Origin of the sequence: Flammeovirga sp. OC4 (assembly GCF_000812565.1) — a bacterium.
Classification (GTDB): Bacteria; Bacteroidota; Bacteroidia; order Cytophagales; family Flammeovirgaceae; genus Flammeovirga.
In genome coordinates this window covers 1-50,816 of record NZ_JTAM01000077.1, presented here as the reverse complement: position 1 = coordinate 50,816, position 50,816 = coordinate 1, and the positions used below count along the sequence as shown (strand labels likewise).

The window sequence follows — 50,816 nt, the reverse complement described above, 5'->3', positions numbered from 1 at the left end:
AACGCTTTTCCCTTCAAGGCCGAGGAAATCACTACCAAACGAATTGGGTACAAAGTCCACTGGTGCGAATGTTAAGCGATAGCGGCATTCGTGTCCTATAGATTAGAAGAAATCTCCCGATTTCTAAATATTCGAGAACTTAGTTTATTATGCGATAATTTTTAATTCGCTTCATATCATCTGAAAACGTCTATACATTTCATCTTTATGTTGTCTACTGACAGGAAGTTGATGATCTTCATTCAGTGTTACAGCGTTATTTTCAAAAGCAGTGACATAATTCGTATTGATGATATAGCTTCTATGAATTCTAAGGAAATTGGGATGATTGATTTTTTCTTGAATTTTTTTCAATACAATCGCATAGGTATAATCCATTTCTTGCGTATGGATGATGGTGTAGTTACTATCGGCTTCAAGGTAAATAATATCACTGATTGCAACTTTCTTGAATTTATTGTCATGTTTGATAAAAAGTGAATCAGGGGAATTTTTATTGGTAGGACTTGTTTGTTCTTCTGCTTCAGTATCTTCCTCCATCAGCGCACTGTTGAAGTTGGAAATCGCAAGGTCAATAGACATACTGATCATTCTGTCATTGAAGGGTTTTAAAAGGTAAGCATGTGGCTTTGCTAATTTTGCTTGGTCAAAAGTTTGTTGGTCTGCGTGAGACGTTAAGAAAATAAAAGGAAGGTTGAAGTTTTCATTAACACTATTAGCGAGGTCGATACCTGTTTTTTCTCCTTTAAGTGTGATATCAATGATAAGGAAATCCATTTTGGTGGTAAATAATACCTTTATGGCTTCATCGTAACTTTGTACCACGGTAGTTTTGTAGTCATTATTGCTTTCTAAGCGTAATTGTAAGTCTTGAGCCAGCAGTATCTCATCCTCTACAATTAATATATTGATTTGATTGTTCATATTATTTGTTGATCATTAATACACAAGTAGTTCCGCGGTCGGTTTCGTAAGACACTTTACCATCTAATTGTTTGACCAAGGAGTCTACTAAGTTCAACCCGAAATTAGTCCCCCCAGACTTTCCTTTAAGAATACCGACGCCATTGTCTTTTACCTTTACTATAATTTCCCCCTTGATTTCCTTCAAGTCAATCCACATTTTAGGATCTTCAACACCTTCATAAGCGTATTTCATGGCATTTGTGACAAATTCATTGACAATTAATCCCATCGGTATGGCTTTGTCGATATGAAGCATAACAGGTTTGATATTGAAAGTAGGTGTGAATGAAGCTTGAAAACTGTACATCAGATTCAAAACAAGTTCTTGGAGGTAAGTATCAATTTCAATTTCGGTATGAACGTCTTTTTGATATAGTTTTTGATGGATTAACGACATGGCTTCTACCCTAAATCGGCCAGAATCAATGGCACTAACGGCAGGATGATCCCCTAGTTTTCTACTTTGAAGATTCAATAGACTAGAGATCATTTGTAAATTATTTTTTACTCTATGGTTTAACTCCTTTAATAAAAGTGCTTTCTCTTCTTCTCTTTCAGCAAGCATATCTCTCTGCTGACGAAGTGTAATGTTGATTTTTTTCTTTTTTACAGATTCAAAATAGAAACGTACACCAAAACCTACTAAAATAAGTGCTATAGAAACGATAGCCATTGAAATATAAAAACGAAATTTTGCTTCTTGTCTGAGAAGTTCCATTTCGTGCTCCATTTCATTGAGTTCCATTTGATGCTTAGCTTGTTCTAGCTTTTTGATAGATTCTTTGTTGATCAATGAGTCTTTATATATTTCTTTTTCTTTTTCGTAGAATAATGCTTTATCAAATTGATTTCTTTCTTCGTAGAATGAAGATAACAGTTCAGTGATATCCCTAATTTCTTCTTTGGCATGAAGAGTTTTAAAATGACGATATGCACTAAGGAATAAACTTTCTGCAAATTCTTCTTTATTTTCTTGTAGGCGTAATTTCCCTAACTCCACTCTGAAAATTTCCGCAGTAAGATCATCTCCAACTTTCTTTAAGTAATGAACGCCGAGTTTAAGATTTTTTTCAGCTTCAAAGGTTTGATGGATGGACATCTGAGCCATACCTAGGTTGCCATGTGTGTAACCAAAAATTATTTCGTCTTTTTCTGTTTGTTCATTAAGATCTAATACTTCAGAAAATAAATTGATTGCCTTATTATAATCTTTTAATATTCTGTATGTATCTCCTGTATTTAATAACAGCGACATATAATTTAAAATAAGCACATTAGAGCTTGACTGAAAATCTTTGGGATAAGTGGATAATGCTATTTCGTAATAATTTTTAGCTTCTAAATAATCTTTATCTGAGTAATAAATTGCAGCAAGTTGAATATAATTTAAAGCTTCTAAATATTTATTTTTGAAGGTTTTATTAATTTCGATAGCTTTTAATATACAATTTATAGCTTTTATTTTATTACCGAATAATCTATGAATATTGCACATATCTTCTAATATCAAAGACTGCAGTTCAGCGTTTTTAGTTTTTATTGAAAGATCTAATGCTTTTTGTAAATAGATTAGTCCTTCTAAGTTATTGAGGTGGAAACCAATTTTAGAATAATATATTGCAGTAGAATCATGTGAAAGGTAACTTTCATTCATTGTTATATATTCAATTAACCTACTAGCTCTATCTTTATTTTGAGCTAATAGGTTAAAAGAATAAAGTTCTATAATAAATAAAGCTACATATAAAATAATACTATTTTTGTACATAAATATTAGCTTCCTCTGTTTCTACTAACCTGTGCAATTGGATCAATAATACAATAGTACTTTTGCATAACCCCATTGTCATCTTTCAACTTAAATTTCAGAACGACATAATAAGAGATTAAAATATCATCACTTTCATCCTCAAATTTGACGGTTTTTGCGTTGATTTCACCATCATCCCCTGGCTCAAAATAAATACAACCATTAGGAGCCACTGTGGTGAGCTTTTTATCAGCAGGGTCTTTAAAGTCAAAGTACTTTGACCAAGCCATCTTACCCATAATATCTTTAGAGTTAGTCGTCAAGTTTTGTACTTGAAGGTAGATCAACTTTGCTTTTAGTTTGTCTACAGTGTCTTGGGCAAGTTTGACAGTGATTGTTTCTCCAGATTTGATGTTTTTGATACCGCTGATATCTGTTTTTACAAAAGGATCAATGACTACAGGTTGGACAGGAGAACCTGTTTCAGTGTACATGTTGTTGAAGTTCTTGATGATCTCATCAGCGTAAAGCTCAACCTCAATGACGTTGGGAGCAACTAGTTGTTCAGACATAGTCAGTAATTAATTTTAAAATAGTTTGTAATAAGTTTATAGAATAAACATTCCATAAATAGATAGCGTAAAATAGACCACTCTAAAAAACCATTGAAAAGATGGATATCTGATTAAAAAGAGAGTGTTTTCTTTACCTATGTTTCTCATTAAAGTTGCATACTTTTTCATCAAATCCCAAGAAAAAATCCGTTTACTAAAAAAATAGTACCACTCACTCAATTGTTGTTTTTATTCTTAAATGAATGTTATTACTTGCAGTCGTACCAAAAAGGAAACTATTAATGACGATGTCACAAAACATAGACGGAGATAACAAAACTAATCAACTTGTGGAAAGTGATTTTCTTCAATCAAAGGAAGGTGATTTTATCGTTTTCGGAACTTACGAACATGTGGAAGACAAGTTTACTAAAGTTCCTAAGGGAATAGAGTTATGTTTTTTGTCCAATGACCAATATTATATTTCAGATGCATTGGTCAAGCAACTTAAAACACAAAAAGCCGTTCCTGCCATAGGTTACTATGAAGGAGAAAAGTGGATAGAAGTGACGCCTACTATCTACAGAGAGGGGGATATAGTACCTAATCATGTCATGAAAATGTTTCCTCAGGGCATGATCTCAAAAATCGGGTCGTCCCATATCCAAGGTATTACAAAAAAAATGAGTTTAAACAACTTGTGGATTCATATGCAGTCTGCAAGTGATAGCGATATTATTATTAGGTGTTTTTGGACAGCCAATAAGTTGACTAACCCCGTTCTTCACCCGAAACTATTATTTCATATTACCAAATAATACTAATAATCAAATTTCAGAATACACATTAGACTTACTTTGCAAAAGAGATCGGTTCTGCCGGTCAATTTTGTTACATGTTGTAGGAGGTACTCTCATCTTTATGATGGAGTACCTTTTTTTATTTTCTGTTTCCGATAGGAAAACTAAAACTCACCCCTGCCGAAATACTTTGTTCTTGGTCTTGTATATCATGCACATATCCTACTCTTGGGCAGATATAACCAATGCCTTTAATGGGGATAAAATACATTAAAAAGCCATCCACGTAATCATTGCCGAATTTAAAATCATTTCCACTGACAATGTCTTTGGCATAACCGCCACCAATACCCCAGTGTTTATTTTTACCAAAAAGGTAAGTACCATAAATGGCCACAGAACTTTTAAAAGGCTGATTGATACCATTTTCATTTTCCCAGTCACCGATGATAGAAGTGCCAATCATCCATGTATCACTGATATAATGATTATAATCTACACTCAAAATACCTGAATGAGCATTTCTCTGCATCACATTAGAACCCGACGTTGTCAAGGAGAGAAACCCTGTGGGACGCTCTTGTGCAGATAGGTTACCGATAGTGAGTAGGGTCAACGCCAAGATGAAGAAGTAAGGAAGGGAAGGATAGATACTGTTTTTCATTTTCGTATGTTTTCTGATGTATGATTTTTAGAGATGTCTCTCTTTCATCTAGAAAAGGGTAAAGGGGGAGAGGAACCCCTAAAAAATAATTGAAATAGGGATTAAGCGTATCGATTTCCCTTCTGTGGGAGAAAAGACATTGTAAAACGAATCGATATGAAAAAATTATTATTCAGCCTATTGGCTTTCCTTTTATTGTTTGTGCATTCGGTAATGGCACAAGATACACCAATAGATGCTTCCAAACCGACCAACTTTTATTCTCAGGTAGATATTCAGTTTGAAAGTGCGGGAAGCCAAAATCAATATGGTTTGAGGAATTCATTTATCATTGCTCCTTCAGAAAAACATCTGATTCTTGGAGAATTACCAATTTTGACCAATACTCAGACGAATGAAACGGGGATTGGTGATATCAGATTACGCTATTTTTATTTGCCTTATAAAAATTACGATAAACTATTGGGTGCATTTGGGCCATCCATAGATGTTTACAGCCCTACAGGTAATGTAGATAAAGGTTTGGGGGCAGGACGTTGGGTAGTGGCTCCAGGACTTACTTTGGGGGTAATGGCTTTTGAAAGAATACAGTTTTTCCCCATTATTTCTTACCAGTATATGTCTGAAAAAGCAGGGCAGATCAATGAAAATGGAGAAAATACAGCGATGCACGGTATGACTTTTCAAGTAATCACACCTATCGTACTTAGTCAAAAAATGTATATGCAGGTGACACCTATCGTTCAATTACCTGATTTTAGATATGCCACGACCAATTTTGCTTGTGAGGTATTGGTGGCATATTCTTTAAAAGAAAAACTACAGCTTTCTGGTTTTTATAAGGCTGACCAAACTTATGGTCAAACATTTAGGGTAGGGACGACGATTTTCTTTTAGTTTATTGTAAACTCACCATGTTTCAAGTGTTAAGCGCGAGCGTCACTTGGAACTGATTATTGGCGAAGTCTCCTGACTTCGAATATAAATACCATATTTTCATTCACCATTAACCCACAAATTAAGTCGTGAATTGATGATGAGTAAATACATTGTAAACTAAGTTTTCGTTAATTAATGTAATTTCTTTTATGGATGATAAATGGTAGTGTATTGTGGTTCGCGAGGACGTTTTACTAAAACGTTCCTACAGAACTGCATTTCAGAAGGTTATTATAAAAACCTTTGTCTTTTCATCAATGGAAAAATGAAGAAGAAGAAATCTTGAAAGTAGTTCCGATAAAATCTTGTAGAAAGATGGATTAAAAGTGAGTGGTTTTAAGTTTAATAAAACACCACTAAAAGGTCTAATAATATTCAATGTTAGATCTTTTTTTACATTGGAAATCATAAAAAGAGGAAGAAAGTTTATCCTATTGTCTGATGGTAGTATATTGATGTCAACCAGAAAATGAAAATGAATGACGCTATGAAAATGAATTATTACCAACGATTATCGACTTACTTCACCTTCATCTGTACGTTTTTTTTATCAACTTCAGTTGAAGCGGTTCATTTTGTAATTCACCAACTTCCGTTGCACCATCCTCAAGAAGCCTCCCTTTTTTTGGTAGGTTCTTTTAATGCATGGAACCCATCAGATACAAAATATCAATTCCATCGAAATCAAAAGGGGCAATGGGTCGCTAGTATTTCTTCAAGTCTGAATGCTTTTGAGTATAAAATCACGAGAGGAAGTTGGGAAAAAGTAGAATCAACGCAAGATGGAAAACCCAAAGCCAACCGGGTTTTTATTTCCGAAAATGAAGCCGATACTGTTTTTATTGATGTATTAGGTTGGGAAGATTTGGCAGGTCAAACCACTATCCTGTTGGAAGAATTACCTGCTTCTACTCCTTATGAATCAAGGTTTTTCCTGACAGGCGATTTTAATAATTGGGACCCTTTTAATACAGAATATCAATTTCAAAAAAATGAAGAGGGTGTTTACGCATTGACATTACCTTCCACTATTTCTCAGTTTCAATTTAAGGTAACGAGAGGAAGTTGGTCCTCTACAGAGTGTTTGTCTAATGGAAAATACAGACCCAATAGAGCGTATTTTCATCAAAGCAAAGGACCTGAAACAATAGTCCTTCAAATTGAAGATTGGGAAGATGTTTACAAAGGAAAAGTATGGGGTTTAACACCTCTGACGCAATTTATCCTCTTTCACCTTTTACTCTTGTTTATTTATTTCTCTTGGATTAATTATGAGCATTCCCAATTTAAAATGTCTTTATGGATCATAGGATTGAGTTTTGGGATAACATTACTTTTTGCGACCTCTTTATTTATGCCTTTAAAAAACAGCTTAAATGGACTTCACTTAGTGCATGACCTGTTTATACCCGTTTTATTTATAGCTATAGGTGTAATACAAAATTATACCTTTCGATATACACAATGGAAAAGCTACAAAAGAGGAATTTATGTATTAAGCATTAGTTTATTATTGGTTGTAAGTCTGTATGTATATCAGGAAGAACCTTTATTAACGACTTTCCTGGAGCGTAAATATCCTGTATTGAATCTTTTTATAAAGTTGATAGTATTGGCCGTTGTGATGTATACTTGGAATATTTCAAGACAAAAACTTACAAAATACAACACAGAAACATTACAAGGGAGTGTGGTGAAAATGGCAAAAGAAGCATTTTTGCTCTATCAAAAAAGTGTGGTGGTTTTGATGGGAGTTTTTATCATTTCTATTGTTATACAAGCTTACAGATCCGTACTGAGTCCTTCTGATTTTCTTTTGCAAGACCTTTCTGATGATATCATTTGGTATGCAACATTTATTTATATGGTTTTTCTTTCAGGATGGGTCTTTAGATATCATGCTTTATTAAAGCCCGTTGAATTAAAAAGTTCCTACCGAAAAGAAGATGTTCCTTCCAATGACAAAGAATTGACGGTATTCATGGAACAGGTCACTGTACTTTTTGAAAAAGAGCAACTTTATACAAAACAAGATCTTACTCTCAACGAAGTTTCAACGATCATGAGTATTCCTTCTCATAAATTGACAAAGTTGATTCAACAATCTTACAAAAAGAATTTCTCAGAACTGGTGAATGATTATAGAGTGAAAGCCTTTACACAGAAAGTAATGATGGGGGAAGCAGAAAAAAGTACATTATTGAGTATAGCTTACGAAGTAGGTTTTCATTCAAAAAGTACTTTTAATAGAGCTTTTAAAAAATCAACGGGCATGACACCTAAAGAATTTATGAATAAATCTTCAGTAAAGAAGATTTTAGAGGAATAATACGTATCGCTTTTAGAAAAAATAGGTCTCAATAATATAAAACGTAATAAATACGTAAAAAGGTGTAAGTAATTGATAAAGTGTGTATTATTAGTGTCAAATTATTTAATTGAGACTTGTTTTTTGCTCCTATTCATTTCAATTTATGAATCTTAGACGATTGCAACCTGTTTAGATGTGTAAGATTGCAATATCAATCTATTGAACATTTTTTTAGCAAACATGCTCTTAAAAAGATGCTCATTGTTTAATCTAAGTAAAAATGAAAATGAATTTAAGATCAATTCTACTTTTTTCCTCTCTTACCATAGGGAGTTTTTCTTGTAACCAATTTCTAGAGCAAGAAGAAGGTAGTATACCAGCTCATGAACCTAAAGCAAACATGGATTTGCAGGTGACCAACCACGACGGTGCACCATTTGTAACCAACGAAAAGTCCAACGCAAGATATTATAGTAGCCCAGGTGGACCTGTAATGATGCAAGCGTTTTATTGGGATGTTCCAGCAGGAGGTAACTGGTGGAATACCGTAAAAGGTAAACTAGACGCTTGGAGCAATCAGGGGATTGGTTCAATTTGGTTACCACCCGCTTCAAAAGCACAAAACGGTCCTTTCTCAATGGGGTATGATCCAATGGATTACTTTGACTTTGGTGATTACAACCAAATGGGCTCAACAGAAACAAGATTTGGTTCTGGTTCTGAATTGAGATCATTGATTGGTGAAGCACACAATCAAAACATGGAAGTGTATGCTGATATTGTATTGAACCACAACAGTGGAGGACAACTAGAAGCGAACCCTTACACGGGTACTGATACTTGGACAAAGTTTGAGCCTGCATCAGGTAAATTCTTCAGAACTTACAATGATTTCCACCCGAACTTAGATGCTAACAATGACGAAGGCGTATTTGGAGGGTTCCCTGACTTAAGCCACGTAAAAGGTTACGTACAGGATTGGTTATGGAGAAGTAACGAAAGTGTTGGAAAATACTACAAAAACGATCTAGGTTTTGATGGTTGGAGATTTGATTATGTGAAAGGCTTTGGCGGCTGGGTCGTTAAAGAGTGGATGAATCATGTAGGTGGTTTTGCCGTAGGTGAACTTTGGGATGGAAATGCCAATACACTAAAATGGTGGGTAGACAATACAGATAGAAAGTCAGCTGCTTTTGACTTTGCTGCATATTATGCAATGAAGAGAGCATTTGACGGGAACAACCTTTGGGAGCTCAATAGCGATATGTTATGGAAAAAAGATAGTTACAGAGCTGTAACATTCGTAGCAAATCACGATACAGATGAGATTTGGAACAAACACTTGGCTTACGCTTATATCCTAACGCATGAAGGATACCCTTGTTTGTTCTACCAAGATTATGAAGAATGGTTAGACAGAAACATGATGGATAACCTATTATGGATTCACAAAAGCTTTGCAACAGGTAATACCTCAATTCTTCATGTAGATAATGACGAATATATCGCAAGAAGAAATGGATACAATGGTAACCCTGGACTAGTTGTTTACATCAATAACTCCGATAACTGGCAAGAGCGTTGGATTCCAACGAACTGGAGTAATAGACAGATCAAAGATTATACTGGACACTCTAATTGGGAACCTTGGACGCAAGGTGGTACTTGGGTGAAAATCCAATGTCCTCCGAGAAGTTTCTCGATCTGGTCAACGAAGTAATTATCATTTCAAGTTAGTTTTCGAGTACCTGAAATATTTTCAGGTACTCCTTTTCTTTTTAAGCCGATGAAAGTTTTAATCCCTTTTCTTTTTTTATTTACAGCTTGTAATGTGCAGCATTCACAAAAAGAGGCTGCACAAGAGCAGGATCAATGGCATTATGAAACCCATCAGTCCACCCTTAAAATGCATGACAATCCCTGCCTCATTACGATCAAGGCCATACCCGATTCACATGAACTGATTTATACGATAAACTATGAGGGTGAAGGGTATTTGGAACCTTTGGTATTGTCAACGGTTGATAGTAGACCAGCGGCACATCTGATTTCAGAAAGAGTTTGGGTGGAAAATGACACCACGATATCTCATACCATCAGACCTCATAATAATACATTAAAATACGCTCAAATTAAGGATAAAGGGCCTCTTAGAGGAAGTTACATGATCAGTTATCAGGAGAAAGGACAATTACAGTACCTTCGCTTCCAACTCGATTCAAAAGTATATAATTATTATTTAGAGACCTTCCCTTATGTTTCTAATCAAAAAAGCTATCACTTCTCACCAAAGAACTTGATGCTAGAAGAGAAGGTCAGTGCCCATTTAAAGGAAAAACTAAAATCAAAACGAGATAATAGAGGAGCAGAAGGTATTATTATTTCAGAAAATGAATTGAATGTGGCGGGTTTGATCAGTCATGTTGATTGTATTTATGATGGGAAAACACTAAACCTTACAATCACTTGGATCAATCATACAGAGTTGGATTTATGGATCACTGCTCCAGTTCCTCACCTTTATATTGACCAACAAAAAGAAGCTGTAGCATGGACTTCATTTAATGAAAAGATAGGGTTAGCGAAAGGTAAAAGAATGAGTATAAATACCAATTTAGAACTTGATAATGCACCTAATGAGATAAAACTCCCGATTGAGAATGTTCTTTTTTATGATGAAGATCTATTTTTTCCGGAGAAAATGGAAGTGATATTAAATGGGGAACTGTCGATTTAAGTACAAATTAAAAATATCTGACACTAATTCTATTTATTATTTTGCGATTACTTCCTTCAAAAAACTTTCAATAGAACCACTATTCATACGTTTTTTAGCGTTGTACTCACAAAAAATAAATTAGAATTAACTATAATTTATTTTTGGCTTTGTACTTAAAAAGAAAAAACAATCATAAACTCTCTAAAAACAAAAAAGGTCAAAATCTTACGATTCTGACCTTTTTTAGTGATCCCGCCAGGATTCAAACCTGGAACCTTCACAGCCGTAATGTGATGCTCTATTCAGTTGAGCTACGGAACCATTTGCTCTTTAGGAAAAAGATTGTGACCCCGCCAGGATTCAAACCTGGAACCTTCACAGCCGTAATGTGATGCTCTATTCAGTTGAGCTACGGAGCCATTTGAGGTGCTTTTTCCTTTAAAGCGATGCAAAAGTAGAGAGATATTTTTTACAAACCAAATTATTGAGCGTATTATATTAATAATAAACGTCAATATTTTATTTTATCTGCTCGTTTCCATTGCTTTGTAGATCGCAGACTGAATATTCTCTCTAATATTTTCTTTGGCTAATTTGTTATTTCTTGCTGTAGGGTACACTCTGTTGGACAGAAAGACGTACACAATTTGATTATCGGGATCTACCCAAGCACATGTACCCGTAAAACCGGTATGTCCAAATGTAGCTTTTGGAGCTTCAGGTGCCGTATTGCCAGTGTCTCCTTTTTTAGGAGGCTTATCCCATCCCAAACCTCTTCTATTTTTGAAATGTAGGTAGGGCTGACGGTTGTACTTATTAAGAGTCGCTTGATCAAAGTATCTTCTTTCTCCATAAGAACCATTTTGAAGGTTCATTTGCATTAAAATAGCGAGGTCGTGAGCATTGGAGAAAACACCTGCATGTCCACCAACGCCACCCATCAAGTCTGCTGAAGGATCATGAACGTATCCTTTGATTAAAGACTGTCGGTAGTTGATGTCCATTTCAGTAGGTGGAATTCTAGATATATTCACTCTCTTTAAAGGCAAATAACCCAATGTTCTTGTTCCTAATGGATTGTAAAGACTATCCTGTACAAATTGATCCAAAGGCATACGCGTTTTGCTTTCTATGACTCTTTGCAGGAAATAATACCCCAAATCACTGTACCAATACCTATAGATTTCGGAAGTATATTTTCTTCTGGTAGAAATAGGAGATTCTAGCAACCATTTCCACATGGTATCTTTGATACTATCTGTCGCAAATAAATCAGGCGTGACTTGTACAGAGAATCCATCTTTTTTAATCTGACTCAAATAAGTAGGATTGTATTTCTTAGTTTCCTTATCATAAGCATGTCCCCAAAAGTAATAACCTCCTCTTAGCGGTGCAGTATGTGTAAGAAATTGAATCAATCGGATATTTCCTTTATTGGTAGAGTCTGTTTCAGGAAGATATTCTTTTAGCCTGCTGTTTACGTTGATGCTATCCTTATAATCAAGCATCATTAAAGCTTGAGTAGTAGAGGCTACTTTTGTAACCGAGGCAATATCATAAACGGTTTGATTGGTGACAGGAACTTCTTTTTCATATGTGAAATAACCATATGATTTTTCGAAAACAATTTTCCCATTCTTTGCCACTACAACTTGGCAACCTGGAGTAGCTTCCATAAAGATGGCTTGATTGGCAATACTGTCTATCAAATGACTTAATACTTCACCGTTCAGACCTACTTGTTCCGGTTTTCCATAACCTAATCTTCCAAAGTTTTTGATTTTCTCCCCTGTATTGACCACAAAGCGATCAGTGATACTTACGGGTAATTTTCCATTTGCTGCCAATGCACCTGCAATCACTTGTGCATTTGCTTTTTGTGCGTAAGGAGTAGTGGAGTAGTTGAGGACTAAATTTCTTGTATTCGAAAGGTATTTTAAACCATTAGGCTGACCACTTAAAACTACAATCACATTGGTTTTCTGTTGTAATTGTTCAATCAGTTGTTCGGTAGCGTAACTTACTCCAAATCGGTGCTTAGAGTTTTCTTGGTGACATATAATATTGATGAGAACAATATCTTTTTTAGCACAGGTTTCTAAAAGTAAATTGACTTGAGCTGTTGAAAAACTAGAATGTTCAATTTGATGATAATCATAATCAATAAACATCTTCATGGTATTGGCAAATACATCTTCTGTTTTTCGAGTACCGATACTGATCAGCTGATATTTCTTTGTATTAAGACTAGGTAGAGGTATAATGCTGTCAAGGTTAGAAAGTACGGTGACAGATTTCTCATAGGTTTCTGAACCAATCGCATCTAATTCATGAGGATTAGAATACTCAATGATGTGAGTGTCTTTTTCTATTTTATACTTCTTGATTTTCTGAAAATGCTCATCAATAATTTCCATAGCTAAAGTACCTTGTCTTACGGCACTTTTAATGGCTTTAATGACTTCTAAATGATGATCAGAAAGTACCAAAACATCATGTCCTCGTTTTAAAGCTTCAATAGCATTTCTTTGTGTGGTTTGTATCGTTGCCCCTGCCGATAAATCACCCGTAAAGATCAATCCATCAAACGAAAGAGAATCTTTTACGAAATGAATAAAAGATGTATTGAACAATGATACTTCAAACAATACTTCAGAAGGAGTGATAATATTTAAGCTGTCTTTAAGAAGTTGTTTTAAGATTTGCTGTTCATTACTGTTGAGTGTTTCATGAAAATCTGAGGCGACAGGTAGAGTTGTGCCCGTCAATATTTCAGATTGATGAAGACCTTTTAATGCTGCGTGATTTTTTTCAAGTACATTATTGGGGTCACTTCCAAAACCATAAAGTTTGGAACTATTGTGATGCTGTATGGATAATGTTTCAGCTAAGAAAAAATCGATATTTAATTTCTTGTTGATTTTGCCAATTTCATTGTAGGTATTGTAGGTGAAAATATTGCTTCCAATAGCACTAAGATGAAATTTGTCCGGTAAGATCGTATAGTTGTTATCCAGGCAATGTATGGCATCTTGAGACCTTGTTCCTAAGAGTACAGGTACTTTATTAGGAAGTTTGTTTAAGTTATTGAAATAGGTGTAGGTGTTTTTTGAGCAGTATTTGTCAAATACCACACCTCCTAATTTATTTTCCCTTCCTAATGCCTTAATCTCTTTGTCATTTTGTTGGGGCAGGGCAAAAATAAGTTGACCAATTTTCTGTTCTAAGGTAAGTTGATTGAATAGGCTGTCCTTTTCCGCACCGAAAGAAATATTCGATAAAGAAAAATTACACATCAAGATTAAGGTAGATAGAATATATATATTGTTACTCTGAATCATTCGTACTGATAAGGTTACACAACAGTGTAAAAGAAGTCGTATTTAAAAAATCAAAAAAACTACAAATCTGTTTGTTACAATAGTAGCATTTTAATTCCGTATCGAAATTTACATGATACATCTATAAAATTAAATGAATCTCTAAATCTTTGAAAAAAATAGTTGTATTTAATAAACAAAATCGCTCAAAACTAGTGTTAAGATGATACTATTTAACTAAGTATCAATTTAAATCATAAAAATGTGTTAGATTTGCAATCAGAAATCAAAAATAATTTACAAGTGGAAAGTACAACAGTTAAATATAAGGTTAAAGATATTTCTTTAGCTGACTGGGGAAGAAAAGAAATTGAGTTGGCTGAAGCTGAGATGCCAGGCTTAATGTCTTTAAGAGAAGAGTTCGGTCCTTCTAAACCATTGAAAGGAGCTAGAATTGCTGGATGTCTTCATATGACTATTCAAACAGCAGTTTTAATCGAAACTCTTGTAGAGTTGGGTGCTGAGGTAACATGGTCTTCATGTAACATTTTCTCAACTCAAGATCAAGCAGCAGCAGCAATTGCAGCGGCGGGAATTCCAGTTTATGCTTGGAAAGGTTTAACTGAAGAAGAGTTTGATTGGTGTATTGAGCAAACTTTACACGCTTTCGAAGATGGTAAGCCTCTAAACATGATCTTGGATGATGGTGGAGACCTTACTAACATGGTTTTCGATCGTTACCCTGAATTAGTAAGTGGTATCAAAGGTTTATCTGAAGAAACTACTACAGGTGTATTAAGATTACACGACCGTGAGAAAAACGGTACTTTACCAATCCCTGCGATCAACATCAATGACTCAGTAACTAAGTCTAAGTTTGATAACAAATACGGATGTAAAGAATCTTTAGTAGACGGTATCCGTCGTGCTACTGACGTAATGATTGCAGGTAAAGTTGCAGTTGTTGCTGGTTACGGTGATGTAGGTAAAGGTTCTGCGGCTTCATTAAGAGGTGCAGGTGCTCGTGTTATCGTTACTGAAATCGATCCTATCTGTGCTTTACAAGCTGCAATGGACGGTTTTGAAGTGAAGAAAATGGATGACGCTATCTTAGAAGGTGATATCGTTGTTACTACAACTGGTAACAAAGACATCGTTGTAGGTCGTCACTTCGAAAAAGTAAAAGATAAAGCTATCGTTTGTAACATCGGTCACTTCGACAACGAAATCGATATGGCTTGGTTAAACGAGACTTATGGTGATACTAAAGTGAACATCAAACCTCAAGTAGACAAGTATACTGTTGCTTCAGGAAATGATGTGATCATCTTAGCGGAAGGTAGATTAGTAAACTTAGGTTGTGCAACTGGACACCCTTCGTTTGTAATGTCTAACTCTTTCACAAACCAAACTCTTGCTCAATTAGAGTTATGGCAAAATACTGATCAGTACGAAAATAAAGTTTACATGTTACCTAAGCACTTAGATGAGAAAGTAGCAAGACTTCATTTAGCGAAGATCGGTGTTGAATTAGAGACACTTTCAGAAGATCAAGCAAGTTATATCGGTGTAAAAGTAGAAGGTCCTTACAAAGTGGAGCACTACCGTTACTAAGATTTAATCAGACTTTATCTGAATAAAATATTAAGCTAGTTCATTCATTTGGGCTCGCTTTTTTTATAAAACAGGAACCTCTTCCAAAAGTAATGGAAGAGGTTCTTTTTTATAAAAATTCTATTTCTTGATATCCAACATGCTGTAATTTTTTATACCGCTTTTTGCTGTCATGAATCACATTTACAGGAAACGAGAAATCCTCTAAATTGATCTTATGTTTTTCGATAGACCCTTTACATAAAGTAAGCTGTACCTGATCAGAGTTGATGTCTTCTAGCAGTTTCATGGTATCTGCGTTATCAAAAAGAGACTTTACAGCTTCACCACAGATGATTAATTCTGCTTGATGGAGATTGATCTCTTTATTGTCACTCAATGAATCAGCCATTGTTAAGGCTTCTTCTAAGTATTCGGGGTTGTTGACTTTCATCACATAGTTTTCCTGACCATATTTTCCATATAATAGGGTGATGAGCATGAAAATAGAAGCTAGAACGACAACTGTTATATGCCTTTCCATTTTTTAGTGTTAATTGATAAAGATTGGTGTGTTAGAGGTTGGTTACGTAATGTGTTGAATTCGAGTTGGGTAATGGTCTTCTTTTTAAGATTTATTTGTTGAAGTAGCAGGAACGTTATTTTTATTTAGCAATAAAAAAGTCCTACTCTTGGGAGGAGTAGGACTATATATTTTCGATTTGGGGCTTACAATAAACCTAGTTTACGGGGTAAATACAACGGTATTCACCTTCGACTTAAGATTTGTGCTGGGATTACTCAGCAGCTTCTTCAGTTGACTCTTCTGAAGCGTCCTCTGCAGGAGCCTCTTCAGCAGCTTCTTCAGCTTTTTTTGCAGCTTCAGCAGCGGCAGCAGCAGCAAGAGCTTCAGCTTCAGCCTTTTTCTCAGCTTCTTCAGCAGCCTTACGAGCAGCGATACCTGCTTCTAATTCAGCTTTAACAGCAGCTTCAGCAGCAGCTTTCTTAGCCTCTAAATCAGCAGCATAAGCAGAAGATCTTTCTGACATCCAAGCGTCAAATAATTGATCTGCCTCTTCTTGTGTTTTTGCACCTTTGATAACACCAACTTGAAGGTGTTTCTTGTACATCGCACCAGCTTTAGAAAGAACCATACGAGCTGTATCAGTTGGTTGAGCACCATCTAATAACCACTTTGCTGCAGCTGCAGGATCGATATCGATAGTTGCAGGGTCAGTGTTAGGGTTAAAAGTACCTAATTTCTCGATGAAACGACCGTCACGTGGAGCTCTAGCGTCTGCTACTACTACGTTGTAAATAGGTCTTCTCTTACGGCCACGACGTGCCAAACGGATTTTTACTGCCATTTTTTTAAGCAATTTGTGTGTTGGAAAGGAACTCGTCCTTTATGACACAGTTAAACATTGAGGAAACACGTTCCCCTTAAAGCGGTGCAAATATAATATAACTTGCTGAATTCTACCACCTAAAAAAGAAAATAAACAATAATAAACCTTTATCAACCGTGAAAAATGATAATTGAACTATTGCTTTTTAGGTAATTCATTGATAATATCTTTAATATGTTTCTTTTTCAGATAATTAGAAGAAGTGACCATTCCAGGAACAAGATGTCTAAAAACTACTTTTCCAGTTTGCCCATTTGTAATAGTGATACACTTTTCTTTTGATAAGTAATTCGTAAATGTGATATAATACATTGGTTTGTTGTCAAGAATTGCAGCTTCTAATTCTTTCTTACTTACAATTTCATAATCATATCTATAATCTTCAAAGAGGTCTTTAATGTGTTCTTCGCCTGATATTCCTTTTTTATTGGCTCCTAAATAATCATGTACATATAAAGTGTGATCTATCAGCTGTACCATTTCTTTCGATACTATTGATATTTCAGGTATTCTTGATCTTGTAAATAATTGATAGTTCTCTAGATCCTTATTCAGTTTCTGTATGTAATTTTTAAAGTGACCTAATGAGAAATTGACCATTATATCCTTTTTATACAGAGTGGATATTAGGTCTCTATCAAAATAATTTACATCACCCTCTATACTCATAAAGATTTTCACCCATGGGGCATGATATGAATTATAAGCATCATTTATTCTTTCATTTTTTTTTGATGTCTTATAATTTTTGCTTCTTATCTTTTTAAGTACCCCTTTTAATCTTGGATCAAAAGTTCTTAACATCAATTCCGGATATACCCCCACTACTTGTTGTGCTCTCGTCGTTTGATCTACTCTTGTTACAGTTTCTAGAACCAAATCAAAAACGGCATATTCATCTGAAATATATTGTTCACAATTGTAGGCTTCTGCAGGAATAACTTTGAACTTATTAAAAGTCCAATACTCTTTTAGAATGTCATGATAATGTTGAGGTTCAATATAGTTTGGCATTACAAAAATTGTGGTTCTACTTTTAAGGTCTTCAATCTTCTGTTGATATTCCTTATGTGTTTTTTTTGTATCTGGAGCCTTTTGTGTCGGTATGTATTGTGCTTTTAATGTGCTACAATAGCATATCAAACCTATCAATAATAAGTAATTTTTCATTATTTAATGAAGTTGATGTTGGCAGTAAATTTCACCTCAAATACTGAAGGTGAAAATTTTGTAATGTTCGTTATATTATTGAACTCTTCAATCTCTGTGAACTCTTTAGAAGGTAAGAAGTGGTAGTTTGCAGCTATCTGAAAAAACGAAAAATTCATACCTACCTCTGGTGAAAAACCGATCATGGATTTATAGTCGGTATATTCGATGTTGTACATTCCAATACCTAGCCCCACATGAGGTCTTATTTTGTCTGTACCCAAAAAATACTTTCCTTTTAAAGATGTTTGCGTAAGTGGGTAGTCTAAATTCATACCAGCCAAAGTTTGGTACTCAATACCTACAGACCATCTATTGGTTATGTTGTAGTAAAGGTTAATAAAACTCGATATAGATCTTGAAGATTCGTCTCCTTCATAGGTTTTACCACGGCCAAAACCAATACCAAGCCCGATAGTTAACTTTTTAGAACTCGGCATATTTTTTTCATTGAAAAATTCCTTCTTACCATCTTCATACTTGATGAGGTAAATTTTTTTCTTCTCGATTGTGAAACTTGGCCCTTTCTGATTATCAAATTCTTTGTATTCTATTTCTTTTTTAGAGACCGTGATGATTTTGGCTTCAATTTCATCTCCATCATGTAGTACTAAAACATCTTGTGCGTGAACAGTCTGTACAGTAAAGGCCAATAATAATAATGACACATACAGGAATAAAAATTTCATCTTATACTTAATTTAAATAATAAAAAAATAGCTTAGTACCTACGCTATTATTCAATAGACTGCTAGAAAAAATAGAATGCATTTAAATCATACAATAGTAGTGCTCTAGAAAATAATAAGAAGTCACGTAAAAGTAATAAGCTCAAAAAATCACTCAATAATACAATTTATATTGGTCTAAATCAATGTCATCAAATGTAATTTATCTTGATTTATTTTACTTATATTAATAGTAATAGTTGTATCTCATTACTAATTTTGTAGAAAAAAATATAAACATGAGTCTTACAATAATTCTTATCATATTAAATGTTGGTATCAGTTATTATGCTTGGCAAAAACCTGATGTGTTGAATAAAATGATGATGCAGCCGTATATGGTGCAAAAGCAAAATCAATGGTACCGATTTGTATCTTCTGCTTTTGTACATGGTAGCTGGACACATCTCTTTTTCAATATGTTTACACTTTTCTTCTTTGGGAGTAATATTGATAGAATTTTCCGTCAAATATTAGGAGATGCGACTTTGGGAGCTATTGCCTATTTTGGTTTATTTATTTTAGGTGCAATTGTAGCAGATATACCAACTTATTTCAAGCAAAAAAACAATTATCACTATAGATCTTTAGGAGCTTCTGGGGGTGTTGCAGCTATTATTTTTGCGAGTATTTTTTACATGCCCACAAATGATATTTGTTTGTATGGTGTATTATGTTTTCCAGGGTTTATTTGGGGGGCAGTTTATTTGATTTATACACAATATCAAACGAATAACATCGATAGTAACATCAATCATTCCGCTCACCTATATGGTGCATTATTTGGAATTGTATACGCCATTGCAATTTGGCCTTCTTCAATATCTAACTTTATCAGAGAAATCGCCTCATGGAGTTTTTAGAAAAAATCCGTCTTTCTGTCAAACATACAGTCACCCATAGAATATTAGTACCTTTACGTACTCTACTGAGACAAGGATTGACACCTTCAAAGTTAGCTTGGAGTTTTGCTGTGGGGTTATTGATTGGTTCATCACCTTTATTGGGTTTTTGTACATGGATTTGTCTGATTGCTGCTTCCGTATTTCGTTTAAATCAGTTGGCAATACAAATTGCTAACTATGTGGTTTATCCTTTACAGGTGATTCTGATTGTACCTTATATAGAATTAGGGTCTTCTTGGTTTGGGAAAAAAGCGGAAGGAGTCACCTTTGAAAAATTACAAGCAAGTATAGAAGCAGGTTTGATAGAAGGTTTAAAAGAAATAGGTTTTTTGATGCTTCAAGGTGGAGCTGCTTGGCTAGTTGTGGCGGTAATTTTAGTATATCCTATACAACTCGTTTTAGAAAAAATATTTAGTAAGATGTTGACAAGAATGCAACATCTTGAAAAGGCAGAACAATAGCAATGGACTTTTCAACGCAGCTTATCAATTGGTATGAGCAAAACAAAAGAGATCTCCCTTGGAGGCATACCAATGATCCTTATAAGATTTGGCTTTCAGAAATAATCTTACAACAAACAAGAGTTCAGCAAGGATTGCCCTACTATGAGAAGTTTCTTGAAAACTTTCCAACAGTAAAGGATTTTGCAGAAGCTGATATTGATAAGGTTCTTCATTTATGGCAGGGCTTAGGCTATTATTCTAGAGCTAGAAATATGCACAAGGCGGCCAATGAAGTTATGGAAAAATGGAGTGGAGAATTTCCAAACAATTATAAGGACCTATTGACACTAAAAGGTGTTGGGAAATACACTGCAGCTGCCATAGCCTCTTTTGCTTATAAAGAAAAAGTAGCGACTGTAGATGGGAATGTTTACAGAGTGCTATCAAGAGTTTTCGATATCAATGAAGATATTGCTTCGGGAAAAGGACAGAAAGTTTTTTCTGAAGTAGCCAACGATTTGATTTCAGAAACCTCACCAGATATTTTCAATCAAGCTTTAATGGAAATGGGTGCAATTCAATGCGTCCCTAAAAGCCCAAAATGTGAACCCTGCCCATTTGTGCAACAATGTTTGGCAAGGGAAAATGGCAGCATTGGGAACCTTCCTGTAAAACTCAAAAAAGTAAAGGTAACAGATCATTATTACCAATACCTTGTTGTGGAGTACAAAGGGAAGTTTGTCATGAAAAAAAGAGAAGGGAAAGGGATTTGGAATGGTCTTTATGATTTTCCATTAATCCATAATTCGGATCAAGTTAATGCTTTGGATAAAGAACAGTTACAAGAACAAACATCTTTAATGCTTTCATTTCCAATTCATTATCAAAAGTCAGAGTCGTATAAACACATTCTTTCTCACCAGAGATTATATATCGATTTTTATCATATCATTTTAGAAGATGAAATTGAGCTGTCAAATGGTCAGTTTGATTATAAATGGTACGATATTGATGCCATAAAAGCCATCGGAAAACCGATTATCATAGAGAATTATTTGTCGAAATATATTTATTAAGTATTTTGTTGTTTAGAAGAAAATCTTCACATTTTACATCATTATACTTAATGATTCATATTTTATTATTATCGAAATTTAAAAACAAAAATGGCCGGAGTAAATAAAGTCATATTAGTAGGTAACTTAGGTAGAGACCCAGAAGTAAGACACCTTGAAGGAGGTGTTAGCGTTGCTACATTCTCTCTTGCAACAACTGAAAACTATACAGATAGAGACGGGAATAGACAAAGCCAAACAGAGTGGCATAATATTGTAATGTGGAGAGGTTTAGCCACTATTGCTGAAAGATATTTAAAGAAAGGTAGTAAAGTTTATCTTGAAGGTAAATTAACTACCCGTAGTTATGAAAAAGACGGTATCACTCGCTATGCTACAGAAGTTGTAGCTAGAGATATGGTAATGCTTGATAATAGACCAGAAGGACAAGAAGGCGGAGGTTATGTTCCTCCAACTGCTGCAGACGCACCATCCACTGCTGCTGCTACAACTACTCCATCGGCTCCAAGTTCAAACGTTGCTGCGACACCGACTCCAGATTTAAGTTCAACGGAAGGTAGCAACGACGACCTACCTTTCTAATAGATTTTTGATTTTAAGAAATATACATGGAAGGTGATCCTTTAATACCACTATTAGGGTTTATGCTCAATGAAATACCATTGGGACCAACGCTGATAGTGGTGCTTTTACTCATTACTTCTGGCTTGATATCAGGTTCAGAAGTCGCATTTTTCTCCTTAACTGCTGATCAAGTTAAAGCATGTCGTGAAGACGATGACAATATTGGCAAGAGTGTTTTTGCTCTTTTACAAAAGCCGCAAGAGCTTTTAGCTACTATTTTGATCTGTAATAATTTTGTAAATGTTGCCGTGGTCATGATCTCCACTTTTATTGCATGGCAAATTGCAGATCAAGTTAATGTTCCAAGAGATGGCATAGAAATTTTTGTTTCTCTGACATTTGTGGTGACAGCATTAGTAGTCTTCATTGGTGAAATCGTACCAAAAATTTATGCTACAAACAATAGCCTACTTTTCGCCAAAAAGATGGTGGTATTTTGGGTCGTAGCAATTAAAATATTCAAGCCTTTTGCCTTTATGCTAACAAGTATGGGTAATTACATGGAAAAGGCTTTAGCTAAAAGAAACTATAACCTGGAAGTTTCTGTTCAGGAAATAGACCAAGCAGTAAACCTCGCTACCGATCAATCAGATGATAAAGCAACGGAAATGTTGAAAGGTATCATACGTTTCGGTTCAAAGACAGTAAAGCAGATCATGGTTTCAAGAACGGACATGAATGCTTTGGACAAGTCGATCGATTTCCATGAATTAATGGACAACATCAATAAGTCACGTTTTTCAAGGTTACCTGTTTATATAGATACTATTGACTCCCTTTTCGGGGTATTATATATCAAAGACCTTCTTCCTTATTTGGATAAAAATGAACATTTTGAATGGCAGCGTATTGTACGTAAAGACATTTACTATGTACCTGAATCAAAGAAAATAGACGAACTTCTTCGAGATTTTCAGGAGAGAAGAGTACACATGGCCATTATTGTAGATGAATATGGTGGAACAACGGGCTTAGTGACTTTAGAAGATATTATTGAGGAAATAGTAGGAGAGATCAATGATGAGTTTGACGCAGATTTGCTTGAAAACTTCCAGAGTGAGGACGCATCATTTATCTTTGATGGAAAAACTTCTTTGATTGATTTTGAAAGGATGGTACTTCTTGATCCGGACTATTTTGATAAAGTAAAAGGTGAGTCGGAATCTTTAGGAGGGTTGATGCTGGAATTGTTACAGGAAATGCCATCAACTGGCAAAGAAATAGAATACAAAGGCATCACATTTACGATTAAAGCGGTGGACAAGAAAAGAATAAAAACAGTCCATGTGCGATTCCATGATGAAGAACACATTAAAAGACTTCAAGACGAATTTAATGAGGAAGATAATTAACAAACCTACTTTTTAACACTGTTATGAGATCATTTTTTAAACGAGTAATAGTGCCGCTTTTATTAAGCATATTAGCTTACAGTTGTGGCTCCACAGCAGAAGAGGCTTACTTCCCTAAGCCAAGAGGTTTTCATAGAATTGAGTTACCGGATCAGGAATATAATATTGATGAGTTCAGTAAAGAAGAACTAAAAGGTTATCCTTATTTATTTGAGGTAGCTTCTAATGCGATCATTAAACCAGATGAGTCTTTTATGTCTGAACCGTATTGGATTGAAGTACAGTACCCATCATTAGATGCAATAGTAGATATTTCGTATAAAAAATTACCTAATTACGACTCTTTAGTAGGTTATATCAATACCTCAAACACATTGACATTTAAACACAATGTTAGAGCATCTGCGATTGATGAATACACCACTACAACTGAAAAAGGATACTCAGCAGTGATGTATGAGATAGAAGGTGATGTTCCAAGTCAATTCCAATTTTTTGTAACAGATTCTACACAGCACTTTTTCAGAGCTGCATTGTATTTTCCAACTTCCACTCAAAATGATTCATTAGCTCCGGTTATTGAATACATCAAAAAAGACATGTTGCATATGATGAACACCTTGGAGTGGCAGAAATAGTGGAGTGCTTCTCTTAACTGAAATTGTATTCGTGTTGGATTAAAAAACAAGCAACTTGAATGGTTTTTTGAAGGTATTTCAAACATCCATCACTTTTTACGATATAGTTAAAAATATCCTGATTTTGGAGTTCAGCAATGACCTCTACATCTTCTTGTGCTGAGATAACAATGACCTTTACTTTTTTATCAATCTTTTTAAGTTGAAAAATTAATTCTTGACCATGAAAATCAGGAAGCATTAAGTCAGCAACTACCACATCAGAAGGAGATTCAGAAAATTTGTGTAACAAGTCAGTTCCGTTTTTAAAAAAAGTAACCTCAACATTTTTGATTTGTTGTAAGGCAAGTCTCATTAACATGGTTTCAGTGGGGTTATCTTCTACGAAGTATACTTTAAATAGGTTTTCTTCCATGACGATACTGTTTAGTACAATATAAATTCGGTACTCTTTATTGTTTTTTAATTGGGTTAACACTCAAAATTTGAGAGAAGTAAAGTAACTTTAAGTACTACTACTTAAGTTACAAAAATTAGGCAGACAATAATTATAACAGTATGTGATATTTGTGTATTCTTTCTACGATTCTTTTTAATCAGAATAGAATACAACTTTTATTTGTAATAAGTACTCAATCATATAAATACATAGAACTTAAAAGAAGATGAAAAAATATAGCATTATAGTAGCAGGTGGTAAAGGTACTCGAATGCAAAGTAGTACCCCAAAGCAGTTTATTGAGATAAACGGTCTACCTATATTAATGCATACCATCAATAAATTTAAAGAAGCTGACCATTCTATTCAGATTATTGTAGCGTTACCCAAAAATGAAATTCCAACATGGGAAACTTTGGTAGAAAAACATGCTTTTACAACTCAGCACCAAGTAGTGACTGGAGGTGACTCAAGGTTTCAGTCTGTTGACAACGCATTACAATATATCCCAAATCAAGATGAGTGTTTAATTGCAGTACATGATGGCGTAAGACCGCTTGTAGATGTTAGTGTGATTAATCAGAGTTATGTTGATGCTGAACAATACGGGTCGGCTATTCCTACTGTAGCCATTAAAGAATCTATCCGTAGAGTAACAGAAGAGGGGAATGAAATGGGGAACCGTGATGAGTATAAATTGGTACAGACACCACAAACATTTAGAGGAGATGTCATATTCCCTGCATTTGAAAATGGATATGTTCCTTCGTTCACTGATGATGCAAGTGTAGCAGAGTTTTCAGGTAATGCTATGCATCTGTTTGAAGGGAATTATGAAAATATTAAGATTACAACACCAGAAGATTTAAAAATAGGAGAGGCACTAATCCAATAAGTTTTCTCACTTTTATAATCTGTTGAAAACAATAAAGCTGACTTTGTTATTACAAGGTCAGCTTTATTGTTAATAATATCTCTAAGCTAAGAAGCTTTTAACAAGGTATTAGTTATTAATATTCGTCTTCGTTGAAGAAGAAGTCATCCTTTGTAGGGTAATCAGGCCAAATTTCTTCAATACTTTCGTAAGGCTCTCCATCGTCTTCAAGTTCTTGAAGGTTTTCAATTACTTCAACAGGAGCTCCAGTACGATCAGAATAATCAATTAGCTCATCTTTTGTTGCCGGCCATGGCGCATCTTCTAAATAAGAAGCCAATTCTAAAGTCCAATACATATGAATATATTTTATTTTAAAGTCTTACATTGATAATGCATCAAACCCCAAATCTAACAGCAAGTGTTCTGCACTTCAAGGTTAATATTAATTCTTGCGAAAATACATTTTTTTTCAATTTGTCAATTTCACAATAGAATTTATATCACTAATTACTTAAATCAAATAAAAAGGTTACATTTTAAGATATAAAAGTGCAAAATCATTTAATTGACATATACAATTCTTGATTTGTAGACTCCATTGAGGTCACATCCTTTTACCTCAAGTGGAATAAAGCCAGAACCGACTTTTCTAAAGTGTTTCTTTCTCCATGAACCGTCAGATTTTTGTAAGTACATAGTGACTTCTACCTTTTCTCCTTTTGGCGTAAATACTTCGCCTTGCTTGAAGTAAGTGCCTACAATACCTTCCTCACATTCTTTCAGAGGAAATTTTTCGGTTACACGAAACCTAGGGCTTTTACCTTGGCCCTCGTGTTTTTCTTTTACTTGTGATACACTAGGCATTCTTTTACCAGAGTTATAAGCATAATCTGCCAAAGCATAGTAGTTGCCCGTGTAATTACAAGAGGATAAGTCTAATTTCACTACACCTCCGCCTTTTCTTTTGAATTCTTGTTTTGTCCAAGATCCATCATAATTCTGTAAGTAAATATAAACATCAATATATTCTTCAGAATTAGCAGATCTTACTATTCCTTCTATAAGATGTAATCCACCTAAAGGACATGACTTAGGAACTCCTTGTTTGATTACTGTAAAAGTAGGACGACCATTTTGATCTTCTGAAAAAAATTCTTCCAAAGAACTAAATAGAATCAAAGAGAAAATGGAAAGAGTATATAATATAGTCTGCATGGTGATAAATCAACAAGTTTTATGCAAAGTGTTTCGAAGGATCTACTTACGTATTTATTAAAGAATTTAGATTTAAGCGAACAACAAAAAGTAAGTAGAGTTATTAACGTACTAATATAAAAAAAGTATATTTAAAACTACTCAAAAACTGTACACAGTTAATGTTTTGTCACATTAAATTTGCCGTTTTGAAAGGATTTTAAAGATTTCAACTTTATTTCTTCTAACACAAAATTCACCTAAATAGTTTATTCTAAGAAAAATACAAAAAAATCAAACTTACTGCAAATCAAATAAATAGCGACTAAATGTAAATAAATGTGAATTTAAATGTTAATAAACTTGAATATTATAATCAAATAGGCTTAAATTTACAGCATACAAAGCATTGAAAATACTCATTGCTACTTTAACTCGTTACTTTCTACATGACATTTTTTATTGTAGATAATAAAATATCTACATGTTGTTTGTTCACCCTAATCGCTATTTACTCATCGCTACTTTTTTACTATGAAAAAATAACTTGCTACTATCTACAAGGCACTTTTTAAGGTGCCTTTTTTATTTTAATATAGTGAAAACAACCCTTCTATTTTCTTGTCTACCTTCCTTGGTTGTGTTTGAATCGATAGGCCTTTCTTCTCCAAAACCATAGGCATCTAGCCTTGATTCATGAATTCCTTTTTCAACGAGATATTGCTTCACGGAATTCGCTCTTGCTTTTGACAATTCTATGTTATACTCTTTTGTATCCACATTATCAGTATGACCTTCTATAACTAAAATCCAAAGATCATTTCTATTCATCATCACTGCTAAACGGTCAAGATCGAAGAAAGATTCGCTTCTGATACTCGACGAATTTGTATCAAAGTTTAGGCTTGTCATAATGAAAGAAGCATCCTCAGAGTCATCCTTTAGATCAACCGTCTCCATGGGTTGTAATAATAAGTTATGGTCAGGATCGTCTGTTAGAGTGACGCTGCTACCAATATAGTTTTCATCATCTACATAGATGAGGTATTCTTTGTCTTGAGGGACGGCAATTTGGAATTCACCATTATCTGCTGTTTTTCTCTTAAAGATTTCTTCACCTTCAGCAGAAACAATTTTGATGGACAGGTTAGGTATACCTTCACCATCTGGGTCGACTACTTTACCATGTGCAAAAAGCATGGGTATTGGCCTTACTGCTTCAGGAATTTCTAGCTCATAAATATCATCTCTACCATAATTTTCTTTTGCTTTAGAAGATACAACAAGTGCTTTGTTACCGACAGAGGTAAGATAAAAAGCATCATCATCTACACCATTGACCGAAATGCCAAGATTTACAGGTTCACTCCACTTGTCCCAACGTTCAGGGTCTAATCTTTTTGACATAAAAATATCATAACCACCTAGCCCTGGGTGCCCATCTGAACAAAAGTATAATGTTTCTTTATCGGGATGAAGGTAAGGGTTCTTTTCAGCAAAAGGAGTGTTGATCGTTTCCCCAAGGTTGATTGGTTCTCCCCAAGATCCGTCTTCTTTTTTGACAGATACATAAATGTCAGTATTGAATTCTCCTGAACCATGAAAATATAACCCATCATCAGGGTAATTGGGATTGTACCCACCAATTCCTCCTGGTCGATCAGAAGTGAAAAATGCAAGATCGCCTTCTAATGATAAACTTAAGCCTGCTTCATAATAAGGTGTATTGATGGGATACTTAAATACATTGACAGCACTCCATTTTCCATCTTTCATTTTTTTAGAATAATAGAAGTCTCCTTTTCCAAGACGACTTTCAGTATTCCGAACATAAGAAAAACGTTTTATTTTACTGTAATTACCGTATAATAATAATGTCCGTCCGTCTCCACTTACCCCAAGTGGTACTTCATGTGATTCAGTGTTGACCTCGAAAACTTCTTCGGCAAAACCCCATTGCCCCGTTATATGATCTTTTTTAGATACATAAACATCTTCGCCTGATTTAGCAGTCTTGCGAGCAAAATATAAGTATTCTTCATCAAGAGTGATGACAGGTTGATATTCTCTGGCCACAGTGTTGACATTATTCCCTAAGTTAACAAGGTAGCGAGGTGTTTCTTCTCTTGTAAATAGCTCAAGTATTCTATCAAAATAGTCTTGTTGTTCAGGAAAGAGAGGTTTGTATTTCTTATAAATGTTTTGGACTTCTTCAAAATCATGTGCTTTAAATGATGGTTCAGTCATTTTCTTGACGGCAATTAAAGCAACATCCATGGGAGCCATATGATGAATAAATCGATCATAAAGACCTTCATTCTCTACTTGACAACCACCATCATGAATATTAAGCTGACATAAAACCTCTATGATGCTTAGTTTTTCACTCTCTGCAAAGGATTTTATTTTTTTATACCCCTCTGCTTTATACATATTTTCTTTTGTGAAACCATATTCCTTACCATAATAGATAGGAATGATGTTTTTGAGTTCATCTTTAGAATAGAGTTCTATGATTTCATGACAATACCTTTCAAACATATGACCTGATTTATCACCGTATTGTCTTAATGTTGTATTAGTGAGGTATTCTTTTAAAACACCTTTTCTTAGTTCATTTACTTTTTGTAGATAAGGAGACTTAGGGTAATCTTCAATATAGTGGCCACATTGCTTGATGAAAATTTCTCTCAATGCCATCAATGTATCGCCTTCCATGATACGATTATACACTTCCGTTCTATACAATTGATTCGTAGGTCTACGATAAGGAGCTTGGTTTAGGTAAGCAAAAGCTTCAGATTGAATTCTTGAAGTTAAAAAACCTGTGATCTCATCACTTGTGACTGACAAGGATTGTCTAATTCTTTTTTTCTCCTCTTCTGTAAGTTTCTTATAATTTTCAGATGCAATTAATGACCATTCATAGGCTTCTTTAAAGTCTTTGAAATAGCCGTCCATATTTACAAATCGGATATTTACTCGATTTCTTTTTTCATCTGCTTCTACTTTTTCAAATAATTGATTCGCTAAGGCAAATTGAGATAGTACAGCATTAGAGTCTTTTTCTAAAGATAATCTGAGGTCTACGATTGCCCCTTCAATATTTCCTTCCAATATTTTTTGCAGTGCATTTTCCTCATGAATGTTCTGTGCTTTTATGATATTACAAAGCAAAGGAAATATTAATAAGGTCAGTAGTATTCTCTTAAGCATCTAAAAATATAGTTTTTTTAGGTTTAGTATTCATCAAAATCGTACCGTATCGATACTGCACTTTTTAATTTGCTTATTTTCAAGATAAAAAAAATCATTAAATTCAATTTTATAGTACCAATATATGTTTTTTTTTAATTTTTTTAAGTAAATTTACGACTATAGATTATAAGTGTACAATTTACAGTATACTTATGTTTTCAATCTAGTTATTCATTTTTCAATTGTTATAACTATCGTCATTTTTTAAAATCAGTCAGCTACTAACAAATTAGAATAGAGTATTATGAGAACATTAACGTTACTAGCAGTTGTAGGGGTAATTATACCCTCACTGTTATCTTTATTTCAAAATGATGAGAGACTATCCCTTTTAGAAAGAATTATCAATTCATTGGCTAGAATGGTTAAGCTCTGTTTAGTCCTTGGTTTTGCATTTGGTGCAATTGGCCTAGGAACTGCTATCACTTACTATGTGGCACCTATGTTAGGTTTTACTGTAGAACCTGACTTAATCGAATTATCAGAAACTTCGTTGAAGTACTATGGTATCGTAGGTGTTTTAATGCCTATTTTAGGCATATTGATTGGATCAATTCTAGCGAAGCGTCAGTCAATCTAGTGATTACACTTAAAAAAAATTGGAAGTCCTTTATCTTTAAAAAGATGAAGGGCTTTTTTTTGTAACTGGTATTTTACTTTTTCTCTTACTTGTAACAGAGCATAGAGTATTTGGTATGAGTATATATTATTTTTTAATGTTCAGATCTTATTTTATTTGAATAGATGCTTAAATTCACTTTTTGATTAAGAACATTTACTTTTTTGACTATATGGCCTTAAATTATATATGGATATTTTTTATACTTGGAGCATTTGTAGTTGCTCTTTGTAAATGGATATTTTTTGGTGACGCAACCACATTTGCTCTCATTATCGACAGTACATTCAGTATGTCAAAAACAGCCTTTGATATCTCTATTGGATTAACCGGAACGTTGGCTTTATGGATGGGATTGATGAGTGTAGGGGAGAAAGGTGGAGCAGTACAGGTCATGACGAAATTAGTTGGTCCTTTTTTTTCTAGAATATTTCCTGATGTTCCCAAAAACCATCCTGCTATTTCTTCAATGATGATGAATTTTTCAGCAAATATGCTGGGTTTGGATAATGCTGCCACACCATTGGGACTTAAAGCAATGAAAGAATTGCAGGAGTTTAACAAAGTAAAAGATACGGCTTCTAATCCTATGATCATGTTTTTAGTTTTGAATACATCTGGATTGACTTTGATACCGATTACAGTCATGATGTATAGGGCAGAACTAGGAGCGGCAAATCCAACAGATGTTTTTATTCCTATATTATTGGCGACAAGTATCTCTTCATTGGCAGGTTTACTAATCGTGGCGGTTTATCAGAAAATTAATTTATTAGATAAAGTAATACTTGCTTATATAGGTGGACTCGTATTATTGATTGTTGGTACGATTACTCTTTTTTATCATTTGTCACCTGAAGAAGCAAATACAGTATCATCGGTTGCAGGAAACTTAATCTTATTGAGTATTATCTGTTCATTCGTAGGGTTAGCGGCATATAGAAAAATTAATGCTTATGATGCTTTTATAGAAGGAGCCAAAGAAGGTTTTAAAACAGCAGTGACCATTATACCTTATCTCGTAGCCATACTTGTGGCCATTGGAATGTTTAGAGCTTCTGGAGCTTTGGAATATATTATGGATGGTATCAAATGGGTCATTCAGGATGGAGTTGGAATTGATGCCGCATTTGTAGATGCTCTTCCTGTAGCTTTTATGAAACCATTGAGTGGTAGTGGTGCAAGAGGAGTGATGTTGGATATTATGAATGCTGAAGGTGCAGACTCATTTGCGGGTAAGTTGTCCTCTATGATGCAGGGGGCTACTGATACCACATTTTATATTATAGCCGTTTATTTTGGCTCTGTAAATATTAGGAAAACAAGATATGCGATCACATGTGGTTTATTCGCTGATTTTATGGGCGTAGTAGCTGCAATCTTCCTTGCTTATCTCTTTTTCTAACCTAAAATAAAGTTGTTGATAACTTTAAACACACATTTAAAATCACTACATTTATCACCAATAACCTCCTGTTCTTCATAAGGAATCGTGAAGGACAGGATTTTTTAGCACTTATCTACAAAATGTACTAAGACAACTAAATACCAATTCATTGTCAAAGTACAACTATACTAAGCTCTACTCCATTGAAATTAACAAAAAGCTACCCATTGATTTGGTTCTTTCAGCTAGTGCCTCTTATTGCACTTTGTCAAATTAATGAAAATGACCACGAAGAAAAGAGAACATATTTTACTCGCTCTCTAGAAAACACTCAAATTACTATTGATGGTAAATTTGATGACCCTGCATGGCAAAATGTGGAATGGGCAGGGGATTTTACACAAAGAGATCCAATAGATGGAGCTCCCCCTTCTCAAAAAACAGCATTTAAAGTAATGTACGATGCCAAGTATATTTATTTTGCGATCAAAGCCTTTGATTCATCTCCTGATAGTATTGTAAAGAGAATGTCAAGAAGAGATGGTTTTGAAGGTGATTTTGTGGAAGTTAATATCGATTCATACCACGATTTAACGAATGCCTTTTCATTTACAGTTAGTGTTTCCGGTGTAATCGGAGATGAAGCAATTTCGAATAACGGAAGGAATTGGGACTCTAACTGGGATGCAATTTGGTGGGCAAAAACCAGTATTGATAAGGAGGGTTGGAATGCCGAGATTAGAATTCCACTATCTCAATTACGTTTTACTAATTCAGAAAACCTAACATGGGGATTACAAGTAACTCGCCGTTTATTTAGAAACAATGAACGTTCTTACTGGCAGTATATCCCAAAAGATTCTCCGGGTTGGGTACACCTTTTTGGAGAATTGAAAGGTCTGAAAGGTATTAAGCCTCAAAAGCAATTAGAAATAGCCCCTTTTGTACTGGCAAGAAATGATCGAGGAAAAAAAGAAGATGGAAACCCCTATAAGACAGGTTCTGAGTATTCAGTCAATGCAGGTGTGGATGGTAAAATTGGTATCACAAGTGATATTACATTAGATTTCACAATCAACCCTGATTTTGGGCAGGTAGAAGCAGACCCTTCACAACTGAATTTATCAACTTTTGAGATTTTTCTTAGAGAGCGAAGACCCTTTTTTATCGAGGGTAGAAATACTCTGTCTTTCCCTGGCACTCGCTCCAATGCTGGAGGTAATTTTTCCAGAGATAACTTAGTATATACAAGACGAATTGGGAAATCGCCAAGTTATGAACCAGAAACGGAGGAAGGGCAATTTTTAGATCAACCTAAAGTAGTACCTATTTTAGGTGCATTCAAGTTGACAGGTAAAAACAAAAATGGTTTTGCTTTTGGGGTAATGAATAATATTACCATGGAGACGACTGCAGAAATTGATACACAAGGACAAAAATCAGAAGAAACAGTAGAACCATTTACAAACTATTTTGTAGCAAGAGCCACTCAAGATATTAATCAAGGAAACTCTGTTGTAGGCATAGCTTTTACGGCAACGAATAGAACGATTGACTCTGATAATTTAAGGTTTTTACATACTGATGCTTATTCTGGAGGAATAGACTTTTTGCATCAGTGGAAGGACAGGTCTTATTATATACAAGGCAACTTTATGGTCAGTCATGTAGAAGGAGATCCGGAAGCTATTACTAATACACAAGAATCTGGACGACATTTCTTTCAACGTCCAGATGCAAACTATGTGAATGTAGATACCACTGCAACCTCACTGACAGGGACGGGAGGTTATTTGAAATTTGGACGAAATGGAGGAAGCCCATGGCGATATGAAGTAGGAGGTACCTGGCGATCACCAAAATTTGAGATCAATGATATCGGCTTTATGAATGCGGCTGATCTTATGAATCAATGGAGTATGGTTGGTTACCAAACTCTACAGCCAGTATCTATTTTCAGAAGGATCAATGCGAATCTTAGACAATATGCTTATTTTGATTATGGAGGGAAGAATACCTATTTGGGTTTACATGGAAATGTAAATCTTGAGTTCAAAAACTTTTGGGAATTCTCAACAGGTGGGTCACTTCAAAGACAAAGACTCAGTAATTTTATGCTAAGAGGAGGTCCTGCTTTCTTACGCCCCAATAGAAATCAGTTTTGGTATAATATAGAAAGTGATGGAAGAAAAAAGCTAGCCTTTGAATTTGGGAATGAGTTTGCTGTTACACAAGACAATGCAGGAAAGAACTTTGATGCTTGGGTAGGTATGAACTATAGACCTATTAATGCATTGGAAATTGGCATTTTCCCTTTTATCTCTTATAACCAAGACCATATTCAATATGTTACCACGGAAACAAATACTGCAGGTGATAATTATGTTTTGGGAAGAATTGAACAACACACAACAGGTGTAACCATAAGAGGAAACCTTATTTTGAGGCCTAATCTATCATTGCAGTATTATGCACAGCCTTTTGCCTCACGAGGAGATTACTTTGATTTTAAAAGAGTAGAAGCTCCTCAAGCTGGAAGATATGAGGATAGAATCCATACGTTTTCTAATGATGAAATCAGTTATAATGTAGAGAATGAGGAGTACACTGTTTTTGATCAAAATGGAAATTATACGTTTGATCAACCTGACTTTGACTTTATAGATTTCAATTCAAATTTGGTTTTAAGGTGGGAGTATAAACCAGGGTGTACTTTCTTTCTGGTTTGGTCACAAGGAAGGGGAGATTTGGCAGAACCTTTCAGGGAGTTTTCTTTTTCAGAAATAGTTAATGGTATTTTTGATTCACCTTCGGAAAATGTTTTTATAGCCAAACTAACTTATCGATTTAGAAAGTAGTTTTTAATGAAGAAAGAGCGATTAAAATTGATTTTCTTTCATCAATTGGCACAAACCTTCATCAATGAGTAAATGGCCTTTGTCTAATTCATGAAATCGAACATTGTCAATTAATTCAGAAAACTGTATTGCACCATCCATTAGAATTACTTCATCTCTTTTTCCAAAGTACATATCAACGGGAATTTTATATTGATTGATTTGATGAGCGACTTGCTTTAGATCTGGACTCATATATCTTGAAGATGTTGCAACTCCGAAAAAGCGTCTCCTTTGTTCTTTAGTTTCAAAATGATTCATAAAAAAGTCATAAAGAAATTTAGAGAGGTAACCTCTTCGGTGTACCCAACCTACTAATTTGAAAGTGGTTTTTGGGAAGCGAAGTAATAGCATTGCAATTTCTAAATACCATCTTGGAAGTTTCGAAACATCATAGAGAATATGTGTTTTTAAACCATCAGAAGCACACAAAATCAGCCTTTCAATAGTATTGCTGTAGTATTTTTGAAGACAATACATCGTAATTTTTCCACCCATACTGTAGCCTAAAATTGAAAACTTATTTTTCTGAAACCTTTGAAGTAACCCATCAATGACCTCCTTTATATTTCTAGAAGAAAAGTAAGAAGGGGTCCATTCAGTTTGTCCGTGGTAGGGCAGTGAAAAAGCAATCATTGTAAAATCTTTTTCCCATGCAGGTGCAATAGCCCGGAAAAGGTTGGCACTATCTCCGAAGCCATGAATACAAATCAAAAGCTTTTCACCTTTGCCAAATTGAAGACATTCGATTTTTCCATTTTCTAAATCTAAAAAAAAGTGTTTAGGAGTTTGAGGTGAGATGGTCATTAGTAAGTGATTATTTATTCATTGACTATGATACAAAAAAAAATAACCAAAAAAAAGAGGTTTAGTATTTCTACTAAACCTCTCTTCTTTATGTTCAAACAGTTGCTGATTACTCAGCGTCCGCTGCATCCAATGCTGAACGTAATGTTCTTGGAATAGCAATTGAAGCTACTGTTACAGAATCATTGTAAAGAATTTCGTAGTTCTCAGGAGTGATTGCTCCGATACGAACTGACTTACCAAGTTCTAAACCTTCAATAGAAACTTCTACAGACTCAGGCATGTTAGCAGGAAGAGCTTTAACTTTGATTTTTCTAAGTTTAGCTACAAGCTTACCACCTGTTTGAAGACCTGGAGAGTTACCTACGAATGAAACAGGAACATCCATTTTGATAGCTTTATCATCGTTTAACTCTAAGAAGTCAACGTGAAGAAGAACCTCAGAAACTGGGTGTAATTGGAAATCTTGAACGATAGCAGTTTTCTCTACGCCTTCGATGTTGATTTTTACGAAACAAACCTCTGGAGTATAGATAATGTCTCTGAACAAGATCATTGGTACTGCAAAGTGAATTGGTTGCTCACCACCATAAATTACACATGGTGCTAAACCTTCTTTTCTTAAATCTTTGGCAGCTTTCTTACCAACAGTCTCACGGTTGTAACCGATGATTTCTACAGTTTTCATCTGATTTTTTTAATATAAAAGTAAAACATGTTATAAACGCTTTGGTACTTGATCGTTCTTTTCTCGAAAGGTGGACCCCATCCCAAAACATGCTTAACGATTTCTATTACTAGAAATAGGCTCGCAAAGGTAATAATTTTCGTATTAAAAACGAAAGATTTATTCAACCTTATTAAACAAAAAAGGCTATCTACCAACAAGTTATGATGGTAGATAGCCTAATCTTATAAAAAAACTCTAGGTTCTTAGATGAACAAAGAGCTAATTGATTCGTGATCTTGGATCTTTCTGATTGCTTTAGCGAAAAGCTCAGCAACTGAAAGTACGTTGATTTTTTCTCTGTTTTCTACAGGAAGAGTATCAGTAACAACTAATTCTTCAAGAACTGAAGCTGCTACACGATCGTAAGCTGGTCCAGAAAGAACACCGTGTGTACAGATGGCTCTAACCGATTTTGCTCCTTTCTCCATGATGATCTCAGCGGCATTACATAAAGTACCTGCTGTATCTGCTAAGTCATCAACAAGAATTACATTTTTGTCTTTTACATCACCAATAACTTGCATTGATGCTACTTCATTTGCTCTCTCACGGTGCTTGTCACACATCACGATATCAGCTTTGAAGTGTTTTGCATAAGATCTTGCTCTCTTAGCACCTCCCACATCTGGAGAAGCGAAAGTCAAGTTATCTAATCCTAAGCTCTCAATGTAAGGAACAAAGATTGGTGAGCTTTGTAAGTGAACTACAGGGATGTCGAAGAATCCTTGAATTTGGTCAGCATGTAACTCACAAGTTACTACACGTGTAGCACCTGAGGCAGTTAACAAGTTGGCGATTAGTTTCGCACCAATACCTACTCTTGGTTTGTCTTTTCTATCCTGACGTGCATATCCGAAGTACGGAAGAAGAACTGTCACTGTAGAAGCGGAAGCTCTTTTTGCAGCATCAATCAGTAAAAGAAGTTCGAGAAGGTTATCTGCTGGAGGACAAGTGGATTGAATGATAAAAACATCACAACCTCTTATTGACTCATTGAAGTGTGTAGAAATTTCTCCATCACTAAAACGTTGAAGAACTACATCTCCTAAAGATTTACCATAAGAGTGTGCTATTTTGCTCGCGAGATATTCTGTTCCCGAAGCTGAAAAGATTTTAACTGAAGACATCAGTATATTTTTTTTGGTACGCTATCTATAATTCAAGACGAAAGACAGGAGGACCTGAAGGTGAGAATTAATAATTTAATAACACCACATTTCCTTTGTCACTGCAAATTTATAATAATCAAGATAATGTTACTCTATTCATTAGAAATAATTACAATTAAAAAGGCAATCTTGTAATAGATTGCCTCAATTTTAAATAAATACTTCTAATTTTTTTATTTATTAATCTCTTAAAACATAATAATAAGTACCATCGCTGTTCATCAAAAGGTCAGCTTTTTGTGCAATTTGTTCTAAATCCACATCGTGAACGTCTCCATTATGATAGTGGATTAATCTGAAATCTTCAGCACTGTAAACATAAACTTCTGATACAAGTGTGCTTTCTTCATGAAGTGCATTAAATTCTTCATGATTGTTCAATCCCCAATCTAATTCAGTAAGCGTAGTTTCTAAACTGCTTAGGTACTGGGGACCTAGTGACTCTAATACTGAATACTCCACTTGTGAATATTCTTCTTCATTAATTTTTTTAATTTCTTCTGTTTGAGCGAAAACAAAGACAGAAGTAAAGCCAATTAAGAGTGCAAGGAGGAATGTCTTTCTCATGATGATAGTTTTTTTGGTGATGAATTAGAATACAGTATTAAACGTTGTTCTATAGGTTAGAGATGTTTATAGGTTGAGATTGAAACGTAATATTTTATTCCTTTTTCTATATTTTTAAAATATGTTAATTTTATGAGAAAGTCAAGTTTAAAGTGTATTATTTACATTTTATTAATGACTATCATCGTATATTTCTGTTTTAACGATTAATTTGCAATCCTCCTGAATGTAAAACAATAACTTTTTGACCTTTTTTGAAATACCCTTTTTGAAGAAGGTCTATTACACCATAGATCATTTTACCTGTATAGATGCGTTCTAGCTCTATGTTATATTTTTGATGAAATTGATCTATAAATGTCATTAATTCAGGCTTTTTCTTAGCATAACCTCCAAAATGATAATTAGTATTTAGTGTCCACTGAGGGAAAGAAGAAGCGTCTAATCCTTCTAAGAATTCATTGATATCATCATATAAAAACTCACCTCCTTTTAAAGCTGGAAAGCCAATTACATTCACATCTGACCTTAAAGACGCAATCAAACCGGCTAATGTTCCTCCAGTACCGCAAGCTGCACAAACATAATCTCCTGCTTCAAGCACTTCATTCAATTCCTCACCTAATTCACCAACACCTTTAAGTGCAAGTGTATTTGATCCTCCCATAGGAGCCATATAAAATGCTCCAAACTTTTCTTTTAATTTAGGAATTTGGTCTTTATAATTTCTAAAAGAAGTTCTGTCCAAGTAAGAAAGTACCATTCCCTGTCTTGTAGCAAAATCGAGTGTAGGGTTTAATGGTAGATGTTCTTCACCTCTGATCACCCCAATGGTATCCAATCCGTATAATTTTCCAGCCGCAGCAAAGGCGTGTATATGATTAGAGTAAGCACCACCAAAGGTGAGTATCTTCTGATAGCCTTCTTTTTTAGCTTGAAGTAAATTGTATTTTAATTTCCGCCATTTATTTCCTGAAACTTCAGGGTGGGTAAGGTCATCTCTTTTAACAAAAAAACGAACTCCATTTTCAGAAAAAATAGAGTCCGTTAGTTCTTGCAAAGGAGTATTTTCGATGGGTAATTCGAAAGATTCCATGCTATTTTTATGCTTTTACTTTTTCAATCACAAAGTTGTGGTTAGTGTAGATACAGATATCAGCGGCAATGCTTAGTCCTTCACGCACCATATCTTCAGCAGACATATCACTAGCATGTTTTTTAAGGGCTAAAGCGGCCGACTGAGCATACATACTACCCGAACCGATAGCTGCAATATCATGATCTGGCTCAATTACATCACCTGTACCAGAAATGATCAATACATCGTTGATATCCGCTACAATCATCATTGCTTCTAATTTTCTCAAGTATCTGTCCATACGCCAATCTTTTGCTAAGTCGATTGCCGCACGTTTCATATTACCATTAAAAGCATTTAATTTTTCTTCGAAACGTTCCATCAAAGTAAAAGCATCTGCTGTAGATCCTGCAAAACCGCAAACGATTTTACCTCCCATCAATGTTCTTACTTTTTTTACGTTACTTTTTGCTACAGTATTTCCAAAAGTAGCTTGTCCATCAGCACCAAGTGCTACCTCACCATCTTTTTTGATAGCAAGGACGGTTGTTGATCTAAATTTTTCCATATATCTTTTTTGGTATGTACTAAAATCAAATATTGAAATAAGAAATTTTGTTTTGGTACTTCGTCTCAACCAATAAACGACCCATGAATGGAATCCTCGACAAATTGTCAGTATTGGGCAGATTGAATGGTTAATTTCTCTATGAAGTTATATAAATCTGTCGAATTTGTCATATTAAAAGTGAATATCATTCTAACTCTCGATTTTCTGAGCTATTTTCATAATGAAATTTCACAAAAAGAAGAAAACCATTTTATGCTATACAAAATTAAACGATCTGTATCAGTGCTTTTTGTAATTGGTGCTTTGAACGCCTGCAAAACGACACAGCCTACAGCTCAGGACAACGGAAACCTCACTGAAGTAACCCCTGTCGCTCCATTAGCTCCAGTAGCACCTGTTAAAGAAGAGAAAGTAGTTCCAGATTGGGTTGCTAAAAAAGGACCTTATAACCCGTCTTTCAGTACTGCTTTTGATTTATTGCATACACAATTAAAAGTGAGCTTTGATTGGGAAAAACAGAGAATGTCAGGGGATGCGGTATTGACTTTACAGCCTCATTTTTATACTCAGAATGAAGTGATTCTTGATGCAAAGAATTTTGATATACATAAAATTGAATTAACAGATAAAAAACACAACGTATTACAGTCTTTAGACTACAGCTATGATAGCTTGCAGATAACGATTGCATTGGATAAAGACTATACAAGAAAGGATATATTCGGTTTGCATATTTCTTATACTGCAAAACCAAATGAAAGACAGACTTCAGGAAGTGAAGCCATCACAAGTGATAAGGGATTATATTTTATCAATCCATTAGGTGACGAAATTGGTAAACCACAGCAAATATGGACACAAGGTGAGACAAGTGCGAACTCTTGCTGGTTCCCAACTTTTGATCATCCTAATGTGAAGATGAAACAAGATATTTTCATGACGGTACAGGATAAGTATGTGACGCTGTCTAATGGTCGTTTAGTTTCTCAAAAGAAAAATTCAAATGGAACAAGAACGGATCATTGGAAACAGGATCAGCCACATTCGGTTTATCTAACGATGATGGCGGTTGGTGATTACGCAGTAGTGAAAGATGAGTGGAGAGGAAAAGAAGTGAGCTATTATGTAGAGCCTGAATATGAAAAATACGCAAGAACAATTTTTGGTAATACACCAGAGATGTTGGAGTTCTTCTCCAATAAGTTTCAGTATGAGTACCCGTGGGATAAATATTCTCAAATCATTATCCGTGATTTTGTAAGTGGAGCAATGGAAAACACTTCGGCTTCTACTTTTATGGAAGCTGTACAAGTAGACGATAGAGAAAAGCTGGATCAAGATTGGGATTTTATTGTAGCACACGAGTTATTCCATCATTGGTTTGGTGATTTAGTAACTACAGAGTCTTGGGCTAATCTACCTTTGAATGAATCATGGGCCAATTACAGTGAGTATTTATGGAGAGAGTATAAGCACGGAAAAGATGAGGCGGATTATAATTTGCAATCAGAACTAGAAAGCTATTTAGCGGAATCTGAAATGAAGCAAGAACCGTTGATTCGTTACCATTATATGAATAAGGAAGATATGTTTGATAGCCACTCATACGCAAAGGGTGGTTACACATTGAATTTATTGAGAAACACAATTGGTGATGATGCCTTTTTTGAGGGAGCGGCACTTTATTTAAAGAATAATGCTTTTAAGGCGGCAGAAATTGCACATTTAAGAATTGCATTTGAAGAGGTGACTGGCCAGGATTTGAATTGGTTCTTTGATCAGTGGTTTATGAAGGCAGGGCATCCTGATATTCTTGTAATGGAAAAATTCAGCGGTAATACTTTAGAACTGACTGTACAACAACGTCAAGACCCAGAGTATACACCAATTTACCGTATCCCAACAAAGGTTCAGTTCTATTGGAAAGATGGAAAAAAAGAGGAAAGAGCTATTGTTTTAGATAAAAAACAGCAGACATTCTCTTTCATGTTGGATACAAAACCTGATCTGATCATTTTTGATCCAGCTCATATTATTCCAGGAGTTATTTCACATACTAAAAGTACAGACGCTTATTTAATTCAAGCTAAAAGTGCAGAAAATGTAATGCATAGGGTGGAAGCTCTAGAAAACTTAGGAAATTCAATTATTGCGGATCCTTCATTGGTCAGTGAATTGAATTCTTACTTAAAAGATCCATTCTGGGGAATTAGAGAAACAGCAGCTGGTATTTTTGATGGTTATCAAGGGACAGGTGATTTGACCGAAACAAAAGTGCTTCTTAAAAATTTAGTAGTGAATGATCCTAATTCTTCTGTAAGAGCAACTGCATTGACTACATTGGGTGGCATAAGCGAGGATTTTATTCCAATCGCCAAGCAAGCAATGAATGACAGTTCTTATATGGTAGTAGCTACAGCTTTGTATGCAGTATCTGAAATAGAAGGTCCAAGTGTGATCCCAACAGTAGAAAAATTTGAGGAAGCTAAAAATCCAAATATTGTTTTTGTTTCTTCAATGATCTACGGTCAATTTGGAACCAAAGAAAAATTGGGTTGGTATGATAAAAAGTTAGCAGAGATGAATGATCAGTTCCGTCAATATATGTTTAGAACGATGACGGGGTATATCATTACTCTGGAAACAGAAGAGGAGAAACAAGAAGCAACAGATATTGTCTTGAAGTATGCAACCAATAGTGGTGCAAGTACCGATACCAAAGTTGCAGCATATCAAGCCATCAGCCCCATTTTAGAAAATGAAACGGTAAACAAAAGAGTAAGTGAAGCTCTTTCAAAGGAAAAAGATCAACAAGTATTAGAAGCCTTAAAAAGCCAAGGGTACTAGTTTTTTATAAAAAGTTATAATATAAAATGAGAGGGAAGAAGTGTAACGTGAAACACTCTTCCCTCTTTCTTTTACTCCTGACCTCAAATTGACACTAGTAATCTAAAAGGTCTAAATGATACCTTTTGATTATTTTCTTCAGTAGTTCACCATATAAAGGTGAAGTAGCATAACCCACTCCTCCGTATTTTGTGGAACCAATCATATCTGCCCAAGAGGCATAATCTCTTCCTTGAGTAAAAAGTGGAGCATATCTTTTTTGCTTATTAAGGAAAAGAGAATGTGCTCTGAAAGATTCCCATGGTGATTTGTACTCTGCGAATGAGTCTTTAACTACACATTTGTATAAAATTTTACCATTTCGTTTTACTTTTTGTGAAGAGACAACGATCCCTTTGTTTCTTTTAAATTCCTCTTTAGTATAATATTCAGTAGTGGTAATTGGAGTGGTTTTACCCGTTTTATCCTTTACACCGAAATAATTATTGCCAATCACTCTTTTACCATAACCTGTTTCTAAAGCGGCCTGAGCTAAAGTGATAGAGGCAGGGACATGATATCTCGCTTGTTCCATCAACGCTGTTTCTATCTTTTTCAATGGAGAAGAGGAAGTGAAAAACGCATACACATGAGGAGGGGCCTGCATCTGATCTAAAACATAACTTTTGAAGAGACCAGAGATTTTTGAATTGAGTTCTATTAAAGACTCACTTTTTAATTGATCTACTCTTGTTACCTTCTCTTCGATCAAGTAATCAGTCACTAACAACTGACGTTCAATCTGAAAACGATCCAAAGAGGAGGCAACACTGTTTAATTTCTGTTCTTTGTACTGATCAGAAATATTCTGGGCGGTTTTAACAGGAATGATTGTAGTGCCTGCATGATTGACTTCTTCTATATTGATACCGAAGTCTTCGATAAACTCATCCATTGTTGGTTCATTATTACCGTAATTATACTGGATGGGCGCCTGCACAAAAATTACTTTTTCTTCAGGGCTGGAAAACAATTGGACCATTAAAAGCGTCAACATTAAAGCAATTGTTGCCAATAAGAGTTTTGGGTTAATGATGAAAGAGTACACATTACCTCGGTAACGTAGATACAGATTGTTAGGAAATTTGATTCCTATCGAAACATTATTACTGGAAACAGCTAATTCTGATTGATTTTTAAGAAAATACATGACAACAAAACTTTACCTTTGAGAAAATTGAAAAACTTACTTACTACCTCGATCAAATGATTTAAAAATGAACACTTGATAGCTGGAATGATTAAGGTGTCATCTTTAAATTTGATTACGATGTAAAATTAGTTTAAATTTTAAACATTGTCAATAAATTAAACATAATTATTAAAAATAATTCAAAAATGTCCATTAGTTTCAATACCATGAGGGTTGGTAGAACCTATAAATTAATTAACTACGGGGAAGTGTTTATTTTTGAAACATTGTCTATAACTCCAAATGATGATTATTTAATCAAAATAGTAGATACTTTGGAGCAGTGTTATTTAAGTGAGCTGTATCAGTTTGGGAAGGGGAAAGATTTTATGATTGACGAAGTATAAGTACTAGAACATAAGTAAATAGATATTTTTTTAAGGGAAGGTGGATCGTATTGTAGTCCAAAAATCATCATAAAAACTACTTTCTGAACTATAGCACTCATCATTTTTCTTAACTCTTACCTGAAAACTTTTCTTCTGTACTAGTATTCAGAATTTTGAACATAAAAAAACGCCTTTGAAGTTGTATCATCAAAGGCGTCTTCTCAATTATTATTTTCTTGGAATCCAGTAATTCTCATCTACTTTAAGATCAGCTGCCATTTTTCTTGACAACACAAAAAGGTAATCAGACAATCGGTTCAAATAACGAACAATAATATAATCTGATAACCCATCTTCTTCGTCTAATGAAATAGCTAAACGTTCTGCTCTTCTACAAACAGTTCTACCTAAATGGCAAAATGATACAGAAGTGTGACCGCCTGGAAGAACAAAATATTTTAACGGCTGAAGGTCAACTTCCATTTCGTCAATGGCATTTTCTAAATACTCAATATCCGATTCATATAAATCAGGTTTTTTCAATTGAGGTTTATCAGGGTCAGCAGCCAGTTCAGCTCCAATAGTAAACAGTCTATCTTGAATTTCTTTTAAAACGGCACTTCGTGGAATATTTACATCCTGATCACGAATAAGACCAATATATGAGTTCAATTCGTCTATAGTACCATAAGCCTCTATTCTAGGATGAGACTTTTTCACTCTTTTCCCTCCAAATAAGGAAGTTTCTCCTTTATCTCCTGTTTTAGTGTATACTTTCATGATCATACTTTTGTAATGTTTTGATTGATTTCATCTTTCTCCACTAATCCGTCTCTAAGTCTAATAACTCTATGAGCATAATTGGCAATATCTTCTTCGTGGGTTACCATGATTATAGTATTGCCTTGTTGATGTAGTTCATTAAAAATCGCCATAATCTCATAAGAAGTTTTAGTATCAAGAGCACCAGTAGGTTCATCGGCAAGGATAATACTCGGTCTGTTAACCAACGCTCTTGCAATCGCTACTCTTTGTCTTTGTCCACCAGAAAGCTCATTTGGTTTATGAGAGACTCTATTACCTAGGCCAACTGCATCTAGTGAAGCTTGAGCTCTCTCTAAACGTTCTTCTTTTCCTACACCAGCATATACCAATGGCAGGGCTACATTATCAAGAATAGTAGATCTAGGAAGTAAGTTGAAGGATTGGAATACAAAGCCAATTTCTTTATTTCTTACCGCTGCAAGCTCATTTTCAGTCATGTCGCTTACATCTTGATTACTTAGCCAATATTGTCCTTCGCTTGGAGTGTCAAGACACCCGATGATATTCATCAAAGTAGACTTTCCAGAACCTGAAGGTCCCATAAAGGCGACATATTCACCTCTTTGTATAGAAATATCGATGGTTTTTAAGGCTTTGATCACTTCATCACCCATTTGGTAAATTCGGGAGATGCCTTTCGTTTTAATTACTTCTTGTGACATAAAGTTATTCTGTTAGTGTATCCCATTGGTTTATTCTCTGATTGTAATCTTCTAAGAGAGAAGCATAGAGTTGATTCACTCTTTTTACAGCTTCGTCGGATAATAAATATTCCGCTTCCACTTTTTTAGAATTGGCAAAATCTTTTAAACCCAAAGAAAAACAAGTCTCCAAATAGCTATTCGTAATAATTTCAGAATAAGGGTTAAGTTGCAAATGTTCTGAAACAAACTCGAAAGCTTCTTCCGTTTTTTCTTCCTTCAGTAAATTATCAGCGTGAAATTGGATAAATGCACTATTAAAATATAACTGCTGTTGATCTTTTTGGTTTAAAAAGTTTGTTCCCTTAAAGATATCACTATACAGCTTACCTTCCACATTATTTATGTCTAATTGATCTACCCAAAGAGAAGTATTTTTTAAATTCAACCCTAGTAAGTAATCCGCTTCAATACATTTTGCCTTTGCTTTATTACTTAATTCCAGTTCACTTAATTGAAGAATGAATTTTTTTGTTTCCTCTTTTTCATTCAAGGATACATAATGATCAATAATTACATCAATCAAATCCTCCGCCTGATTAGAATTTTTTATTCCCTCAATTTTCTGAGTTATACTTAAATTCTTATGATTTAAAAGAACTTGGAAGTAATATTCATTTTCCTCATTACTTCTTAAATCAATATTGTTTAAATAGTGCTTTATAATCTCAACATCCGAAGGTTGAAGGATATTGAGTTTAAAAACAAAATCCCAAAGACTTTTGACATAGTTACGGTCGTCTAATTGAGTAGCAGCCATTGCTAATGGATATGCTGCCGCTTTTTGTCCTGCTTTAAAAGCCTGATCTAATTGATCTACTGCAAGCTGAAACTGATTCTTTTTTAATGCATCAAGTCCTAGTAAGAATAAATAATAGCCGTTTGTTTTTCCATATCTATCATTGAGCTCTAGTAAATTATGTCTCCCTTCATAAAATGCATTTTGATTATAATGATTAACAAAAGAAGAGAATAATAACTGTTCTCTGTTTTCAAGATTATGACCAGATTTTAATTTCTCTTGAATGACAGCATTTAGATCAAAAGGCTTTTCCTTTCCAATGTTGTTAATACTGTAATTATAAATATAACTGATCTGATTTCCGTTCAGTACAGAATCTTTCACCAAGTCTTCAAAGAATGTGCTTGTACTATTGATTTCAGACTCATTCAAATAGGCAAGTTGGTTTACAGTTTGATTTAAATCTGAAGTGCTAGAAAGTTCCTTTAGGTATTTACTTTCATCATTAATAGGCAGTTTTGCCAAAGCAGAAATCGCTAAATAATTACTTTCCAGTATAGGAGCATCATTCTGAGCAATTTGAATGCCTTGATCCAAATAATGTAAAGCACTATCAACTTCGCCTATTCTATAAAAGGCTAAACCGAGGTTATTAAAGATCTCTTTGGAGTGAGGAAACTTTTCTAAACCCTTTTTGAGCGTAATAATTGATTCAAGATAATTTTTATTTTCAATATCAATTAAAGCCATTTGCACAAAGCTTTGTTGACTCCCTTCATCTTTAGATGATTTATCATAAGCTAAACGAGCCATATCTTCTCTCTTATTATCTTGAGCGATATTGGCTAGCATATAGTTGGAATGAAGGTTCCAAACACTGTACATTTTTGCCATTCCATACCTTTCTTCTGCCAAATAAGTGTTTCCACTGAAATATTCAGAATCACCTAGATTATTATAATAGGAAGCCCATAAGTAGCGGTAAGATGTGAAATTATTGATATAGAATAACCCTACAGTTATAAGCAAACCAACTCCCCATGAAGATAAGAAATCAATATTCTGAGGTTTGAAAGCAATTTTATATACAGGTAGATTCTGTTTTATGATATCATAAAAATTATAGGAGATATAAAATAGCATCAAGAAACCAAAACCAATAAAGCAGATGGTGATCGCTTGTTCTAATGCAATGACATAAGATGTATCAAATAGTGAAATATGATAAGCATATGTAGAGGAAGCAATAATACTACTTCCAAGGTAAACCCAAAAAAGTACAGATTCTTCTCTAGCAATGACTCCAAAAATCTCATCTTGTTGAGTAATTAACCAAAGGCCTATTAAGGTACTAATAACAAACAGTAAAATAGGAGGGAAGTAATATAAGCCAAGATCTAAACCATGAAATACGTTAAGGTAAACATAGATAAGGTTGAGAAGGTAGATAATATAGAATACATAAAAATGCTTCACACTATCTCCACTTTGGCCTGTATTTTTGAAAGTTGTGATATATAAAATACCAAATGGAATACAAAGAGCTAAGAATACTACGAATAAAAAGGTAATGATAGTGAGGCTAGAAAATGAGTAACTCAAGCTCTCTACATACCAATATTCATCTTTAGCAAATGTATTGATTAGTGAAATAATACCTCCGCTTACAAATAGATAAGTCAAGAAACGGATAAAAAGAGAGACTTTAGCATTAAAATGAAAGTAAAAACTTATACATATATATACAGTTAGAACAATTCCTGTAAAAGCTTTATCATGAATGCTCTCGAGGAAATGAAGGTTTTCTAAATGTAGGGTACCAATAAGTAAAGCAAATACCCCGAATGAAATCCCGTGCCATAACCTAGTTAAACCACTAATGCTACTCAAGAAGATTGAAAAGCCAATAATCAGTGAAATACCATAAAGAAGAGCATAATCAGGCGTTAGATTCATATTTTGACCTACGAAGTGCTCTAAAATCAAAAAAGAATCTGTTTGTATACTAAATGCGGTTTTCCACTTATCAAAAGAGAAAAGAGGTGTTTTTACCGCATCAACATATCCCGAAATACTCCAACCTATTCTTTCTGAAATATTATTTATTAAGTAATAAATTAATATGGTAAGTGTTGATAACAAGGAGGTTAATCCAATTGATTTGATAACAGGGCTACTTTTTTTAATCCAAAAATTCATCCGTTTGTACATTAGTTGGACCCAAAAATACAAATATTTTAAAATCTAATCATTTTAAATATAAAATTAGTGAAGTCGTGCAATCGGTTTCGTTTTTATTCTGTTTTTTATTTTATTTGTATATAATAAACGTAAGTGTAGTGCCGTTTAAAATTTTATCCTTTTTTTAAAAGATCGAATAACAGCCAAAAATTATACTAACAATTATTTTATATATTATTTTTATTAAAACCGTCTATAACCTTGGAAACATTAGAAATGTCAATAACAACAAAATTTCGTCCAGAGGATCTTGAATTAATGAAAGAAAAAGGGATCTCTCAAGAAGTAGTCGAAAAGCAACTTAATTATTTTAGAACAGGGTTTGAATTCGCAAACATTATTAGACCTGCTACGATTGGAGATGGTATAATAAAACTACAAGATAGCGAAATAGAAGCTTTCGTAAACGAGTACAACACAGCAATACAAGATAAAGATATTGTGAAATTTGTACCTGCATCTGGTGCAGCAACTCGTATGTTCAAGGCTCTTCTTGAATTTAAAAATGATTTAGAAGCTAAAGATTCATTTGCAGAACCAGATCTTGAAAAGAGTAAAGGTTTAGTAGCTGACTTCTTTAATAACATTATCCACTTCCCTCTTTACACTGAAATTTACTCAGAAGTTGCACAAAAGCTAGGTAACCTTGATGTATTAGTAGCTAACAAAGAATACAAGAAAATTCTAGAAGCCACTTTCTCAAGTAACCGATTACATTTAGCAAATCGTCCAAAAGGATTAATTGGATTCCATAAGTACAATGGAGAAGTAAGAACTCCTGTACAAGAGCACATGATTGAAGGAGCAAATTATGCAAAAGACAAAAATGGTAAAGTAAATATCCACTTTACGGTATCTCCAGAACATCTTAATCAGTTCCAAGAATTGACAGATGTCTATAAAGAGGTATATAATAAAAGGTATGAGGCAGATTATGAGATTTCGTTCTCTACTCAAAAGGCTTCTACTGATACTATCGCTGCTACAGCTAAAAACGAACCATTCAGAAAAGAAGACGGTGAACTGTTGTTTAGACCAGGAGGTCACGGTGCATTGTTGGAAAACCTTAATGATATTGATGCTGATATTATCTTTATTAAGAATATTGATAATGTCACAACAGATAGATTGAAAGAGGACACTTTCAAATACAAAAAGGCATTAGCAAGTATCTTAGTAGATACACAGAAAAAAATCTTCTCATTCTTAGAAAGACACGAAGCAGGAGAATCAAGCGAGGAGTTAACTTCAGAGGTAATTGAATTCTGTATGAAGCGTCTTGGTTGGAGCTTAGGCGAAGAGTTAAGTGGTTTATCGAAAGAAGAGATCGAAAAATACTTCTTCGAAAAACTTAATCGACCTATCCGTGTTTGTGGTATGGTGAAGAATGAAGGTGAGCCAGGTGGTGGTCCTTTCTGGTTAAAAGATGGAGACCATAGATCATTACAAATCGTAGAAAGTGCTCAAATCAACTTCTCAAATCCTGTAAGAAGAGAAATTGCTAATGCAGCGACTCACTTTAATCCAGTAGATTTAGTCTGTGGTGTAAAGAATTATAAAGGCGAGAAATTCGATTTAATGGAGTTCCGTAATGAAAACGCAGGCTTCATTACTCATAAATCAAGAGATGGTCAGGAAATCCAAGCGATTGAATTACCAGGTTTATGGAATGGTTCAATGGCATATTGGACTACCTTATTCGTTGAAGTACCAGTTTCTACATTTACGCCAGTAAAAACAGTAAATGATTTATTGAGACCAGAACATAGATAAATATTTGATTTATAGATGTTTGAACATACAGTGCACTTGCTGAAAAGTAAGTGCACTTTTTTATTTACTTTTATTTTGTGCTTTTTTTTGCACAACCTATTGCATTTAAAAAACCTTCTATTACCTTTGCACTCCCTTCAGCAAACGGCTGAGGAAAAAACAAACGTAGGGGTTGTCCTACGTGACAACCCGATTAGGGTAATTGATATAATGAAAAGGTATTTGATTTTGTTGAAAATCAGCGATGTAAATTAAGTTTCTAAATAAAACAAAATAAGCATTGCAAATTAAATTTCTAAATAAAACAAAATAAGCATTGCAAATTAAATTTCTCTTCTTACCTTTGCACTCGCCTTTAACGAAAGGCTTTAAAAACTTCTCTTTTGGAGTTGGAAATTCAGAGTGTTGAGCGTTGAGAAAATCAACGAAAAAAAACTTTAAAAATTTTTGAAAAAAGATTTGGAAGTTAAAATAAAAAGTTTTTACCTTTGCACTCGCTTCTGGGAAACGAAGCCCATTTAAACAACGGTTTAA

General features: G+C 34.5%; 43 protein-coding genes and 2 tRNA genes. 19 read left to right on the top strand and 26 right to left on the bottom strand.

The genetic code is table 11. From position 1 onward, the window contains the following. Positions 1–171: 171 nt before the first annotated feature. The 3 genes from PL77_RS25505 to PL77_RS25495 all read right to left on the bottom strand — a co-directional run bounded on the left by PL77_RS25505 (position 172) and on the right by PL77_RS25495 (position 3,288). The gene (locus tag PL77_RS25505; protein ID WP_044211623.1) at positions 172–924 is read right to left on the bottom strand and encodes a LytTR family DNA-binding domain-containing protein; all 753 of its coding nucleotides are present in this window, start codon (positions 922–924) and stop codon (positions 172–174) included. A 1-nt stretch (position 925) separates the two neighbouring features. Then, a complete protein-coding gene (locus PL77_RS25500; RefSeq protein WP_172665950.1) occupies positions 926–2,620 on the bottom strand; it encodes a histidine kinase dimerization/phosphoacceptor domain -containing protein in 1,695 nt (564 codons plus the stop codon). Positions 2,621–2,739: 119 nt separating this feature from the next. Further along, positions 2,740–3,288: a hypothetical protein gene (locus PL77_RS25495; protein WP_044211621.1), complete on the bottom strand. Its 549-nt coding sequence runs from the start codon at positions 3,286–3,288 to the stop codon at positions 2,740–2,742. Positions 3,289–3,533: 245 nt separating this feature from the next. On the opposite strand from PL77_RS25495, the gene PL77_RS25490 reads away from it, so the two are divergent. Next, the gene (locus PL77_RS25490; RefSeq protein WP_044211620.1) at positions 3,534–4,088 is read left to right on the top strand and encodes a hypothetical protein; all 555 of its coding nucleotides are present in this window, start codon (positions 3,534–3,536) and stop codon (positions 4,086–4,088) included. Positions 4,089–4,209: 121 nt separating this feature from the next. Here PL77_RS25490 and PL77_RS25485 read toward each other — a convergent pair whose 3' ends face one another. Beyond that, positions 4,210–4,734, bottom strand: a complete 525-nt coding sequence (locus tag PL77_RS25485; protein ID WP_044211619.1) for a hypothetical protein — start codon at positions 4,732–4,734, stop codon at positions 4,210–4,212. 156 nt (positions 4,735–4,890) lie between these two features. On the opposite strand from PL77_RS25485, the gene PL77_RS25480 reads away from it, so the two are divergent. From PL77_RS25480 to PL77_RS25465, 4 genes are all read left to right on the top strand, one after another. Next, positions 4,891–5,631: a hypothetical protein gene (locus tag PL77_RS25480; protein WP_044211618.1), complete on the top strand. Its 741-nt coding sequence runs from the start codon at positions 4,891–4,893 to the stop codon at positions 5,629–5,631. Between the two features lie 529 nt (positions 5,632–6,160). Beyond that, positions 6,161–8,002 carry a helix-turn-helix domain-containing protein gene (locus PL77_RS31045; protein WP_172665949.1) on the top strand — a complete coding sequence of 614 codons (1,842 nt, stop codon included), beginning with the start codon at positions 6,161–6,163 and terminating at the stop codon, positions 8,000–8,002. A 268-nt stretch (positions 8,003–8,270) separates the two neighbouring features. Further along, positions 8,271–9,704, top strand: a complete 1,434-nt coding sequence (locus PL77_RS25470; protein WP_216595941.1) for an alpha-amylase — start codon at positions 8,271–8,273, stop codon at positions 9,702–9,704. Between the two features lie 66 nt (positions 9,705–9,770). Further along, positions 9,771–10,721, top strand: a complete 951-nt coding sequence (locus PL77_RS25465; protein ID WP_044211616.1) for a hypothetical protein — start codon at positions 9,771–9,773, stop codon at positions 10,719–10,721. Positions 10,722–10,950: 229 nt separating this feature from the next. Here PL77_RS25465 and PL77_RS25460 read toward each other — a convergent pair. From PL77_RS25460 to PL77_RS25450, 3 genes are all read right to left on the bottom strand, one after another. Next, positions 10,951–11,024 (bottom strand) — tRNA-Arg (locus PL77_RS25460). Between the two features lie 24 nt (positions 11,025–11,048). Continuing rightward, positions 11,049–11,122, bottom strand: a tRNA-Arg gene (locus PL77_RS25455). Between the two features lie 105 nt (positions 11,123–11,227). Further along, positions 11,228–13,999 (bottom strand): serine hydrolase, encoded by a 2,772-nt coding sequence (locus PL77_RS25450; protein WP_044211615.1) that lies wholly within the window; start codon positions 13,997–13,999, stop codon positions 11,228–11,230. 327 nt (positions 14,000–14,326) lie between these two features. Here PL77_RS25450 and ahcY point away from each other — a divergent pair, with 327 nt between their 5' ends. Further along, positions 14,327–15,637 carry an adenosylhomocysteinase gene (gene ahcY, locus PL77_RS25445; RefSeq protein WP_156152539.1) on the top strand — a complete coding sequence of 437 codons (1,311 nt, stop codon included), beginning with the start codon at positions 14,327–14,329 and terminating at the stop codon, positions 15,635–15,637. A gap of 109 nt (positions 15,638–15,746) precedes the next feature. Here the strand turns inward: ahcY and PL77_RS25440 are convergent, their stop codons facing one another. From PL77_RS25440 to PL77_RS25425, 4 genes are all read right to left on the bottom strand, one after another. Further along, on the bottom strand, positions 15,747–16,160 hold the full coding sequence (locus PL77_RS25440; protein WP_156152537.1) for a hypothetical protein: 414 nt from the start codon (positions 16,158–16,160) through the stop codon (positions 15,747–15,749). 253 nt (positions 16,161–16,413) lie between these two features. Beyond that, positions 16,414–16,983: a 30S ribosomal protein S16 gene (locus PL77_RS25435; protein WP_044211613.1), complete on the bottom strand. Its 570-nt coding sequence runs from the start codon at positions 16,981–16,983 to the stop codon at positions 16,414–16,416. 177 nt (positions 16,984–17,160) lie between these two features. After that, positions 17,161–18,195, bottom strand: a complete 1,035-nt coding sequence (locus PL77_RS25430; RefSeq protein ID WP_044211612.1) for a hypothetical protein — start codon at positions 18,193–18,195, stop codon at positions 17,161–17,163. Continuing rightward, positions 18,195–18,923, bottom strand: a complete 729-nt coding sequence (locus PL77_RS25425) for a hypothetical protein (protein ID WP_044211611.1) — start codon at positions 18,921–18,923, stop codon at positions 18,195–18,197. Before PL77_RS25425 ends, PL77_RS25430 begins: the two co-directional genes overlap by 1 nt. A 278-nt stretch (positions 18,924–19,201) precedes the next feature. Here PL77_RS25425 and PL77_RS25420 point away from each other — a divergent pair, with 278 nt between their 5' ends. The 6 genes from PL77_RS25420 (at position 19,202) to gldD (ending at position 24,000) form a co-directional block, all read left to right on the top strand. Continuing rightward, positions 19,202–19,825, top strand: coding sequence for a rhomboid family intramembrane serine protease (locus PL77_RS25420; protein ID WP_253274020.1), 624 nt, complete (start codon positions 19,202–19,204; stop codon positions 19,823–19,825). Next, positions 19,813–20,328 carry a DUF2062 domain-containing protein gene (locus PL77_RS31040; RefSeq protein WP_052444725.1) on the top strand — a complete coding sequence of 172 codons (516 nt, stop codon included), beginning with the start codon at positions 19,813–19,815 and terminating at the stop codon, positions 20,326–20,328. The genes PL77_RS25420 and PL77_RS31040 overlap by 13 nt, the downstream gene beginning before the upstream one ends. Before the next feature lie 2 nt (positions 20,329–20,330). Next, positions 20,331–21,386, top strand: a complete 1,056-nt coding sequence (mutY, locus tag PL77_RS25410) for an A/G-specific adenine glycosylase (RefSeq protein ID WP_044211610.1) — start codon at positions 20,331–20,333, stop codon at positions 21,384–21,386. Between the two features lie 90 nt (positions 21,387–21,476). Continuing rightward, the gene (locus tag PL77_RS25405; RefSeq protein ID WP_044211609.1) at positions 21,477–21,968 is read left to right on the top strand and encodes a single-stranded DNA-binding protein; all 492 of its coding nucleotides are present in this window, start codon (positions 21,477–21,479) and stop codon (positions 21,966–21,968) included. Between the two features lie 26 nt (positions 21,969–21,994). Next, entirely contained in the window at positions 21,995–23,362 is a 1,368-nt protein-coding gene (gene gldE, locus PL77_RS25400) for a gliding motility-associated protein GldE (RefSeq protein ID WP_052444724.1), read from the top strand. Between the two features lie 23 nt (positions 23,363–23,385). Further along, entirely contained in the window at positions 23,386–24,000 is a 615-nt protein-coding gene (gldD, locus tag PL77_RS25395) for a gliding motility lipoprotein GldD (protein WP_044211608.1), read from the top strand. A gap of 13 nt (positions 24,001–24,013) precedes the next feature. On the opposite strand, the gene PL77_RS25390 is transcribed toward gldD, so the two are convergent. Further along, complete coding sequence (locus tag PL77_RS25390) at positions 24,014–24,415, bottom strand: response regulator (protein WP_044211607.1); 402 nt, start codon at positions 24,413–24,415, stop codon at positions 24,014–24,016. A 250-nt stretch (positions 24,416–24,665) separates the two neighbouring features. Here PL77_RS25390 and PL77_RS25385 point away from each other — a divergent pair, with 250 nt between their 5' ends. Further along, positions 24,666–25,334, top strand: coding sequence for a 2-C-methyl-D-erythritol 4-phosphate cytidylyltransferase (locus tag PL77_RS25385; protein ID WP_044211606.1), 669 nt, complete (start codon positions 24,666–24,668; stop codon positions 25,332–25,334). 115 nt (positions 25,335–25,449) lie between these two features. On the opposite strand, the gene PL77_RS25380 is transcribed toward PL77_RS25385, so the two are convergent. The 3 genes from PL77_RS25380 to PL77_RS25370 all read right to left on the bottom strand — a co-directional run bounded on the left by PL77_RS25380 (position 25,450) and on the right by PL77_RS25370 (position 29,726). After that, positions 25,450–25,671: a DUF2795 domain-containing protein gene (locus PL77_RS25380; protein WP_044211605.1), complete on the bottom strand. Its 222-nt coding sequence runs from the start codon at positions 25,669–25,671 to the stop codon at positions 25,450–25,452. 206 nt (positions 25,672–25,877) lie between these two features. Next, positions 25,878–26,531, bottom strand: coding sequence for a hypothetical protein (locus PL77_RS25375; protein WP_044211604.1), 654 nt, complete (start codon positions 26,529–26,531; stop codon positions 25,878–25,880). 564 nt (positions 26,532–27,095) lie between these two features. Further along, complete coding sequence (locus PL77_RS25370; protein ID WP_044211603.1) at positions 27,096–29,726, bottom strand: OmpA family protein; 2,631 nt, start codon at positions 29,724–29,726, stop codon at positions 27,096–27,098. Positions 29,727–30,012: 286 nt separating this feature from the next. Between PL77_RS25370 and PL77_RS25365 the strand changes: the two genes are divergently transcribed. From PL77_RS25365 to PL77_RS25355, 3 genes are all read left to right on the top strand, one after another. Beyond that, positions 30,013–30,348: a hypothetical protein gene (locus PL77_RS25365; protein WP_044211602.1), complete on the top strand. Its 336-nt coding sequence runs from the start codon at positions 30,013–30,015 to the stop codon at positions 30,346–30,348. 211 nt (positions 30,349–30,559) lie between these two features. Further along, positions 30,560–31,792, top strand: coding sequence for a nucleoside recognition domain-containing protein (locus PL77_RS25360; RefSeq protein WP_044211601.1), 1,233 nt, complete (start codon positions 30,560–30,562; stop codon positions 31,790–31,792). A gap of 185 nt (positions 31,793–31,977) precedes the next feature. Continuing rightward, entirely contained in the window at positions 31,978–34,632 is a 2,655-nt protein-coding gene (locus PL77_RS25355; RefSeq protein ID WP_052444723.1) for a DUF5916 domain-containing protein, read from the top strand. Positions 34,633–34,653: 21 nt separating this feature from the next. Here the strand turns inward: PL77_RS25355 and PL77_RS25350 are convergent, their stop codons facing one another. The 6 genes from PL77_RS25350 to hslV form a co-directional block, all read right to left on the bottom strand. Then, entirely contained in the window at positions 34,654–35,478 is an 825-nt protein-coding gene (locus tag PL77_RS25350; RefSeq protein WP_044211600.1) for an alpha/beta fold hydrolase, read from the bottom strand. Between the two features lie 109 nt (positions 35,479–35,587). Then, complete coding sequence (locus tag PL77_RS25345; RefSeq protein ID WP_044211599.1) at positions 35,588–36,166, bottom strand: 50S ribosomal protein L25/general stress protein Ctc; 579 nt, start codon at positions 36,164–36,166, stop codon at positions 35,588–35,590. Positions 36,167–36,411: 245 nt separating this feature from the next. Continuing rightward, complete coding sequence (locus PL77_RS25340) at positions 36,412–37,335, bottom strand: ribose-phosphate pyrophosphokinase (protein WP_044211598.1); 924 nt, start codon at positions 37,333–37,335, stop codon at positions 36,412–36,414. A gap of 222 nt (positions 37,336–37,557) precedes the next feature. Then, entirely contained in the window at positions 37,558–37,944 is a 387-nt protein-coding gene (locus PL77_RS25335; RefSeq protein WP_044211597.1) for a hypothetical protein, read from the bottom strand. 199 nt (positions 37,945–38,143) lie between these two features. After that, positions 38,144–39,040: a 1-aminocyclopropane-1-carboxylate deaminase/D-cysteine desulfhydrase gene (locus PL77_RS25330; protein ID WP_044211596.1), complete on the bottom strand. Its 897-nt coding sequence runs from the start codon at positions 39,038–39,040 to the stop codon at positions 38,144–38,146. Between the two features lie 7 nt (positions 39,041–39,047). Next, positions 39,048–39,590, bottom strand: coding sequence for an ATP-dependent protease subunit HslV (hslV, locus tag PL77_RS25325; protein ID WP_044211595.1), 543 nt, complete (start codon positions 39,588–39,590; stop codon positions 39,048–39,050). 255 nt (positions 39,591–39,845) lie between these two features. Between hslV and PL77_RS25320 the strand changes: the two genes are divergently transcribed. Next, on the top strand, positions 39,846–42,440 hold the full coding sequence (locus PL77_RS25320) for a M1 family aminopeptidase (protein ID WP_044211626.1): 2,595 nt from the start codon (positions 39,846–39,848) through the stop codon (positions 42,438–42,440). 94 nt (positions 42,441–42,534) lie between these two features. On the opposite strand, the gene PL77_RS31035 is transcribed toward PL77_RS25320, so the two are convergent. Next, positions 42,535–43,629, bottom strand: a complete 1,095-nt coding sequence (locus tag PL77_RS31035; protein WP_052444721.1) for a glycoside hydrolase family 73 protein — start codon at positions 43,627–43,629, stop codon at positions 42,535–42,537. A gap of 188 nt (positions 43,630–43,817) precedes the next feature. On the opposite strand from PL77_RS31035, the gene PL77_RS25310 reads away from it, so the two are divergent. Further along, positions 43,818–44,018: a hypothetical protein gene (locus PL77_RS25310; RefSeq protein ID WP_044211594.1), complete on the top strand. Its 201-nt coding sequence runs from the start codon at positions 43,818–43,820 to the stop codon at positions 44,016–44,018. Between the two features lie 210 nt (positions 44,019–44,228). Here the strand turns inward: PL77_RS25310 and PL77_RS25305 are convergent, their stop codons facing one another. The 3 genes from PL77_RS25305 to PL77_RS25295 are packed head-to-tail and all read right to left on the bottom strand — an operon-like array spanning position 44,229 to position 48,467. Then, positions 44,229–44,780, bottom strand: a complete 552-nt coding sequence (locus PL77_RS25305) for a cob(I)yrinic acid a,c-diamide adenosyltransferase (protein ID WP_044211624.1) — start codon at positions 44,778–44,780, stop codon at positions 44,229–44,231. Positions 44,781–44,782: 2 nt separating this feature from the next. Then, complete coding sequence (locus PL77_RS25300) at positions 44,783–45,487, bottom strand: ABC transporter ATP-binding protein (protein ID WP_044211593.1); 705 nt, start codon at positions 45,485–45,487, stop codon at positions 44,783–44,785. Positions 45,488–45,491: 4 nt separating this feature from the next. Then, positions 45,492–48,467, bottom strand: coding sequence for a M48 family metallopeptidase (locus PL77_RS25295; RefSeq protein ID WP_044211592.1), 2,976 nt, complete (start codon positions 48,465–48,467; stop codon positions 45,492–45,494). 258 nt (positions 48,468–48,725) lie between these two features. Between PL77_RS25295 and PL77_RS25290 the strand changes: the two genes are divergently transcribed. Continuing rightward, a complete protein-coding gene (locus PL77_RS25290) occupies positions 48,726–50,282 on the top strand; it encodes a DUF4301 family protein (RefSeq protein ID WP_044211591.1) in 1,557 nt (518 codons plus the stop codon). Between the two features lie 177 nt (positions 50,283–50,459). Here the strand turns inward: PL77_RS25290 and PL77_RS32090 are convergent. After that, positions 50,460–50,816 (bottom strand): hypothetical protein (locus PL77_RS32090; RefSeq protein ID WP_044211590.1); only part of this gene is annotated, 357 nt, incomplete at its 5' end.

Bases quoted from the DNA above. Each gene is read 5' to 3' on its own strand.
- PL77_RS25505 (WP_044211623.1), bottom strand. From the start codon at position 924: ATGAACAATCAAATCAATATATTAATTGTAGAGGATGAGATACTGCTG.
- PL77_RS25500 (WP_172665950.1), bottom strand. From the start codon at position 2,620: ATGAATGAAAGTTACCTTTCACATGATTCTACTGCAATATATTATTCT.
- PL77_RS25495 (WP_044211621.1), bottom strand. From the start codon at position 3,288: ATGTCTGAACAACTAGTTGCTCCCAACGTCATTGAGGTTGAGCTTTAC.
- PL77_RS25490 (WP_044211620.1), top strand. From the start codon at position 3,534: ATGTTATTACTTGCAGTCGTACCAAAAAGGAAACTATTAATGACGATG.
- PL77_RS25485 (WP_044211619.1), bottom strand. From the start codon at position 4,734: ATGAAAAACAGTATCTATCCTTCCCTTCCTTACTTCTTCATCTTGGCG.
- PL77_RS25480 (WP_044211618.1), top strand. From the start codon at position 4,891: ATGAAAAAATTATTATTCAGCCTATTGGCTTTCCTTTTATTGTTTGTG.
- PL77_RS31045 (WP_172665949.1), top strand. From the start codon at position 6,161: ATGAAAATGAATTATTACCAACGATTATCGACTTACTTCACCTTCATC.
- PL77_RS25470 (WP_216595941.1), top strand. From the start codon at position 8,271: ATGAATTTAAGATCAATTCTACTTTTTTCCTCTCTTACCATAGGGAGT.
- PL77_RS25465 (WP_044211616.1), top strand. From the start codon at position 9,771: ATGAAAGTTTTAATCCCTTTTCTTTTTTTATTTACAGCTTGTAATGTG.
- PL77_RS25450 (WP_044211615.1), bottom strand. From the start codon at position 13,999: ATGTGTAATTTTTCTTTATCGAATATTTCTTTCGGTGCGGAAAAGGAC.
- PL77_RS25440 (WP_156152537.1), bottom strand. From the start codon at position 16,160: ATGGAAAGGCATATAACAGTTGTCGTTCTAGCTTCTATTTTCATGCTC.
- PL77_RS25435 (WP_044211613.1), bottom strand. From the start codon at position 16,983: ATGGCAGTAAAAATCCGTTTGGCACGTCGTGGCCGTAAGAGAAGACCT.
- PL77_RS25430 (WP_044211612.1), bottom strand. From the start codon at position 18,195: ATGAAAAATTACTTATTATTGATAGGTTTGATATGCTATTGTAGCACA.
- PL77_RS25425 (WP_044211611.1), bottom strand. From the start codon at position 18,923: ATGAAATTTTTATTCCTGTATGTGTCATTATTATTATTGGCCTTTACT.
- PL77_RS25420 (WP_253274020.1), top strand. From the start codon at position 19,202: ATGAGTCTTACAATAATTCTTATCATATTAAATGTTGGTATCAGTTAT.
- PL77_RS31040 (WP_052444725.1), top strand. From the start codon at position 19,813: ATGGAGTTTTTAGAAAAAATCCGTCTTTCTGTCAAACATACAGTCACC.
- mutY (WP_044211610.1), top strand. From the start codon at position 20,331: ATGGACTTTTCAACGCAGCTTATCAATTGGTATGAGCAAAACAAAAGA.
- PL77_RS25405 (WP_044211609.1), top strand. From the start codon at position 21,477: ATGGCCGGAGTAAATAAAGTCATATTAGTAGGTAACTTAGGTAGAGAC.
- gldE (WP_052444724.1), top strand. From the start codon at position 21,995: ATGGAAGGTGATCCTTTAATACCACTATTAGGGTTTATGCTCAATGAA.
- gldD (WP_044211608.1), top strand. From the start codon at position 23,386: ATGAGATCATTTTTTAAACGAGTAATAGTGCCGCTTTTATTAAGCATA.
- PL77_RS25390 (WP_044211607.1), bottom strand. From the start codon at position 24,415: ATGGAAGAAAACCTATTTAAAGTATACTTCGTAGAAGATAACCCCACT.
- PL77_RS25385 (WP_044211606.1), top strand. From the start codon at position 24,666: ATGAAAAAATATAGCATTATAGTAGCAGGTGGTAAAGGTACTCGAATG.
- PL77_RS25380 (WP_044211605.1), bottom strand. From the start codon at position 25,671: ATGTATTGGACTTTAGAATTGGCTTCTTATTTAGAAGATGCGCCATGG.
- PL77_RS25375 (WP_044211604.1), bottom strand. From the start codon at position 26,531: ATGCAGACTATATTATATACTCTTTCCATTTTCTCTTTGATTCTATTT.
- PL77_RS25370 (WP_044211603.1), bottom strand. From the start codon at position 29,726: ATGCTTAAGAGAATACTACTGACCTTATTAATATTTCCTTTGCTTTGT.
- PL77_RS25365 (WP_044211602.1), top strand. From the start codon at position 30,013: ATGAGAACATTAACGTTACTAGCAGTTGTAGGGGTAATTATACCCTCA.
- PL77_RS25360 (WP_044211601.1), top strand. From the start codon at position 30,560: ATGGCCTTAAATTATATATGGATATTTTTTATACTTGGAGCATTTGTA.
- PL77_RS25350 (WP_044211600.1), bottom strand. From the start codon at position 35,478: ATGACCATCTCACCTCAAACTCCTAAACACTTTTTTTTAGATTTAGAA.
- PL77_RS25345 (WP_044211599.1), bottom strand. From the start codon at position 36,166: ATGAAAACTGTAGAAATCATCGGTTACAACCGTGAGACTGTTGGTAAG.
- PL77_RS25340 (WP_044211598.1), bottom strand. From the start codon at position 37,335: ATGTCTTCAGTTAAAATCTTTTCAGCTTCGGGAACAGAATATCTCGCG.
- PL77_RS25335 (WP_044211597.1), bottom strand. From the start codon at position 37,944: ATGAGAAAGACATTCCTCCTTGCACTCTTAATTGGCTTTACTTCTGTC.
- PL77_RS25330 (WP_044211596.1), bottom strand. From the start codon at position 39,040: ATGGAATCTTTCGAATTACCCATCGAAAATACTCCTTTGCAAGAACTA.
- hslV (WP_044211595.1), bottom strand. From the start codon at position 39,590: ATGGAAAAATTTAGATCAACAACCGTCCTTGCTATCAAAAAAGATGGT.
- PL77_RS25320 (WP_044211626.1), top strand. From the start codon at position 39,846: ATGCTATACAAAATTAAACGATCTGTATCAGTGCTTTTTGTAATTGGT.
- PL77_RS31035 (WP_052444721.1), bottom strand. From the start codon at position 43,629: ATGTATTTTCTTAAAAATCAATCAGAATTAGCTGTTTCCAGTAATAAT.
- PL77_RS25310 (WP_044211594.1), top strand. From the start codon at position 43,818: ATGTCCATTAGTTTCAATACCATGAGGGTTGGTAGAACCTATAAATTA.
- PL77_RS25305 (WP_044211624.1), bottom strand. From the start codon at position 44,780: ATGAAAGTATACACTAAAACAGGAGATAAAGGAGAAACTTCCTTATTT.
- PL77_RS25300 (WP_044211593.1), bottom strand. From the start codon at position 45,487: ATGTCACAAGAAGTAATTAAAACGAAAGGCATCTCCCGAATTTACCAA.
- PL77_RS25295 (WP_044211592.1), bottom strand. From the start codon at position 48,467: ATGAATTTTTGGATTAAAAAAAGTAGCCCTGTTATCAAATCAATTGGA.
- PL77_RS25290 (WP_044211591.1), top strand. From the start codon at position 48,726: ATGTCAATAACAACAAAATTTCGTCCAGAGGATCTTGAATTAATGAAA.